Origin of the sequence: Prescottella equi (assembly GCF_002094305.1) — a bacterium.
Taxonomy (GTDB): domain Bacteria; phylum Actinomycetota; class Actinomycetes; order Mycobacteriales; family Mycobacteriaceae; genus Prescottella; species Prescottella equi.
This window is the reverse complement of sequence record NZ_LWTX01000003.1, coordinates 1-57,671: the sequence shown is the minus strand read 5'-3', so window position 1 is coordinate 57,671 and position 57,671 is coordinate 1. Positions and strand designations below refer to the sequence as shown.

Below are 57,671 nucleotides of genomic sequence, written 5' to 3'. Positions count from 1 at the left end.
GCCAGCTCGAACGTGCTCGCAGCGAGGCGATGATGGTCGAGGCGGAGGAAGTCCGCCTCGGGACGGCCAGCGCGGCGGTCCCGATATTCTCGGGTGGTTCGACCGTCGTCGGCGCCGTCAGTGTCTCCACCAGCACGGCCCGGATGAACCTCGCCCGGATCTCGGGCCCGCTGCAGACCGCGGGACAGGGCGTCAGTCGAGCGCTGCACGAGATCGCGCGGACGGCCTGACGACCGTCCCCAGCGCGAGCAGCGCCAGGACCGCGGATCCGGTCATGGCGACGGCGATCGCCAGCGACGTGTTGCCGAGCAGTCCGACGATCGGGGCGATGACCGCCGCCGCCCCGAACTGTGCGAACCCCACCATCGCCGCCGCGGTCCCGGCGGCCTCGCCGTGCCGGGACAGCGCGAGCGCCGGCGCGTTCGGCATCACGAATCCGGTGGCGCACAGCAGTGCCAGGACCGGGAGTGCGAACCCGAGGAAGCCCCCGGTGGCGGTCGCCGCCAACCCGATCGCGACGCCGCCGAGCACGGTGCTCGCCGCGAGCGATGTCACGCAGATGCCCAGCGGCGTCCAGCGTCCCAGCAACACGACGTTGAGCTGGGAGGCGCCGATCAGCACGACGGCCCCGGCCGCGAACGCGATGCCGTAGACGCCGGGCGCCAGCTCGAACTGGTCCTGCATCACGAACGACGACCCGGCGATGTACGCCCACAGCACCGCCCGGCCCAGCCCGCACACCAGAACGAGCACCATGAAGTGTCCGTCACGGGCCACCGTCGCGTACGTGCGCAGCACCGGCCCGAGGCCGCGCCCGACGCGCGCGGACGGTGGCAGCGTCTCGGGCATCGCGACCCCGCCGAGGACGATCATCACCAGCCCGAGGCCGGCGAGCACGAGGAACACTCCGTGCCACGAGACCGCCGTCAGCAACACACCCCCGATCGAGGGAGCGAGGATCGGGGCGACACCCATCACGAGCATCAGTCGCGACATCACGACGGCAGCGTCCCTGCCCTCGAACAGGTCCCGGACGACGGCCATCGCGATCACCCCGGTCGCGGCCGCGCCGAGCCCCTGCAGTGCGCGCAGCGCGCCGAGGACCGCGATCGACGGCGCGAACCAGCAGGCCACCGACGCCGCGACGTGCAGCGACGTGCCGAGGACGAGTGGCCGTCGACGTCCGAAGACGTCGGAGAGCGGCCCGATCACCAACTGCCCCAGGGCCAGGCCGAGCAGTGTCCCGGTGAGTGTCAGCTGCACGGCGGCGTCCGACGTCAGGAAGTCCTCGGTGATCGCGGGCAGCGCCGGCAGGTACATGTCCACCGTGAACGGCCCGAGGGCGGTGAGCAGGCCGAGGATCACGACCAGCCGGATCCGGCTCCAGCCCTCGGGCGCAGCGACGCGGGCACCTTCCCGGACCGCGTCGGTCGTCGCGTCGGCTGTCACGGATGCTGCTGGTTCAGGAACCCGGTCACCACGGTGTAGTAGTCGTGCGGCCGCTCCTCCTGGAGGTGATGCGACGCCTTGTCCATCACGTAGAGGTGGCCGCGGTCGATCATCCGGGCGAGCATCAGCGGGTAGTCGGGGGTGAGGAAGGCGTCGTGCATTCCCCACGCGAAAAGTACCGGCGCCTTGATCATTCCGAGCTCCGCGGTGAGATCCTGCCAATCTCCGCGCGGGTTGTCCGATGCCGCCGCGAGGGCCATCTCGTCGGGGTCGAGGCTCTGCTCGTAGCGCATGTCGAGGGTCTCCTCGGGCAGGCGTTCGCCGTCGAACCATTCGAGCTTGGTGATGAGCTGACGCATCTTCTCCCGCGTGGGGCCCTCGCCCCCGTAGTACACGTCGCGGGCGTTGCGGCCGCGACGGCCGTCCTCGGGCAGCGGGGCGAGCGGGCCGTAGAACACCGGCATGCTGCCGGTGATCACCAACGAGCGCACCCGGTCGGGGTACTTCGCCGCCAGATTCAGCGCGATGGTGCCGCCCCACGAGTTGCACACGAAGTCGGCGCGGTCGATGCCGAGCTCGTCGAGCAGTGCCACCACCTTCGCGGCGTGGAAGTCCCACATCGGCCCGGTGATCGTGCACTTGTCCGACAGGCCGTACTGCAGGATGTCGACGAGAATCGCCCGACGATCCTGCGCGAAGAGCGGCGCGACCGGACCGAAATCGGACCATGCGGTGCAGCCCGGCCCGCCGCCGTGCAGGAAGATCGTGGGGGCGCCCTCCCCGAGGTCGTGGTAATGGAACTTCACGCCGGCTGCGGTGGCGTACAAGCTGTTCGGTCGATTCGTCATGCGCATACCTGACCCGATCTCCGTGCACGGGCAAAGGATCACGGTCCGTCAGGCGGTCCCGGTCTGTGGCAGTGCAGGTGGTGCCGCCCCTAGCGTCGCCGCATGAGAACTCCACTGGACATCGTCCACGAGCGGGTGTCGGCGGCGATCGGCACGCGCGAGCATCGCGACCTCGGATCGGTCCGCCCCGACGAGGCGGTCGCGTTCGCGCGCGCATGCGCGGAGGACGACCCCCGCTATCTGGAACCGGACCGTCCGGACTTCGCTGTGCACCCCATGTACGTGCCCAGCCTGCTCCGCGGGCCGAGCGGCGCGCGGGACGAAGACTATCGGGCCGACGGGATGTTCGCGGACGAGGTGCCCGGGACGTCGGGCCTGGACGTCCGACTCATGGCCGGCGGGCAGGACGTCGACTTCCACCGGCCGACGCCGCTGGGCGAGCGGATCGGCGCCGACCGGGTCGTCGACCGGATCGAGTGGAAGGGGCGCGGCGACGCCCGGTTTCTGTTGATCACCGTCGTCAAGACCTACCGCGCCGCCGGGGTCGGGGTGCTGGCGACCGTCACGGAGAGGTTCATCGTCCGATGATCGGCAATATCGAACCCGCCGCCGGAGCAGAAATCGAACCTGTTGTGCTGCACACTGATCCGACCCGCGTGCAACGCTTCGGCGCGACCACGCACAACGCCCACCGGATCCACTACGACACCGCGTACGCGCGAGCGGAGGGGCTGGCCGACCGTGTCGTGATGGCGCAGCTGCACGGCACTCTGTTCTTCCGGGCCGCCACCCGATACGTCGGTGATCCCGATGCGGTGCTGTCCGTCGGGTGGCAAAACCGTGCGCCCGCCTACGTCGGGACGACGCTCACGGTCACGGGAACCGTGCGCGAGGTCCACGACGACCGGATCGTTCTGGGTCTCGAGGAGCGCGACTCCGACGGGACGCTGTGCGCTGCCGGTGAGGCCGTCGTGGCCCGGCGGTGAACCGGGTCTGCTGAGTGAACCGGATCCGTTGGAAGGACGGACCTTTAGTCGGAAGATTTGCGTACCAAAAGATCTCGTGTCGAGAGGACTTCACATGACTGGTGTCGAGGCGCCGGACGCCGCACAGGCGCTCCCGGAGAGGCCGCGTGCGGCCGGTCGGCAGGACTGGACGGCGTGGCCCCGATACAACGAGGCCGGCAGCGGCTACCGGGGCTACTGGTACCCGGTGACGTGGTCCAGCCACATCACCAAGGACCCCAAGAGCTACACGATCTGCGGCGAGAAGCTCGCGATCATCCGTGACAGCGGCAAAGTGTATGCGCTGCATGATCGTTGTCCGCATCGCGGCGTTCCGCTGTCGGAGGGTGATCAGCAGTTCCCGGGCACCGTCAGCTGCCCGTACCACGGGTGGACGTTCCGGCTGAACGACGGCAAGCTCGCCGCGGTCATCACCGACGGACCCGACTCGAAGATCTGCGGCAAGCTTTCCGTCCGGACGTACTCCGTCGAGGAGCGGCTCGGTCTGGTGTGGGTCTACATTCCGATCGCGGAGGAGCCCGCGCCGCCGATCGACGAGCAGCTGCCCCGCGAACTCGTCGAGAACGAGGGCATCGTCGGTGGCCGCATCCAACCGCGCGGCGGCAACTGGCGATTCGCGTGCGAGAACGGCTTCGACGAGGGCCACGCCAAGTACCTGCACCGCACCGCGCTGTGGCGGCTGTTCAAGCCGATGCCCACGTGGAACATCACGAGCATCGTGCCCGAGGGGCGGTGGCTCTTCCGTGTGCAGGACGAGGTGTACTGGGAGGCGGACTTCCCCGGCGTCGGCAAATGGACGAACAAGCGCTGGTGGAAGAAGAAGCCCGACGAGAGCCAGATCTCGCAGATCGGCAACGTCGGCGCCGGTCTGAAGGTGAATCCGGTGATCGAGGCCCAGAAGTTCCCGGGCTTCGCCTCGCTGTCCATGCCCGGGGTGCTGCGCATCGCATACCCCAACTTCATCCACTACGAGTTCTACGTCCCCGTCGACGAGGACAACCACCAGTACGTGGGTCTCATGGTCAACTTCGTCACCGGGGCGGCGAAGCTCGGTTTCTACGCCAAGTACCTGGGCGCGATCCGCTGGCTGTTCCACGGTCAGTTCTCCGGCCAGGACGAGTGGATGGTCCGTGTCACGGACGCGCCGCCGGAGAAGCTCTACCGCCCCGACATCTCGCTCACCGCGTGGCGCAACCTCGCCGAGGAGGAGTACGCCGAGAAGATCGCCGCCGCGGTGGCACACACCCCGCAGCCCCCGGCGCGCCCGGCACGGGAGCGACGCCGTGCCACCCCAGCCGCCGAGTCGAACGGCGCCGAATCGGCGTCGCGGACCCCGGCCGCTTCGGACTAGAGGAGAAGACGATGTTCAAGACTCTCGTGAGCGTGACGGTCGGAGTCCTGCTCGCCGTCGGTGCGCGGCCGGCTTGGCGCTTCGTCGCGGCCCGCAGCAATACCCAGGTACACCAGGTCAACTCGTGACCCCCGGGACCGCCGACCCTCTCGCCGGTCTCGACGAACAGCGCCGCCGGTGGGTCGAGAAGGCCTGGGGCGAGGTGGATCGCGAGCGGCTGCGCGAGCTGACGGTCGGGCTGGTGGACATCGCGAGCCCGACCGGCGACGAGGCACCGCTCGCCCGACACATCACGGACACGTTGGCGGCCGGTGGGGTCGAGGCGCACACCATGTACCTCGACGACCGTCAGGCGAACTCGTGGGCCCGGGTGCGCGGCAACGGCACCGGACCGGACCTGATGTTGTATGCGCCGATCGACACCGTCACGAGCGGCGACGCCGCCGAGGACGTTCCGTGGGCCGCGGAGACACTGCGACCGGATCTGCGCGCCGAGGCCGCCGTCGACGGCGACTACGTCATCGGTCTGGGGGCGTCGAATCCGAAGGGGCACGCGGCCTGCGTCATGGCGGCTGTGGAGGCGGTCCGGGCCGCGGAGATCCCGCTGACCGGTGACCTCCTCGCCGGCTTCGGCGCCGGCGGCATGCCGACCAACGCCCGACCGGGCGTGGGGAATCCGCGAGCGAACACCGGCCAGGGAGTCGGCTGCTCGTACCTGCTCGAGCAGGGCGTGTGGCCGGACTTCGCGCTCATCGCGAAGCCGGGCTGGACGGTGTCGTGGGAGGAGGTGGGGCTCGCGTGGTTCGAGATCACCGTGCACGGCACCCACACGTACGTCGGTTCGCGGCACCGGTTGCCGTACCGGAACCCGGTCGCGCTGGCCGGTGCGGTGGCGTTGCGGCTCGAGGAGTGGTTCCCGCAGTACTCGCACCGGCACGGGGACGGGCTGGTGCTGCCGCAGGGGATGGTTGCGAACATTCGTGGTGGCTGGGAGCGCACCGCGTCCTTCACCCCGGGGCAGGTGCGGATGACGGTGGATCTGCGGCTGAGCCCGCGGACCACACCGTCGGCGGCCGGCCGCGAACTGACGGAAGCGGTACGGGCCATCGCCGCCGATCTGGACGCGCGGATCGATGTCGAACGAATCCTGGCGATCCCGGGAGAGTCGTCCGACGAGCAGATGTGGCTGTGTCGCAGCGCGATCGGTGCATGGGAGGCGTTCGAGGGCGGCCCGCACGACGGGGTGCACGACGCCAGTGGCGCGACCGACGCGAACATCCTGCGCGGCCGCGGCATTCCGACCGTGCGGGTCGGGATGCCGAAGGTGGTCGACGCCCCGTTCGAGGTCGATTTCGCGATGGGCATGAACACCGTGGACCTGCGCGAGGCGGAACGCCTCACGCGCTACCTGATCCGGGTTGCCGTCGACACCGTGACCCGGTCTCTCGAGGAAGTGGGGATCGACTGATGGCGAGACTGGTGCTGGGGGTGGGTGCATCGCACAGCACCCTCATGAACACGCACTGGGAGGAGACGACCCACAAGGCGGAGGCCGAGCGGTTCCGCGCCGCACTGGGGGCGGCGCGCGACCGCATCGCCGCCGCGCGACCCGACGTCGTCGTCCTGCTGGGATCCAATCACTTCCGCGGCTTCTGGCTCGACCTGATCCCACCCTTCACACTCGGGGTCGGCGAGTGCATCGCGAGCGGGGAGTCGGGCACGCCGAAAGGCCCGCAGAACGTCGACGTCGACCTCGCGCGCCACGTCGCCGACGAGGTGGTGGAGGGCGGAGAATTCGATCTGGCGTTCTCGGCGCGTCTGCAGATCGATCACGGACAGTCGCACGCGATCCAGTACCTGCTCGCCGGGCTCGACGTCCCGATCGTCCCGCTCGTGGTCAACGTGTTCGCGCCTCCTCTGCCTACGTTCGGGCGGTGCGAAGGCCTCGCCCTGGCACTGCGCGACGCGATCGCGTCGTACCCCGGCGATACGCGGGTGGCCGTCATCGCTTCGGGCGGGCTGTCGCACCGGCTGCCGTGGCCGGACTGGCGGGACCCGCACGGCGAGGACGAGGACTTCATGGTCCAGGCCTGGCTCGACGGTCGCGAGAACTGGTCGGACTACGACGTCCGCCGGCGCCAGATCATCCGGGCCGCCGAGGCCGCGATCTCACCCGAGTTCGACGACCGCATCCTCGACCTGTTCGCCGTCGGCAAGGCCGGTGAACTCGCGGGCTACACGAGCGCGGCCATCGAAGCCGAGGCGGGCAACGGCGCCCAGGAACTGCGCACCTGGCTGATGATGGCCGCGATGATGGACTACATCCCCGCCGAACGGCTTGCCTACGAGTCGATTCCGGAATGGCTGACCGGTATGGGCGTCGTCGTCCTGGATCCCGCGGCGGCACCGGCGGCGCACTGACTTCATCTCCCCTCTCTTCTGCAAAGGACACACTCATGACAATCTGGAACGAACTGGCCGGCATCGACTTCGCGGTCAAGACCGTCGACGCCGCGGGCATCCCCACCCGATCGCTGCAGGCCGGCTCCGGTGACGAGGCCGTGGTGTTCCTGCACGGCACCAGCGGCCATCTCGAGGCGTTCGCGCGGAACATCGCGGTGCACGCCGCGCACTACGAGTGCCACGCCATCGACATGCTCGGCCACGGATACACCGGAAAGCCGGACTACGCATACGAGATTCCCCGATACGTCGAGCATCTCGTGAACTACCTCGACGCCGTCGGACTCGACAAGGTTCATCTGGTGGGCGAGTCCCTCGGCGGATGGGTCGCCGCCCACCTCGCCAGCGAACAGCCGGAGAGGGTGCTGTCGCTGCAGCTGCTCGCGGCGGGCGGCACCGTCGCCAACCCGGAGATCATGGAGCGCATCCGCACGTCGACGACCAAGGCGGTGCAGAGCGACGACGTCGAGTTGACCCGGGCACGCCTGCGGCTGCTCATGCACGATCCCGTCGATGCCACCGAGGAACTCGTCGAGGCACGGCACCGGATCTACCACCAGCCGGACTTCGTCGCGAACATCCACAACCTGCTGTCTTTGCAGGACATGGAGACTCGCCAGCGAAACCTGCTGCGTCCCGATCGTCTCGCCCGTATCCAGGCGCCCACCCTGGTGGTGTGGGGGCACGAGAATCCGTTCGGTGACGTGCCGGAGGCGAAGAAGATGGCGGAGGACATCCCCGGCGCGCAGCTGCAGCTCTACCCCGAGTGCGGCCACTGGCCGCAGCACGAGCAGGCGGCACTGTACAACCCGCTGAGCCTCGAGTTCCTGGCGAAGGCGTCCGCGCACGCACGCAGCGTCGCCTGAGTGGACTTCCCGCAACACAGTTCGTGGAGCCGGCCGCGCATAGCGCGGCCGGCTCCACGCATCGAGAGGACGGTGTGCGATGCGGATACTGCTGTTGGCGCCGGACGAGCGTGACCTCCTCGGGGGTCTGCTGCGCGGTGCCGCCCCCGGTGCCGAGGTGGTCCGACCGGTTACCCGATCCCGGGACGAGCTGCGTGCCCTGCTGCCCGACGTCGACATCGTGGTCGGGGATTGGAGCGGTCGACTGCCCTTGGGCGCAGTGGAAGCCGAGATCGGTGGGCATCTGCGGCTGCTTCAGCAACCGGGCGTCGGTGTGAACTGGATCGACGTGGAAGCGTGGCGGCGGGCGGGGGTGCCGGTCGCCAACACTCCCGGCGCCAACGCGGCCTCGGTGGCGGAGTGGGCCGTCGTCGCGACCGCGAGCCTGAGCCGGTCGATGGGTTGGGCGCACGACCGGCTCCGCGCCGGGGAGTGGCCGCAGGAGCAGATTCTGGACCACGGCTGTCGCGACCTCGGTGAGCGCCGGGTTGGGATCGTCGGGTTCGGGGACATCGGCCGTCGGTGCGCAGGTCTGTTCGCGGCGTTCGGCTGCGAGGTTGCGTACACCGCACGCCGCCCGAGGTCCGACGCGCCGGCGCGGTATCTCCCGTTCGACGACCTGCTCGCGGTGTCGGACGTCCTCGTGCTCGCGGTGCCGTTGATGCCGTCGACCCGCGGACTGATCGGTGCGTCCGAGCTGGCCCGGCTGCCGGAGGAGGCGATCGTCGTGAACGTCGCCCGCGGTCCGGTCGTCCGCACGGATGCGTTGGTGGCCGGGCTGCGATCCGGACGTCTGGGCGGTGCGGCGCTGGACGTCTTCGATCACGAACCGCCGGCAGCGGACAGCGAGCTGCGGCGGCTCGACCGGGTCCTGCTCAGTCCGCACGTGGCCGGCGGCAGCGCCACCGCGCGGCGCCGGATCTACGAGATGACGGCCGCAAACGTCGCGCGCGTGTGTCACGGAGCCGCGCCGCGGTGGACGCTGTGACCACGTCGAATTTGTTTCCTTCGTATTTCGAACAATCCTCTCGGACCAGGTGCGATGTTGCGCCCCGGTAAGTTATCCGGCCCGGTCCGCACGGTGGACCGCGTTGGTTTTCGCCGCTGCTCCCCGCCGTTAGGTTTCTTCACCACGACCCCGCAAATGCGGCGCAGATCACAGAACGAAGGTGTGCACACATGGCCTGGCGATCGACATTCGGCAAGGTGACCCTTGCATCAGCAGCACTTGTTCTCACGGTTGCCGCGGGGGCGTGCAGCCGGCCCGCCACGCAGAGCACGGCCGACAGCGGCGGTGGCCCGCTCCGGATCGCGGTGGGCATCGACGCGTCCTACGCGCCGTTCTTCGTCGCCGACCAGGAGGGGATGTTCGCGGACGAGGGGCTCGACGTCCAGCTGGTCCAGTTCGGCCGTGGCGGTGAGGCCGTCGATGCACTGGCCACCGGCCAGGTCCAGGTGGCGGGTAGCTCCGACACCACGACCATCGCCCAGCTGCGACAGAATCCGTCGCTGCGGGCCATGTACTCGTACGAGGTGTCCGGCGACTACATCAAGGTCGTCCTGCGCAACGGAGTCGACACTGCGGCCGGTATCGAGAAGATGGGTATCGTTCCCGGACTGAGTCAGATCTCGACGGACAAGTACCTCGAGGCGAACGGAATCGCCCCGGGCGCAGTCGAGATGGTCTCGGCCACACCGACGGACATGCCCGCGCTCCTCAGTCGTGGCGACATCGACGGTTACGTGCTGTGGGAGCCGTGGCCGGCCACCGCGCTGTCGCAGGGCAGCGGGCACGTCGTTGCCGTCACCGGTGACTACGACTGGTTCTACCACCACTGGGCCATCACGACGGCCCCGTGGCTGGAGCAGAACGAGGACACCGCCCGCAAGATCGCCAAGGTGCTCGCCCAGGCGAGCGAACGGGTCGAGTCCGACCCGCAGACGGCGGCGGCGGCGACCAGGAAGGCCGTCAACGTGGCCGAGGACCAGACCGTCACGGCAGTGAGCGAAATCGATTTCGGTGTCGAGAATCTCACCGACAAGGACGTGGAGTCCGCACAGTCGATCGTCGACTTCTACAAGAAGATCGGCGTTCTCTCCGAGCAGCCCGACCTCACCTCGGCGATGCTGCTCGACTGGTACCAGGAGGACAAGCAGTGACAGCGACAACCACCACCAAGGGCGTCCCGATCGACGTCCGCGATCTCGGCATCAGTTTCGGTGCCGCCGAGATCGTCTCGGGCATCGGCCTCGACGTTCGACCGGGCGAGTTCGTGTGCCTGCTCGGTCCGAGCGGATGCGGCAAGTCGACCTTGCTCTCGGCGATGGCGGGATTCGTGAAGCCGTCCGCCGGCGAGATCGTGTGCGACGGTGACGAGGTCTACGGGAGCAACCCGCACGCGGGCATGGTCTTCCAGAGTTCGGAGGCCCTCTTCGAGTGGATGACCGTGAGCCAGAACGTGGCGTACGGACCGCGTATGCACGGCGCGGACAAGGCGGCCCAGGCGCGGATCGCCGCCGAGTACCTCGCGATGGTCGGCCTGCCGCACGCCGGTGACAAGTTCCCGGCCCAACTTTCGGGCGGTATGCGTCAGCGCGTGCAGATCGCGCGCGTCCTCGCGAACCAGCCGTCGCTCGTGCTGATGGACGAGCCGTTCGGTGCGCTCGACGCCCAGACCCGTCAGGTCCTGCAGACCGAACTCGACAAGATCTGGCGGCACACCGGCTGCACCGTCGTCTTCGTCACGCACGACATCGACGAGGCGCTCACCCTGGCGGATCGCGTGGTCGTCATGTCCGCCGGACCGAAAGCGCGCATCAAGAGCATCTACGAGGTGGATGCGCCGCGACCGCGCGATCGTGCCCACCCCGAGGTGATCGATCTGTACGAGCAACTGCGGGACGACATCCGCGCCGAGGTCGTGGCGTCGCTGCGCAACCAGGGCATCGAGGAGGACCAGCTGTGACCGCCGTGGCCGACACCCCCACCACCGTGCGCGCCGCGCGCACATCCCGCACCCGCCGTCGTGGTGCCGGCGCATCCACCGCCGCCGCCCGCACCGCACTCCTGTGGATCGCGTCCGCCGCGATCGGTTTGGCGGTGTGGTCGTTCCTGGCCTGGTGGTACGGACCCACCACCATCGCCTCCCCGGCCGAGGTATGGACGGCGGCAAAGGAACTGGCCGAGAGCGGCGTGCTGTGGACGTCGATCTGGGCGTCCGCGCAGCGCATCCTCATCGGCTGGAGCCTCGGTGTCGTGATCGGTGCGCCGATCGGCATCCTGATGGGCCGCGTGAACATCGTGCGACAGCTGCTCGACCCGTACATCGAATTCTTCCGCTTCATCCCGCCGATCGCGTTCGTGACGCTGGCGGTGGTGTGGTTCGGCATCGGTGAGACGTCCAAGGTCGTCCTGATCTTCTACACCTCGGTCTTCATCGTCACGGTCAGCACGATCGCCGCCACGGTCTCGATCAGCGACAACAAGCTGCAGGCGGCAGCGAACCTGGGGGCGGGCAAGCTGCAGCTCATGAAGACGGTGGTGCTGCCGTCGTCGGTGCCCGGCATCATCACCGGCGCCCGCCTCGCGATGGGCAACAGCTTCCTGACGATCGTCTCCGCCGAGATCGTCGCCGCCGACCACGGCATCGGATCGATGATCTGGCAGGCGCGCAACTACGGCCGCATCGACTGGACCTTCGTCGGCATCATCGTGCTGGGCATCATGGGCTTCGTGTTCGACCGGATCCTGCGCCTGCTCTCGACACGGTACCTCGCTCGCTACGGCGTCAAGTAGACCCCCGACACCCGTCGAACCTGAAGGGACGCAATGACTCACGCACCCACCATCGCAGAGTTGGCCGGGATCCCCGGACGACCCGAGTCGGACGACGTCGAGAGCGAACGGCGGCGCCGCAAGATCGCGGTGATCGGCGGCTACCGGATCCTCTCGCGCTTCGGTCTGGACGAGGGGATCTCGGGGCACATCACGGCCCGCGACCCGGAGCGTCCCGACACGTTCTGGACGGCGCCGTTCGGCCGGCACTTCTCCCAGGTCCGGCCGGACGAGCTGCTGCACGTCGATTCCGAGGGCACCATCCTGTCCGGCGACGGGCCGCTCAACCGGGCCGCGTTCGTCATCCATTCCAAGGTGCACGAGTCGCGACCCGACGTCGTCGGCGCCGTGCACGCGCACGGGCTCCAGGGCAAGGCGTTCTCGTCGCTGCACCGTCTGCTGAGCCCGATCACGCAGGACGCGTGCGCTTTCTACGAGGACCACTCGATCTACGACGAGTACCACGGTGTCGCGCTCGACGAGGAGGAAGGACTGCGCATCGCGGCCGCGCTGGGGCCCCGCAAGGCGGTCGTGCTGAGCAATCACGGGCACCTCACGGTCGGCACGTCGGTCGAGAGTGCCGTGTGGTGGTACGTCTCGATGGAGCGATCCATGCAGGCCGAGCTCGCGGCTCGTGCCGCGGGGAATCCTGTTGCGCTGCACCACGACGTCGCCCTCCAGACGTACGAGGCCGTCGGCACCGAGAAGGTGGGCTGGTTCGCGTACTCGACCATCATCCAGAAGATCGCCGCCGAGGAACCCCACATCTTCGGCTGACCTCGCGGCGCCCCGTGACGGCGGGCTCACCGGCAGACCTCCCCTTCGCCGGTGGGCCCGCCTTTCGGCGTGTGTGCGCACCGGTGGCCCGGACCGAACACAGTCTGCTGACCGGACCGGTTTCATATGTCAAGGGCACCAACGTCATTAGCGTTGCCGACATGAACGCTTCGTCCAACGTCCCGACCGAACTCGAGGTCGACATCCTGATCATCGGCGCCGGCCCGGCGGGTCTCTACGGCGCGTACTACGCCGGTTTCCGTGGCCTGCGGGTGGCCGTGCTGGACGCGCTGTCCGAGCCCGGCGGTCAGGTGAGTGCGATGTACCCGGAGAAGGCCATCCTCGACATCGCCGGATTCCCGTCCGTGAAGGGGCGCGATCTCATCGACGGACTGCTCGAGCAGGCCGCACCGTACGATCCGCTGTACCTGCTCGGGGAGCAGGCGCAGACCCTGGCGCACCTCGCGGACGGTCGCGCCGTCGTCGGAACGAGCACGGGCCGCGAGGTCACTGCGGGAGCCGTGATCGTCACCGGCGGCATCGGCACCTTCACGCCTCGCCCGCTCGCCGAGGGGCTCGACTTCCTTGATCGCGGGCTCAGCTACTTCGTCCCGGACCTGTCGGCCCACGCCGGCAAGGACGTCGTGATCGTCGGGGGCGGGGACAGTGCCTTCGACTGGGCGGTTCACCTCGAGCCCATCGCGTCGTCGGTGACGCTCGTGCACCGCCGCGACAAGTTCCGTGCTCACGCGGCGACGGTCACGAAGGTGCGGCAGAGCAGTGTGCGGATGATCGTCAACGCCGACGTGTCCGCGGTCCGCGGCAACGGCTGGATCTCCGAGGTCGACGTCGCACACAAGCTCGAGAAGAGCACCAGCACCTTGCCCGCGCAGTCCGTCATCGCCGCGCTCGGCTTCACCGCGGACCTGGGACCACTCACCGAGTGGGGACTCGAGATCGACTCGCGGCACATCGTCGTGAACACCCGCATGGAGACCGCGGTCCCGCGCGTGTACGCCGCCGGCGACATCACCGACTACCCCGGCAAGGTCCGGCTCATCGCGGTCGGTTTCGGAGAGGCCGCGACCGCGGTCAACAACGCGGCCGCGGTGATCGATCCCGACGCGGAGATCTTCCCCGGACATTCCACCGAACAGGAAGGCTGAACAATGGCATTCGTCATCGGCGAGGCATGTATCGACTACATGGACCGGTCCTGCATGGAGGAGTGCCCGGTCGACTGCATCTACGAGGGGGAGCGCAAGCTCTACATCAATCCGAACGAGTGCATCGACTGCGGTGCATGCGAACTCGCGTGCCCGGTCGAGGCGATCACCGTGGACCGCAAGGCCGACCCCGAGTTCAAGGAGGACGCCAAGCGGTTCTTCCTGGAGATCCTGCCGACCCGGGCCGAGCCCGTCGGCAACCCGGGTGGCGCCGCCAAGATCGATGTGATCGGCGTCGACACCCCGATGGTGGCGGCGTACTGATGGGCGTGCGGTTCGGGTACGCGGACACCTCGTTCGGCCAGCTGCACTACGCCGAGCAGGGGCGGGGACCGGTGATACTGCTGCTGCACCAGACCCCGCGCTCATGGGACGAGTTCCGAGAGCTGATTCCGTTGCTGGCGAGCAACTTCCGAGTGATCGCGATGGACATGGTGGGCTTCGGTGCGAGTGCGTCGCTGCCCGCCCCGCAGACCATCGAGGACTTCGCACAGGGGGCCTGGGAGCTGCTCGACGCCCTGGGCGTCGACCGGGCCACCGTGCTGGGGCACCACACCGGTGCGGCCGTGGCGCTCGAGATGGCGGCGGCGGACGGTGGACGACTCGACGCGGTCGTGCTGTCGTCGTGTCCGTGGGCGGACGCCGAGTACCGCGCCGGTCACACGGGCGCGGGCGGGGTGGACTGCGCCGAGCGTGTCCCGGACGGCGACCACCTGCGGGTGCTGTGGGACCTGCGTCGTCCGTACTATCCGGACCCCGTCACGGGTCTGCTGGACCGGTTCGTCCACGACGCCCTCTCGTTCGGGGTGGATCCGGCCGAGGGACACCGCGCGTGCGGTCGGTACCGGATGGAGGAACGGGTCGGCTCCGTCACGGTTCCGGTCCTGCTGATCGGTGCGGGTGCCGATCCGTTCTCGATGCCGGCCCTTCCGAAGCTGCGTGAGCACCTCATCGGGGCACCGTCGGTGGCGGAGATCGTGATCGAGGACGGCACCGTGGCCCTCGTCGAACGGCACGCGGACCGGGTCGCGACAGTGGTGTGCGAGTTCCTGGCGAATGTGAACACCACCGCCTCGCCGGTGACGGCGGACACCCTGGTCGCGCGGCATATGTAAACCCTGTGAAACCGGTCCGCTGGACGGAACGTGTGACGTGCGTCTCGGGACTTTGGTCCCTAGCGTCACTGGCACCGACAGGGCTACACCGCTCGGACCTCCGAGTCGGGGAGAGCCCCAGAGTGTCAGGAGGCCGCAGTGACGACAGCGATGCAGCGATCGGTCGATCTCGGTTCGGTGGTGCCGATCCAGGCGGCGCGAGGACAGGGCGGTGAGATGTCGTCGGTGCTGGGAAAGGCCCGCTCGATCCTCGACGCCTTCGACAGCGACCACAGCGATCTCTCGCTCACCGAGTTGACGCGCCGCAGTCGGGTCGCGAAGGCCACGGTGCACCGTCTCGCGGGGGAACTGGTCGAGTGGGGTCTGCTCGAGCGGGCCGGCACGAAGTACCGCCTGGGGTTGCGTCTGTTCGAGCTGGGGCAGCTGGTGCCCCGGCAGCGGATCCTCCGTGACGCGGCGCTCCCGTACATGGAGGACCTGCTGCTCGCGACGCAGGAAACCGTGCACTTCGCGGTGCGCGACGGCATCGACGTCCTCTACATCGAGAAGATCATCGGCCACCGCGGGCTCAACCAGCAGTCCCGCGTCGCGGGCCGGCTCCCGTTGTACTGCACGGCCACCGGGAAGATGATCCTGGCGTTCTCACCGCAGTCGGTGTTCGACGAGGTGGTCGAGCAGGGCTTCACCGCGCTCACCGCGCGGACGACGATGTCGGTGTCGGTCCTGCGTCAGCAGCTCGAGCGGATGCGCAAGGAACAGTTGGCGGTCGAGGTCGAGGAGACACGCCTCGGCTACATGAGTGTCGCGGTTCCGGTCTTCAGTGGTCCCACAACGATTGCCGGGGCACTGTCGGTGACCGGCCCGACGGTCCGGCTCAACGTCAGCCGGGTGACCGGTGCGCTGCGTACCGCGGGAATGGGTATCAGCCGCGCGCTGCACGCGATGAAGTGCACGCACGCCCCCGCCGACCTCGCGCGGGGAATGGCCTGTAGCCCCACGATGTGTTCGTTCAACGGTTGCGGCAAGTAGGTGGTGCGGTCAGCGGCCGGGAGCGATCCCGGCCCCTTCCGCGTCCCACGTGTTCGGCCCGATGCCGCGTTCCCGCAACGCCGCCTTGCGCACCTTGCCCGTCTCCGTGAGCGGTAGCGCGTCCACGACGTCGATGTACCGGGGCAGGGCGAAGTAGGCGAGACGGGGCTCGGCGAACCGGCACAGCTCGGCGGGTTCGACGCGGTGCCCGGGCTGCACGACGACCGCCGCCATCACCTCGTCCTCGGCCAACTGCGACGGGACCGGGAACACCGCCGCCTGCGCGACCGCGGGATGCTGCGCGAGCACGTCCTCGACCTCGGTCGACGAGATGTTCTCCCCGCGCCGGCGGATCACGTCCTTGATCCGGTCGACGAATCGGAACCAGCCGTCGGCCTCCCGCACCACGCGGTCGCCCGTGGCCAGCCATGCTCCGGGCGCAGCGGGCGGGTCACCGAGGTAGCCGAGCGCGAAGGCGCCGTCGAGTTCGGTGCGCACCAGCAGTTCGCCGGGGGTGCCGTCCGGGACGGGGCCCCCGGCCGGGTCGACGACGAGCGCGTCGTATCCCGGCATGACCGTGCCGAGGTAGCCCGCGCGCCGGTCACCGGGAACGGTCCCGAGCACCAGATTCGTCTCGGTGGTTCCGAATCCGTCGATCAGCTCGACACCGAACCGTTCCCGGAACGGCCGCCACAGCCGCTCGGGTGTCGCGGGAGAGAGCGCCCGGGTCGCCCGGTGCGCGCGATCGTGCGGGGACGGCGAACGACCGGCCAGCATGGCGACCATCGCGCCGAGCAGGTACACGACGGTCGCGTCGGCGTCGGCGACGCGGCGCCAGTACTCGCGCACCGAGAAGTGCCGGCCGAGAACGAAGGTGCCGCCCGTCACCACGGCCTGGAAGAGCGCGTTGATGGCGTTGGTGTGGAACAGCGGCAGGCCGTTGTAGAGCACGTCGTCCGGACCGAGGCCGAGTGAAGCGCCCACACCCTGTCCCCACCACAGGAATTGTGCGTGCGGGCACTCCACGCCTTTCGGCATCCCCGTGGTGCCGGAGGTGAACAGCACTGCCGCGGGGGAGAGGGCCGACAGCCCTTCGACCGGCGGCAACGGCCGCGAATTCGGTTGCGGCGCCTGCTCGGTGCCGACGATCCACAGCTCGCCCCGGAAACCGGCTCCCGCGACGCGGGAGACGTACTCGGGTTCGACCAGTACGTGCCGGGCACCCGACACCGCGAGGACATGACGCAGCGCGTCACCGCGGAAGGCGGTGTTCAGCGGCACCGCGACGGCACCGAGCCAGGCGCACCCGAGGATCAGATCGATCGCCTCGACGCGGTTCGTGGTCATCGCGGCGACGGGGTCACCACGCCGGATCCCGCGACGTGCGAGCGACCCGGCCATGGCGCCCGCGCGGTCCACCAGTTCGCGGTAGGTCACTCGCACGTCGTCCACCCGCAGCGCGGTGTGGTCACCGCGCCGGGCGGCACGGTCGAGGAGCAGCGCCGGGATCGTCATCGGGTCCGGCAGCGGCAGTGCCCCGGTCACATCGTCACGGAACGACGACGGCACGGCCGGCGACCTTGCCCTCGCGCATCAGCTGCAACGCGTCGGCGATGTCGTCGAGCGGGAACTGCTGGACCGCGAGGCGGATGTCGCCGGCCACGAGGCGGGCGATCATGTCGGGGGCGAGCTCGGCTTGGCGGGCGGTCTTGCGAATCATGTTGACGGGCAGAATCGCAACGTCACTGAGCAGCCAGTTCGGCAGGTCGATCGTGAGCTGCGTGCCGAGCGTGTATCCGATCAGTGCGGCTCGCCCGCCCGGCACGACACGGGCGAGCAGGTGCGGCAGCGCGTCCCCGCCGAGGGTGTCGATCAGGACGTCCGCGACCGGATCGGGCCCGAGGGCCTCGGCCACCTCCGCGCCGCGCCCGACGATCGGCCGAACCCCCTCCGGCAGCAGCGCGACCTGATCCTCGCGGGGCACCACCCCGATCACTTCGGACGCCCCCGCCAGCTGTGCGAACTGGGCGGCCATCGCCCCCACCGCGCCGGAGGCTCCCGCGACGATCACGCGTTCGCCCACTCGGACGTCGGCAACATCGTGAACGGCGACGTAGCCGGTGGTGCTCGGCAGCAGGAAGGTTGCCGCGACCGCGGGGTCGAGTCCCGAATCGAACGGGGTGAATGCCTTGTCCGAGGCCACCACGAACTCGGCCCAGCAGCCGTTCTTGAACAAGCCGACGCCGCCGCCGCGCACCAGGACCGGGGTCCCGGGCTCGAAGGTGTCGGACTCGACGACGGTGCCGGCACCGTCCGTGCCGCCGATGTGCGGCAGTCGAGGGCGGACGTCGAAGTTGCCGCTCGCGACCGTCATGTCGAGGTGACCGAGTGCGGCCGCATCGATCCGGACGAGGGTCTGGCCGGGTTCGCGGGCGGGCACGTCGACGTCGTCGACCACGGGGGCCTGTCCGAAATTGTGGAGCCGGGCGGCGCGCATGTGTTCTCCTTCTGGATCTTTCGAAAACCAAGTCGGCCCGTGGGCCGTGGAATGAGGGTCAGGTCAGCACGCCGTCGGCACGCAGCCGGGCGATGGTCGCGGGCGGATACCCGGCGACGTCGCGGAGCACGTCGTCGGTGTCCGCGCCGAGCAGGGGCGCCGCTCGGCGGACGGTCACCGCGGCGCCCACCCGCACCGGTGCGCCCTCGTGCAGGAAGCGACCGACCTTGGGATGGTCGCCGGGAACGTAGTACCCGCGTGCCCGCAGGTGCGGGTCGCTCTCGACCAGGTCGCGGCCGTTCTGGACGACCCCGGCGGGAACTCCGGCGGACTGGAGGCGGTCGGCGACCGTCTCGGCGGGCAGGGGCGCCGTCCACGTCGCGATCGCGTCGGCGATCTCGGTTCCGTGTTCGCGCCGTCCCGCCGCGGTGCGGAACCGGTCGTCGTCCGCCCAGTCCGGACGTCCGAGCACGTCGCAGAGGTGTCGCCAGTCGGCGTCGTCGCGGACGGCGATCGCGCACCAGCGGTCCGGGCCGAGACACCGGAAGACTCCGTGCGGCGACATCGTGGGGTGCGCGTTGCCGATCGGGACCGGGAACCGTCCGGTGCCGGTCGCCTGCACGACGCTGGTGCCCATGTGCGAGGCCATCGCCTCCAACTGCGACAGGTCGACGTGCTGGCCGCGGCCCGTGCGGTCCCGGTGCTCGAGTGCGGCGAGGACGGCGGTCGCGGCCTGCAGTCCCGCCACGATGTCGCCGTGCCCGTAGATCACGCCCACCACCTGGTCGCTGCTCCAGCCGGTGAGGGCAGTCAATCCCGTTGCGGCGGAGACGATGTCGGCGTACGACACCCAACCGCTGCGCGGTCCGGTGTGGCCCATGCCGGACATCGAGACGTACACGATGTCGGGGCGCAGTTCGCGCAGCCGCTCGTACCCGAAGCCCATCTTCTCCATGACGGTGGAACTGAAGTTCTCCACGACGACGTCGCTCTGCGCGATCAGGTCGGCCAGGACCTCGAGGCCGGCGGGGGAGCGGGTGTCGAGGGTGATGCTGCGCTTGTTGCGGTTGACGTCGTTGAAGTACCCGCTCGTGTCCGGGTCGTCGTGCGGTCCACGGGACAGGTGCATGAACGGCGCGAACCGCGTCGGATCCGGCCGGCCGAGCGATTCGACCTTGACGACGTCGGCTCCGTGATCGGCGAGGATGCGGGTGCAGTACGGTCCGGCGAGCACCCAGGTCAGGTCGAGCACTCTGATGCCGTCGAGCGGAAGGGTGCTCGAATTCAACTCGGGCGACCGGATTTCCGGGGGCCGGCAGTCGTCCAGCAGGGCCTGGTGCTCACCCGGCTCCGCCACCACGAGATCCCGGGCGCGCGACCCCTCGGGGAACGCGAAACCGAAGCCGAGATCGCGGGTCACGCCGTCGGGCGAGACCACGTCGACGAAGAAGTCGCGGTCGTTCAGCTGCGGGTTGACGAGCAACTCGTCCGGCCGATCGACGGCCGACCACGGTAGCTTGCGAGACTGTGCCGCGACCGCGAACTCTTCCTTCGTCCACTTGTCGAGGAAGCGCTGCACCACCTCGAAGACGTGTTCCTGATGACGCTTTCGCTCCACCGGATCGCCCCAGCGGGGGTCGGTGAGGTCGTCGGCCGCGCCTTCCTCGACGAGCCAGGCCAGCAGCGCGTCCCACATCCGGGGACTGCCGCCCAGCCCGCCGCCCAGGAAGCCGTCGGCGGCACGGAACAACCCGTGCGGCACCAGTGGGTGCACCCGTCCGGGCCGCGGCGGTACCCGGTCCTCGTGCAGATACGCGAGCGTCCCCGCCTCGAGGCTCGCGGCGACGCACTCCTGCGCGGAGACGTCGATCGCCGGTACTGGGCCGAGCCGACGTGCGCGCAGACCGAGGAGTGCGCCGATCGCGGCGTTCACGCCCGCCAGCTGCTCGGCCTGCCCCTGGGGAAGCAGCAGAGGAGGGCCGTCCGGGTCGCCCACCTGGGCCAGCATGCCACCGAGGGCAGCGACGGTGAGATCCGTTGCCGCCCAATCCCTGCGCGGTCCGTCGACGCCGAACGGGGTCACCCGCACATGAACGGTCGAATCGGCGGGCACCGATACCGGTTCGGCACCGGGGGCGCTGCCGTCGAGGAAGACGTCCGATGCGGCGACCAACCGGGCGAGGTCACCGCGTCCGGTGTCCGATCCGAGATCGATTACGACGGACTTCTTTCCGGCGTGCCAGTGGCCGTACGCGTGCCCGCCGAACTCGTGCCGGCTGGGATCGCCGTCGGCCGGTTCGACGAGCACGACGTCGTAGCCGAGGCCGACGAGGATCCGTCCGGCGAAGCGGGTGAAGGGGCTCGAGAGTTCGACCACCCGGATTGCGGATTCGACCACGGCTGCTCCGATCGGTGACGCGGGTTCTTCGGTGAGTGCGCCGACACTATGGCGATGCCGGGCCCCGGGAAACGATTCCGTTCTGCTGACCGAACCGGGCGCGATCCGGTCGGCAGAACGGATCGATCATTCGGTGTCGGTGTGCTCGGACACCCAGCCGTGCAGCATCACCGTGTCGGTGTCGACGGAACCGGTGATCTTGCCCTGGTCGCGGAAGAAGGTGACCAGGTCGTCGGCGCGGGCCGTGTCGTCGGGGGTGAAGTCGCGTCCGACGAAGTCGATCTGGGTCACCGTGCGCTTCGCCTCCGCGGGATCCATCTGGATCGCCGACGAGATCGCCGCGGCCGCGCGGTCGGGATCCGAGTTCACGATCGCTGCTGCGTCGGCGACCACCGCGAAGACCCGGGCCGCCAGCTCCTCGTTCGCGGCCAGCCACGACTCCGAGGTGAGCAGCCACTGCGAGTACCGGGCGCCGAAGTCGCCGCTGGTGCCGACGACGCGGCCCCCGGTGGCGACGGCCTGGGCCACCCACGGATCGAACGAGATGAAGCCGTCGATGTCGCCGCGGGCGAGCAGCGCCGGCTGTTCCGGCGGGCTGGTGCTCACCAGTTTCACGGCCGCCGGGTCGAGGCCCACACTGCGCAGGTAGGCGTCCGTGAAGTAGAGGCCGATACCGGGGAACACGCCCATGGTCTTGATCGACTGCGGCGTGACGCCGGGGCGGAGCACCACCTGGAAGTAGCGGTCGGATTCCTCGTAGACACCGAGTGCGCGCAGGGTCGGGTTGGCGGCCATCACCGTCAACGCGGTCGAGTCGGCGTTGCCGGACATCTCGGAAGTGCCGGCCACGACATTCTGGGCGCTCGCGGCGCCGCCCTCGGTCTGGATGATCTGCACGTTCAGGCCGGCGGCCTCGAACAGGCCTTCCTTCTCGGCGACGAAGAACGGTGCGTACGACGGATCGACGCCGACCGAGATGCGGACGAGCCCGTCGGGGGCGGACGCCGCCGACTCGGACGCCGGCCGGGAACATGCGGTGGCGACGACGGTCACTGCGGCGAGTGCCGCGACGGCGGCGAGTGCGCGGCGCCGGAATCTGGATGTCATGGGTTTCCTTCGTGGTGGGGGATCGGTGCGCGCTCAGCGGCCCGTGAACGACGGTGCCCGCTTGTCGAGGAAGGCCTGCAGTCCTTCGGCGGTGTCGCGGGTACGGATCAGTTCGAGAACGGCGGCGAATTCGACATCGAGCGCTTCGTCGAGCGCAAGCGTGCGGCCTGCTTCCACGATGTGCTTGAGCATCCCGATCGTGCGCGTCGGTTTCGCGGCCAACTCGGTTGCGAGTTCGTCTATGCGGGAATCGAATCGGTCGTCGGGGACGACCTCGTCGACCAGGCCGATGTCCAGGGCCTCGGTGGCGGAGAGCCGTGCCCCCTGGATCATGAGGAGCTTCGCGCGATGCGCTCCGAGGAGCCGGGGCAGTCGCTGGCTGCCACCGGCGCCGGGGAAGAGCCCGAGCCCCATCTCCGGGAAGCCGATGGTCGCCGACTGCGTCATCACCCGGACGTCGCACGCGAGGGAGAGTTCCGCACCGCCGCCGAGCGCATGTCCGTTCAGTGCTGCGACAACGGGTTTCGGTGCGGACTCGAGGAGCTTCTGCACATCGGTCCACGGCCGCATCGCACGCTGCGTCTCCTCGGTGAGCTCACGCATGACGCGGATGTCGGCACCGGCGACGAAGAATCGACCCGTCCCGCGCACGACGATGCAGCGGACGTCGGGATCGGCGGCGAGCGGAGGAAGGACGGAGAGCAGTTCGGCGATCAACGCGGGATCGAACGCATTGGCGGGAGGCCGATCGATCGTGACGGTGGCGACGCCGCTCGCGCAGGTCACGGCGAGACACTCGGGGGTGGGTGGGCTTTCGGTCGTCATGGCGGCTCCAGGTCTCGGTGAGTCGGGTCCGGTGAACCCGTTGAGAGGAGCCGAGTATCGACGGGAGGTGGCGTGGTGGGCACGACCGCCGGTCCGGTGGGCGAACCGGAAACGTCACCGTAACGAGCGGCGGCGCGTCTCGGTCGCGTCAGGCGGTATCGGGTGAATGCAGTCGGCCCGCCGCACGACGGTGATCGACCCGGAAGACGCGAAATGCGCGGTGCGCGGGACCTCCCCCTGCTCGCACACCGCGCACTCGCGCCGTGACCCTGCCCGTCAGAGCAGGTGGACCTTCTTGTACAGCACCTTGGACGGCCCGCCGACCAGGCCGACGCTGTCGAGGAAGCTCATGAGCTTCGAACCCGACGTGCGGATCTTGTCGTGGTGGTGCTTGTTGGTGCGCGCGACCTCGAGTGCGCGCTCCTTGTCGAGACCGGCGTTCACGTACACGTCGGGGTGAATCATGCTCTTCATGACGAAGTAGACGGTTGCGGCGGTGCTGACGCGCTCGAAGGCGCGGCGGGCACGGGAAGCGCCCTGCAGGCGGCGTGTGACCTCTTCGCGGGCGAAGCGGATGTGCCGCGCCTCCTCGAGAACGTGAATCTTGCTGACGGTGCGCGTGATCGGCTGGACGCGTTCGTCCTTCATGAAGTCGCGCTGCATCATGTCGAGGATCTCCTCGGCCGCCATGACGCTCGCGTACGCGTTGGCGCCGCGGAACAGCCCGCCCCACAGTCGGCCGGCCCGGTGGATGAACGTGATCGGGCCGTAGTCGGGCATCCCGAACTTTTCGCCTGCGCGCGCGAACATCACGGAGTGGCGGCACTCGTCCGCGACCTCGGTGAGCGCGAACTGCACGTGGCGCGAATGCTTGTCGCGGCCGTAGACGTCGCGCAGGAGCATCTGCATGAGCAGGATCTCGAACCACAGACCGACACTCGAGACGCTCGCGGCCTCGTGCTTGGTGAGCTCGATCTTCTGCTCGTCGGTCATCTCGTCCCACAGTGCGGTGCCGTACAGCGTGCTCCACTCCGGGGTGAGCCCGAACTTGTCGGTGGGCAGCGGCGCGTTCCAGTCCACTTCGACCATGGGGTCGTACGACTTGCGGGCGGACGAGGCGAGCAGGCGCCGCGCGGTCTCCTCGCGATCGGACACCGGTGGTGCCGTGCGGGTCGACGGAATCGCAGTGGTCATGACGCCCCCTCTTCCTGTCACCGCCGCGGTCGCGGCGAGCCATCTGTGTGTGACGGTCGGTTACTGTTAGCTGAACCATACAATGGCGATTGTCACGATGGCAATGGGTGGCACGCGGAGCGCGGGCTGATCAGCGCTGGCGGGCCCCCTTCAGTTCGGCGGCGACGTCGCGCACGAGTGCGCCGATCTCGGCGTAACGGTCCGGTGTGAGCCGGGTTTCTGGCCCGCTCACGATCACCGCGCCGACCGGGAGTCCCGTCGAGTCGGTGACCGCGGCGGCGATGCTCGTCGAGCCGGGTTGCACAGCGCCCTCGCACAGCGACCAGCCGCGGGCGCGGATTTCGGCGTAGTCGTCGTCGGTGAGGAGCGTCGCCGGGTCGGGCGTGACGTCGGCGCGCGCGTCCGGGTCGAGCAGGGCGCAGATGGCGCGGCCGGCGGCGCTCGTTCCGGCCGGATGGATCTGTCCCACCTGCAGTGTCGTTCGGACGATCTGCTTGCCCTCGGCGACGTCGACGACGGCGATCGTGGAGTTGTCGAGGACCGCCAGGTGGGCCGTCTCGCCCGTCGCGTCGCGCAGCGAGCCCAGCAGTGCGCGGGCGCGCACCGGCAGCGGGGACGACGTGAGCGCGCGGCCCGCGACGATCAACGGTTTGGTCGACACCTCCCAGCGGGGAGGGGAATCGGGAAGCGGGCGAATCCATCCCGCGTCGTGCAGGGTCGCCAGCGTGCGCTGAAGGGCGCTCTTGTCCTCGTCGAGGACGCGGGAGAGTTCGGTCAATCCGATCGGCTGGTGTTCGGCGACGGCCTCGACGACGCGGAGTCCGCGCGCGAGGGTGCCCAGTGTCTTGACTGAGATGTGGATCACCCCTACTGTGTGTCTGCAAGTGATACTCACTATCGCATAGTGATACTTACGTCGGCAAGGTGCCCCATCGAAGCCTCGTCGACGCGATCTCGCGAAGGAGCGTGCCGTGACGGCTGTCAACCAGGAACTCGATCCCGAACTCTTCAACCCCGAGCCGGAACCGGCCGAGGTCAAGTACACGGTCATCTCCGTCGACGACCATGTGGTGGAGCCGGCGCACCTGTTCGAGACGTGGATGCCCGCGTCGCTCAAGGACCGCGGCCCGAAAATCCTCGAGGGCGAGGACGGCTCGCAGGTCTGGGAGTTCGACGGCAACATCTACTCGCAGGTGGGCATGAATGCCGTCGCCGGCCGCCGCAAGGAATCGGTGAAGTACGAGCCCTTCCGCTTCGACCAGATGCGTCCGGGGTGCTACGACATCCATGCCCGCGTCAAGGACATGGACAAGGGCGGCATCTGGGCGATGCTCAACTTCCCGTCGCAGATCACCGGGTTCTGTGGCCGGGTCTTCGCGCACGCGTCCGACAAGGAGGTCGGCATCGCGGCAGTGCGCGCGTGGAACGACTGGATCTACAACGAGTGGCACCTCGAGTACCCGACCCGCGTGATCCCCGGTGGCATCACCTACCTCACCGATCCGGTCGAGGCGGTCAAGGAGATCGAGCGCAACGCGGCGCGTGGCTTCACGTCGGTCACCTTCCCGGAGCGTCCCCACGCGATCGGTCTGCCGTCCCTGTGGGATCGCGATCACTGGGATCCGATCATCCAGGCCTGCGTCGACACCGACACCGTGATCTCGCTGCACGTCGGCAGCTCGGGCATGTACCAGTACCCGCAGGGCGCGCCGGGACTGCAGTTGGGCGCCACCATGTTCGGCCAGCTCTCGCTCGGTGCATGCAGCGAGTGGCTGTGGTCGGGCTACCCCAAGGATCACCCGACGCTGAAGATCGCGATGAGCGAGGGCGGCATCGGCTGGGTGCCGATGCTGATCGACCGGCTGGACAACATCATCGACCGGTCCGGCTACGGCCTCGGCTGGGACGAGCGTCCGGCGGACATCCTGCGTCGCAACTTCTGGTTCTGCACGCTCGACGACCCGTCCACCATCGCGCTGCGCCACGTGATCGGGGTCGAGAACATCATGCTCGAGACGGACTACCCGCACGGTGACGGCACGTGGCCGCACACGCAGAGCGTTCTCGAGAACTACTGGGGCGACATCCCGGCGAACGAGATGCGAATGATGTGCAGCGAGAACGCCGCCAAGCTGTACCGGCACCCGTTGCCCGAGATCGTTCTCCCCCGGGACTGAGGGGCAGCGGCTTGCTCGTCGACGTGGGCGAAGTGCAGATCGCCACGCGGGTGGTCGGTTCGGGCCCTCCGCTGCTTCTGCTGCACGGCTACCCGCAGACCCGCCGCGTCTGGCGGCGGGTCGCGGACGCTCTGGCCGACCGCTTCACGGTCGTGACGACGGACCTGCGGGGCTACGGCGACAGCAGCAAGCCGGCGGGCGACGACGCCCACACGACGTACTCCAAGCGGGCCATGGCCGGCGACCAGGTGGAAGTCATGCGCAGCCTGGGGTTCGAGCGCTTCGCGGTCGCCGGCCACGACCGGGGTGCGCGCGTGGTGCACCGCATGTGCCTCGATCACCCCGATCGGGTGGTCCAGGCCGCCCTGCTCGACATCCTGCCGACCTCGGAGGTCTACGCCACCACCGACCGGCAGTTGGCGACCATGTACTTCCACTGGTTCTTCCTGATCCGGCCGCACGCGCTGGCCGAACAGCTCATCGACGCGAACCCGGACGCGTGGATGGACAACGTGCTCGGCCTGGCGGGCGGGGCCGGCACCTCGATGTCCGCGGACGACATCGAGCACTACAAGTCCCACTTCCGGGATCCGGCGGTGGTGCACGCGACGTGCGAGGACTACCGGGCCGGCGCGTCCGTCGACCTCGAGCACGACGCACTCGACGCCGGTCGCCGGATCCCGTGCCCGGTGCTCGTCCTGTGGGGTGACCGGGGACCGCTCACCCGGCGCGAGCATCCGCTGAACGTCTGGCGGCGATTCGCCCGCGACATCACCGGCCGTGCCCTCCCGGGCGGGCACTTCTTCATCGACGACTCTCCCGACGACGTCGGGCGTGCGATCGCAGAGTTCCTCGAACCGTGGCGGTGCGGCGAACTCGACTGAGCGTCAACCGAGGCCGTCGCGCCTCGTATCACGAGAGGAGATACTTCGTTGGAATTCACACCCACCGCAGACCGTCTGATCCCGGAACTCGATGCCCGGGAAGAGATGGTCATGCTCGGCCGCACCCTCTGGAACGAGGGGTACCGCGACCACCTGGCCGGCCACATCACCTACAACCTCGGTGACGGCACCCTGCTGTGCAACCCGTGGCTGCTGACGTGGGAAGAGGTCTGTCCGGACGATCTGCTGCGGATCGATCTGCAGGGCAACCTGATCGAGGGCGACTGGCCGGTACCGCTCGGGATCCCGCTGCACCTCGCGCTGCACAACGCCCGTCCCGAAGTGGTGTGGGCGCTGCACAACCACTCCGAGTACGGCACGGTGTGGGGCGACATCAAGGAGGTGCCGCCCGCGTACGACCAGAGTTCGAGCCTGGGCGGCGGCGAGGTGGTTCTCGTCGACGAGTACGACGGCGCCGTCAACAGCATGGAGGCAGCCGAGAAGGCGGTCCGCGCGATCGGTGACGCCGACCGGGCGTTGCTCGGCGGGCACGGCGTCTTCGTCATCGCCGACACGGCCAAGGCGGTCTTCCTCCGCGCGGTGGCGCTCGAACAGCGCTGCAAGAACGCGTGGATGGTCCGTGTCGCCGGCGGACCGGACAAGACGTCGCTGCCGGACTGGTGGCTCGACCGGCAGCTGAAGAACGACGGCAACGGCTTCCACGGCTTCTGGGAGGCCGCGGTGCGCAAGGAGATGCGGGCCGATCCCGTCCTCGCGCAGAAGATCCTGTCGCGGCCGCGATGACCGAGACGTTCACGACGGACGTGGCGGAGGGGTCGGGCGCGGAGCCCGAGCCCGGCGCCGCGGCCCGTCCTGCCGACATCTTCACCTGCCGCGAGGTCATCCGGATCATCTCCGGTGTCGAGCGACGGCCGCCGGGAGAGCGGCTCGACGAGTACTACTGGGCCGAACTGCTCGCCGGATGTACCGAATCCGAAGTGCTCGAGGCCACGTGGGAGCACTACCGGCGGCAGTCACGGCCCATCTGGCCCGCCGACATCCTCGGCTGGGTGGAAGCCCGCCGCGCGGACAGCGACGCCGACCGATGACGCGCACGGTGGTACTCGTCCCCGACGCGCGCGGCGTGGCCGCTCTCGCAGGCATCCCGCACGTGAGCGCGGTGGTGTACGACCCGAAGTGCCCACAGGTCCCGGACGGCGCGGCCGATGCCGAGATACTCGTCGCGAACGGACTCGATCCGGCCGGGGCGGGTTCCCTCTTCGCCCGGTTGCCGCGCCTGCGGATGGTGCAGCTGTTCAGTTCGGGAGTCGAACGTTGGACCGGGGTCGTGCCCGAGGGCGTGACGGTCTCGAACGCGGACCGGGCCCACGGCGGCGCGGTCGCGGAGTGGGTCGTCGCGCAGTTGCTCGCCCACGTCCGGGATCTCGCGGGCTACCGGGCCAAGCAGCGGGACCGGCAGTGGGAGGCGCACCGCACGGGGACACTGTCGGGTCGGAGCGTCCTGGTGTTCGGGGCGGGCGACATCGGTGAGAACCTTCGACGACGGCTCGAACCGTTCGGCTGCACGGTCACCCTCGTCGGCCGGACGGCGCGTGCGGGTGTCGTGGACTTCACGCAGGGCCGGGCGGTGCTCGGCGACCGGGACGTCGTGATCCTGGCTCTGCCGCTTGATGATTCGACGGTGCACCTCGTGGATGCGGGGTTCCTCGGCGCGATGAAGGACGATGCGGTGCTGATCAACGCCGGACGCGGTGAACTCGTGGACACACAAGCCCTTCTCGGGGAGTGTGGGCGGGTGCATGCGATCCTCGACGTCACCGATCCCGAGCCGCTCCCCGTTGAGCATCCGCTGTGGACCGCACCCGGCGTGGTGGTGACGCCGCATGCCGCGGGCATCACCGACGACGTGCTCGACCGGTGCTGGGCCGCGGCCGCACGCAAGATCGCCGCGTACGTCGCTCCGTCCCGGGCGGTGGTGTCGGGATGAGGGCCTTCGGATTCGACTGGCAGTGGCGCGCATCCGGAGAACCGATCAGCGTCGAGGACTACCGTCGCGCCGCGGGCCGCAAGCTCCCGCGCATGGTGTGGTCGTACATCGAGGGCGGTGCCGACGACCTGCGCACCGTGGCCGGCAACCGGTCGGCGTTCGACGACTGGTGGCTGGTGCCGAGCGTCCTGGCCGGGCACGACACTCACGACCTGTCCACTCGGGTTGCGGGACTGCCGGTCTCGATGCCGGTACTGACGGCGCCGACGGGATTCAACGGACTCACCCGGTGGAGCGGCGACCTCGACGCGATCCGGGCCGCCGAGCGCGTCGGCACCCGGTGCGTCGTCAGCACGGCGTCGACGTGGTCGGTCGAGGAGATCGCGGACGCCGCCGGCGAGAAGCACGCCTTCCAGCTGTACCCCGGTTCGGGCGGCGTCGCCGCGGCTCTCATGCGCCGCGCGTGGGCGGCCGGATTCCGGTCCCTGTTCGTGACGGTCGACGTCCCGGCCGTCGGGAACCGCGAGGGCGAGAGGCGGGAGGGGATGGGCGTCCCGCCCGTCCTCACCCCGCGTCGGCTGCTCGACGTCTCGCGTCATCCGCGGTGGGCCTACGACGTCGTGAAGCATCGGCGGATCGGCGGGCGCAACCTCGCGTCCGGAGACGGTGTGACCGCGGCACTCGCGTCGATCGAGATCCAGGAGCGCCAGCTCGTCCAGTCGCGGCTGAACTGGGACGACGTGGCTTGGATGCGGGACAACTGGCACGGCACCGTGCACCTCAAGGGGGTGTTGCGGCCCGAGGACGCGGCACGCGCGGTGGACCTCGGACTGGACGGCGTCGTCGTGTCGAATCACGGGGGCCGCCAACTGGACGGCTGCGTGCCGTCGGTCGCGGCGCTGCCCGCGGTGGCCGACGCCGTCGCCGGACGCGCCGAGGTGCTGCTCGACGGCGGCATCCGCCGCGGCACGGACGTGCTCAAGGCGCTCGCCCTCGGGGCCGACGCGGTGCTCGTCGGCCGCCCGTGCCTGTACGGCATGGCGGTCGCCGGGGAGCGCGGCGTCGAACACGTGCTCACGATCCTGCGCGAGGAGATCGCGCGCGGACTGACCCTCCTCGGGGTGCGCGACATCCAGGACCTCGACCGGTCCCACGTGCGCCCGGCGACATCCGATGATCAGAACACGGTTTCGATCGAGGCGATTACCACCCAGTGAGACTCCCGCCACAACGGAATCGAATTCATCGGTATCAAGAATCGCGTTCCACACTGATGCCTGCTCGAGGAGGACTGCAATGGGTAACCCGGTGATCGTGGATGTGGCGAGGTCTCCGATCGGTCGACGTGGTGGCTGGCTGTCGGGACTGCACGCCGCGGAGCTGCTGGGTGCGGTGCAGTCCGGAATCCTCGAACGCCTGGACCTCGATCCGGCCCTGATCGAACAGGTGATCGGCGGCTGCGTCACGCAGGCCGGAGAGCAGGCGTCGAACGTCAGCCGCAATGCGTGGTTGCATGCGGGCCTGCCGGAGCGGACCGGCGTGACGACCATCGACGCCCAGTGTGGTTCGGGTCAGCAGTCGGTGCAGTTGATCGCGGCACAGATCGCGGCCGGTGTCATCGACGCCGGTCTGGCGTGCGGCGTCGAGGCGATGTCCCGGGTTCCGCTGCTGTCGAACATCAAGGGCGATGTCGGCAGCCCCAAGCCGCCGGGCTGGGCCGTGGACATTCCGGCACAGTTCGAGGGTGCCGACCGAATCGCCCGTCGGCGTGGATTCGCGCGTGAGGATCTCGACGCGTTCGGTCTGCGCTCGCAGCAGCGCGCAGCGCAGGCGTGGGCGGAAGGCCGCTTCGACCGGGCGATCATCCCGGTGAAGGCGCCCGGCACCGACGGTGGTGCTCCCGCCGAGGTGTCGCGCGATCAGGGGCTGAGGGAGACCTCGCTCGAGGCGCTCGCGAAGCTGAAGCCGGTTCTCGACGGTGGTCTGCACACCGCAGGTACCTCGTCGCAGATCTCGGACGGCGCCGCCGCGGCGGTGCTGATGGACGAGACCCGGGCCCGGGAGCTCGGTCTGCGCCCGCGCGCCCGGATCGTCGCGCAGTGCCTGATCGGTGCTGAGACGCACTTCCTGCTCGACGGTCCGGTGCAGGCCACCGAGTACCTGCTGGGCCGGACCGGCCTGTCCGTCAAGGACATCGACCTGTTCGAGGTCAACGAGGCGTTCGCCGCGGTCCCGATGTCTATGGCCCGCGTGCACGGTGTCGACGAGGACCGGCTCAACGTGAACGGCGGTGCGATCGCCCTGGGCCACCCGGTCGGCTCGTCGGGCGTCCGGCTGATCGGCGCGGTGATCGACGAACTCGAGCGCCGCGACGGCGAACGCGCACTGGTCGCGGTGTGCGCCGGCGGTGCGATGGCAACCGGAGCGATCGTCGAGCGCATCTGATGCCGGCCCAGCTCACGGGTTTGGACGGGAAGGTCGCGGTCGTCACCGGTGCCGGGCGGATGCGCTCGATCGGCCGGGAGATCGCCGTCGAACTCGCCCGTGCCGGTTGCGATGTCGTCGTCACTGGCACGGGGCGCACGCCGGACCGCTTCACCGACGAGGAGAAGGCCGCGGGCTGGCGCGACATCGAATCCGTCGCCGACGAGATCCGGGCGCTGGGACGCCGGGCGACCGCGGTCGTCGCGGACGTCGCCGACGAGGATTCGGTGAACTCCCTGCTCGCGCAGGTCCAAGCGGAGTTCGGGGGCGTGGACGTCCTCGTCAACAACGCCGCCGCTTCCCGCGGCGGCGACCGAGTCCCGGTGACCGAGCTGGACGTCGACGTCTGGGACCGCGTGCTCCGGGTCAACCTGCGGGGAACGTTCCTCATGAGCCGGGCCTTCGCGCGGGCGATGGTCGAGCGGGGCGCCGGCGGCTGCATCGTCAACATCTCGTCGATCGGCGGAAAGACCGGCGGCGCAGACACCGCCGCCTACGCCGCGTCCAAGGCGGGGGTCCAGTCGCTGACGTCGTCGATGGCCAAGGAGCTCGGTCGCTCCGGGATCCGGGTGAACGCGCTGTGTCCGGGCGTCACCTCCACCAGCCGTCTCGACGACTGGCCCGCAGACGTCTGGCAGCGGTACGTCGAAGCCAACATTCCGTTGCAGCGCGCGGGCCATCCTCGCGAAGTAGCCTGGGCCGCAGTCTTCCTGGCCAGTGATCAGGCGGCGTGGGTCAGTGGCCAGTCCTGGAACGTCGACGGCGGCCAGCTCACGGTCCGCTGACCCACGCCGGCCGGCCCCGAACGATCCTTCCCCGGAAAGGTGCAGTGATGTCCGAGATTCGTCCAGTACCCGATGCGCGGGCGGCGGCCGTCGCGCGGCTGACGGCGCCGGGTGCGGCCTTCGAGATCGCCCCGGAGCCGGTGCGCGGCGCGGCGATGCCGGTGTTCCGCAACCGGCACCGATCGCTGCATCAGCTGCTGATCGAGTCGGCTCGCTACGGCGATGCCGAGTATCTGGTGTGCGACGACCTGCGCCTCACCTTCGCCGAGCATCTGGCTCGGGTGGCCTCGCTCGCCCAGGAGTTCCGGACGCGGTACGGGATAGGCGAGGGCGATCGGGTTGCCATCCTCTCGGCGAACAACGCCGAGTGGATCATGACGTTCTGGGCGGCCACGGCGCTCGGCGCGATCACGGTCGGCATGAATTCGTTGTGGTCGGCGCGGGAGATCGCCTACGGTGTCGAACTTTCCGAACCGAAGCTGATCGTGGCCGACGGGCCGCGGCGGGAGCTGCTGGGTGCGGTGGACGTCCCCGTGCTCTCGACCGAGGTCGACATCCCCGCGCTGTCGACCGCGCAGCCGGGCGCGGAACTTCCGGTGCCGGACGTAGGCGAGGACGATCCCGCGGTGATCCTGTTCACCAGCGGGACGACGGGTCGGCCGAAGGGTGCGACGCATTCGCAGCGGAACATGGTGGCCGCGGTCGACTTCCACCGGTTCAACGACGCCTTGGCGGCGGAGTTGGGGCGGCCGCCCAGCGCGCGCAGGTTCCTGCTGGCGACGCCGCTGTTCCATATCGCGGCGCTGCACAACCTGGCGGTTCCGCGGCTGGCGTTCGGAGACACCGCGGTGATCACCACGGGCCGGTTCGACATCGATCGGGTGCTGCGGTTGATCGAGCGTGAGCGCTTGACGAACTGGGGTGCCGTCCCGACGATGGTGAGCCGCCTGGTCGAACACGACCTGTCGGCATACGATCTGTCGTCACTGCAGACGATTTCGGTGAGCTCGGCGCCGTCGTCCGCGGCGCTCAAGGAGCGACTGCGGCAGGTGTTGCCGGCCGCGGGGCGGTCGCTGGGTACCACGTACGGGTTGACGGAGTCGTCGTCGGCGGCCACGTTGGCGACGGCCGCGGACCTGGCGGAACGGCCGGACACCGTGGGTACGGCCGTGCCGACGATGCGGGTCGAGGTGCGGGACGAGGTCGGCCGGCCGGTGCCGGACGGCGTGGAGGGCGAGATCTACGTGCGGGGTCCGCTGGTGATGCTCGGCTACTGGAACAACCCGGAGGCGACCGCGGCGACCATCGACGAGACCGGCTGGATGGCTACCGGTGATCTGGGGACGATGGAGGACGGGTATCTCCGGATCAGCAGCCGCCGTTCGGATCTGATTCTCCGCGGCGGTGAGAACGTGTATCCCGCCGAGGTCGAGGACGTGCTCGTGGAGCATCCCTCGGTGCGCGAGTGCATCGTTGTCGGGACCGAGCACGCCGACTACGGCGAGGAGGTCTGTGCGGTCGTCGTCGTCGACTCCGATGTGCCGGTGACGGAAGAGGAGTTGGCCGGGTACATGACCGAGCGGATCGCGCGGTACAAGGTTCCGAGTCGGTGGATCCTCCGGGGCGAGGAACTGCCGCGCAACGCGACCGGCAAGGTCAAGCGGGTGGAGGTTCTGGCTACTCTGTAGTAGCTGTCTTCTCGAAAAGTGCTGTGACCAAGAGAAACTGGCCGGTACACACCGTGTGGGTGCGTACCGGCTCAGTGCTGTCCGGGCCGGGATCTCGGGCGCGAGACGCTGGTTGCGCGGATGAGTGTCCATATTGCGGTTTCCGCTTGCACAACGAGCGTTGCGTGCTGTTATTGTCATCACAGCAGCGTGAGATCGGAATCACACGATGCTGCTTGGTTTTCGAGAGCGTCGAGACGACGCCTCGACTCGGCGCGGACCGTCCGAACTGCACGACAGTCGGGTAGGTGGATCGCCTGCTGCAACTCGATACGGCACATGCGCGTCAACGTGATCGGTGATCCGGTCGCGGATCTTCGAGAGGACACACAATGAGGGACAAGTGGATTCGTGGGTCGCGGAACCTGGCGGCGGTAGCGGTTGCCGCGGTGGCCTTGGCCGGCTGTGGTGGCGGGGCGTCGTCCTCGCCGACATCGTCGGGTAACTCCGGCGAACTCGACACGTCCGCGACCCTGCGGGTCGCGACGGCTGCACCGTCCCGAAATCTCGACCCGTACCTGCAGACCAGCGTCGGTGGCTACGGCTACCTCTCACCCATCTTCGACCGGCTGACCGTGGTCGACGCCGACGGCAATCTCGAACCCGGGCTTGCGGAGTCGTGGGAGTTCGCTCCCGACGGCTCGTACCTGGAACTGAAGCTGCGCAAGGGTGTGACGTTCCACGACGGTGCCCCGTTCGATGCAGCCGCGGTGGTCGCCAACATCGAGCGCGGCCAGACGATGGAAGGCAGCACGGTGGTGGCTGCGCTGAAGAGCATCACGGGCACCGACATCGTCGACGAGCACACGGTACGGCTGCGGCTGGCGCCGGGCGCGGGCGTCGAGCTGCCGGGCGTCTTCAGTAACAACGCGGGAATGATGATCAGCCCGAAATTCATCGAGGCCGGCACGGACATCCGCAACGATCCCGGGAAGAGCGGATCGGGAGCGTACGAGGTCGCTTCCTATGTGCCTGAGGAGTCGCTCACGCTCGTACGCGCCGAGGGCACCAACTGGGATCCGGACGCCGGCAAGGTGGCCAAGATCGAGATCAAGGCGATGCCCGATGCCAGCACCCGGTTGAACGGCCTCAAGACCGGCGCCGTCGACATCAGCTGGGTCAGCTCCGCCAACGAGGTCGTCGAGGCACAGTCGCTCGCGAAGAGCGGCACCCTCGCGGTCGACGAGGTCTCGTTCCGCAACGTCCTCGGTGTGTACATGCGGGCGCAGGGTGATCTGGCCAAGCCGGAAGTGCGTCAGGCCGTGGCCTACTCGATCGATCCGGCCGCCGTCAGCGCCCTGTTCTCCGACACGTGCACGCCTCGGCAGCAGTTGTTCCCGGCCGGCAGCTGGGCTGCGGACGACTCCTACCAGTACCCGTACGCCTTCGATCTGGACAAGGCCAAGAGCCTCGTCCAGGGCGTCGGTGGAGCCCCGAAGGTCACGCTGACCTTCGGCGCGGGCACGAATACGGAGAAGCCCGCCAACGTCATCCAGTCCATGCTCGCGGCGGCGGGGCTCGACGCCGAACTCAACCCGGTGCCCAACAGCCAGAACGAACCGCGATACGTGGCCGGTGACTTCCAGTCCATGGTCGCCAACAGCTTCACGCCGCGCGTCGATCCGGCCGAGACCGTCAGCACGTACATCACAGGACCCTACGATCTGTCGAACGGCAACCCGCAGATCAAGGAACTCGCCACGAAGGCCGCGAACCCGACTCTGTCGCAGGACGAGCGCGCACCCATGTACCAGGACATCGCGGAGCAGACCCTCGAGGAGGCGATGTTCGTACCGATCTGCAACCTCACCAATGCGACCGTCGCAACCGACAAGGTCACGGACATCGACGGAATCGCCTGGGTGAACAACGGGCTGTTCGACATTCGCCACGTAGGGATCGCGAAGTAGCCGTCACCTTCGGTCATCGACACCTGTTGAGGGGCAGCCATGTTGCGTTATGCCGGTAGGCGTTTGTTGGCGGCGATTCCGCTGCTGTTGGTCGTGCCGTTCCTGATCTTCGTGCTGATCGATCTGGCGCCGGGTGATCCGGCGGTCATCCTCGCGGGTGAGGATGCGACGCCGGAACGGTTGGCGGAGTTGCGGACGACGCTGAATCTGGACCAGAACGTGTTCGTGCGATATCTGGACTGGGTGGGGTCGGTGCTGCGGGGCGATCTCGGGGTGTCGCTGCTGTCGAACCAGTCGGTGGCGGACCTGTTGCTCCGGCGGATGGCGACGACGCTGTCGCTGGTCGGGTTCGCGATGGTGCTGGCCGTGGTGATCGGCCTGGTGTTGGGCGTACTCGGGTCGCTGCGCCCGGGCGGCGTCGTGGACCGCGCGATCAACGTGATCGCGTCGATCGCGATCGCCATCCCGGCGTTCTGGTTCGGTCTGGTGCTGGTGTCGTTGTTCGCGGTGTCGAACCAGATCTTCCCGGCGTTCGGGTACGTGCCGCTCTCGGACGGTGTGGTGCCGTGGTTCCAGCACCTGGTGCTGCCCGGTGTGGCGTTGGCGTTGCTGCCGGCGGCGGAGGTGACGTTGCAGTTGCGATCGGCCCTGGGGCAGGTGATGGGCAGCGACTACATCCTCAACGCGAAGGCCCGGGGACTGGGCACCGCGAGTGTCGTCCTCAAGCACGGACTGAAGAACGCGTGCATCCCGGTGGTGACGGTCCTCGGTTTCCGTGTCGCGGAGGTGCTCGGCGGTGCGGTGACGATCGAGATCATCTACAGCATGCCGGGGATGGGTTCGCTGGCGGTCAACAGTGTGCAGAACCATGACGTTCCGGTGCTGCTCGGGTTCGTGTTGTTCACCACGTGCGTGGTGGTGCTGGTGAACCTGTTGGTGGACATCTCGTACGGCTACTTCAACCCGAAGGTGCGCGCATGACGACGACGACTGCTTCCTCGATGTCGGGTGATGTCGAGTCCCGCAACGGTTTCGGTTCCCGCTTCCTCGGGTTCGTACGGCGTCGGCCGGTGACCGCGATCGCCGGTGCGTTCGTGCTGCTGTTGGTGCTGATGGCCGTCTTCGCGCCGCTGATCGCGCCGTACGACCCGTACGCGCAGGACGTGGTGAACCGGCTGCAGCCTCCCTCGTCGGCGCACTGGCTGGGGACCGACGACTACGGCCGGGACGTGCTCAGCCGGTTGATCTACGGTGCCCGGATCTCGTTGCAGGCGTCCCTGCAGGCGGTGGCGCTGGCGTTGGTGCTCGGGCTGCCGTTGGGCGTGATCGCCGGGTACCGCGGGGGCTGGGTGGACACGGTGCTGACCCGGATCATGGACGCGTTGATGAGCGCCCCTTCGCTGGTGCTCGCGATCACGATCGTCGCGGTGCTGGGGTCGGGTATCACCAACGCGATGCTCGCCGTCGGTCTGGTGATGGCGCCGCGGTTCTACCGGGTGGCGCGGGCCTCGACGATGGACGTCCGCGGGGACACCTATATCGAGGCGTCGGTGGCGTTGGGGTGTAAGACGTCCCGGACGATCGTGCGGCACATCCTGCCCAACGTGATGCCGCCGATCGTTCTGGTCATCTCGGTCTCGCTCGGCACCGCGGTGGCGGCGGAGGCGAGTCTGAGCTTCCTCGGGCTCGGCGCCAAGGCGCCGGCGGCCAGTTGGGGCTCGATGCTGTCCACGGCGGCGTCGAACATGCAGTTGGCCCCCTACCTGGTATGGCCGCCCGGCGTGATGATCTTCCTGACGGTGCTGGCGTTCACGTATCTCGGCGACGGTGTGCGCCGGGCGTTGACGAGGAGTCGCAATGGCAACAACTGACACGCTGGTGCGCCCGGACCGGGCCCCGGTCGACCCTGCCACGCCGCTGTTGCGGGTGCGGGATCTGACGGTCCAGTTCCCGTCCGGCCGCAAGCAGTGGGTGACCGCGGTCGACGGGGTCTCGTTCGACGTCGCCGCCGGTGAGTCGGTGGCACTGGTCGGGGAATCCGGTTCCGGCAAGACCGTCTCGTCACTCGCGGTGATGGGGTTGACCGGCGATACCGGGGGTCGGATCGCCCGCGGCAGAGTCGAATTCGACGGCCTCGATCTGACGAAGCAGCCGCACAAACAGTGGCAGGGGCTGCGCGGCACGGGAATGGGCATGATCTTCCAGCAGCCCATCCGCTCGCTGAATCCCGCCTACACCGTGGGCGATCAGATCGCCGAGTCGGTGCGCAAGCACCTCGGCCTGGACCGCAAGGCGGCGATGGCGCGTGCGGTCGAGATGCTCGAGCTGGTGCAGATCCCGCGGGCGGCGGACCGGGTGCGCGAGTACCCGCACGCCTTCTCCGGCGGCATGTGCCAGCGGGTGATGATCGCGATGGTCATGGCCTGCAACCCGCGTCTGCTGATCGCCGACGAGCCCACCACCGCGCTGGATGTGACGGTGCAGGAGACGATCCTGGATCTTTTGCGGGACCTGCAGGAGCAGACCGGTATCTCGCTGCTGTTCGTCACGCACGACCTCGGCGTCGTCGCGGAACTGTGCGAACGTGTCGTGGTGATGTACGCGGGGGAGGTGATCGAGGACGGCCGCGCCGACGAGGTGTTCTTCACGCCCCAGCACCCGTACACCTCCGGGTTGCTGGCATCGATCCCACGTCCCGGCATCAGTAACGATCGGCGGTTGACGGCGATCCCGGGCCGGATCCCGGCGGCGGGGGAGTGGCCGGCAGGCTGTCACTTCCACGACCGTTGCACCCACGCCCGGTCGGGCCTTTGTGACACAACGCATCCCACGCTGGCCGAGACAGCCCCCGGACGGGCGGCGCGCTGCCTGCGCGTGGCGGATCTGCAGTTGGAAGGAGTGAGCGCGTCATGAGTCTGCTCGAGGTTGCGAACCTGACCAAGTCGTTCTCCACCCGCCGTGACTTCCTGGGCCGCCGGGCCGGATGGACGCATGCGGTCAAGGACGTCTCGTTCACCCTCGACGCCGGGGAATGCCTGGCCGTGGTCGGTGAGTCCGGGGCTGGGAAGTCGACGGTCGGACGGATGGTGTTGCGGCTCATCGAAGCCGATTCGGGCAGCGTCGTGTTCGGCGGTGAGGACGTTCGCGCCGCGAAGCCCGCCCGACTCCGCCAGATGCGGCGCGGCATGCAGATGATCTTCCAGGATCCGCACTCCTCGCTCGATCCGCGGATGACGGTCGCGGACGCGGTGATCGAGCCGCTGATCGTGCACACCGATCTCGACCGGGCCGCTCGTACGCAGCGGGCCCGGGAGTTGCTCGACAAGGTCGGCATCGGGTCCCGTTACCTCGGCCGGTACCCGGCCGAACTCTCCGGCGGCCAACTCCAGCGCGTCGCGATCGCCCGGGCGCTTACCCTAGAGCCCGAGATGATCGTGTGCGACGAACCTGTTGCCGCACTGGATGTCTCGGTGCGGGCGCAGGTGCTGAACCTGCTCCGGGACCTACAGGAGGAGCTCGGGCTGGCGTACCTGTTCGTCTGTCACGACCTCGCGTTGATCGAGGTCATCGCGGACCGGGTCATGGTCATGAAGTCCGGTGAGGTCGTCGAGACCGGCACCGTCGAGCAGATCTACGCCTCCCCGGCGCAGGACTACACCCGGAAACTCCTGGACGCCATCCCCGTGCCGGTCCCCCGCGCGGCCCGCCAGGCCTGACCTGGTCAGTCGACGTCGGCAAGAGCCTCGTGCGCGGGTGCCTCGTCGATCGATGCGATGCCGCGTCCGCCCGGGGCCCACAACCCGAGAGCGACGGCGCTGACGAACATGACGCCGGCCAGCGCCAGGGAGGCCTCCTGCATGCCGTGGAGGAACGACTCCTTCGCGAAATCGGCCAGCTGCTCTCCCTGGGGGCCGGCCAGTTTCGACACCTCGAGGGCGGCGGCGAGGGAGTCGCCGACCGGCTGCTTGGCCTGCTCGGGTACCGCATCGACAGCGGGCGCGATGTTGCGTCCGTACCCGGCTGCGAGCACGCTGCCGGCGAGGGCCACGCCGATCGCGGCACCGATCTCTCGGGTGGCGTCGTTCACCGCGGACGCCACACCCTGCTTGGCCACCGGCGTGTTCTGCACGATCGCGGTGGTCGCCGGGGCGGTGCACAGGCCCAGGCCGACAGCGGCGATCAGCAACGGCACGGCGACCTCGCGGTACGTGCTGCCGGCGTCGAGCTGACCGATCAGTGCGAGCGCCACGCCGAGTACGGCGAGCCCGAGGAACGTGAGGATCCGCAGGCCGATGCGCGGGATCAGCCACGGCGCCGCCACCGACAGCCCGATGACGACCACCGCGATCGGTGCGAGCGCGAGCGCCGACTGCAGCGGCGAGTAGCCGAGCACGAGCTGCAGGTGCTGGACGATGAGGAAGAACAGACCGAAGGTCGCAAGGAACTGCATCAGGAGCGACACCGCGCCGACGCCGAACGTGCGGTTGCCGAACAGGCGCACGTCGAGCAGGGGGTGTTCGGTGCGGGCCTCGAGGACTGCGAAGAGCGCTCCGGCGGCCAGGCCGCCGACGATCGCGGCGAGCACCCAGGGGTCGAGCCAGCCCCGCCCCGGCGCCTCGATGATGCCGAGCACGAAGAGCCCGATCGCCCCGGCGCTCAGCACCGCGCCGCGGATGTCGAACGTCGACGGGTGCTCGTCCCGCGAGGACGGGATGGTGAACGCGAGAGCGAACAGCACGGCGGACACCCCCGCGAGTCCGATGAAGATCGCGTGCCAGGACCACTTCTCGAGCAGCAGGCCCGATCCGATGAGTCCGGCGATGCCCCCCGATCCTGCGACGCCCGACCAGATGCCGACGGCCTTGGATCGTTGCGCCGCAGGGAAACTGGCGGTGAGAATCGACAGCGTCGCCGGCATGACGAACGCTGCGCCGAGGCCCGCGACCGCGCGGGCGCCGATGATCTGGGTGGGGCTGTCCAGCAGGATCGGCGACGCCGACGCCAGCCCGAACAGCAGCAGTCCGATCACGAGCAGGCCGCGGCGGCCGTAGCGGTCACCGAGCGCGCCCGACGGCAGCAGCAGGCACGCGAGCGCGAGTGTGTAGCCGTCGACGATCCAGGTGAGTTGCGCCTGGGTGGCCCCGGTGTCCCGGGCGAGGTCGGCGAGTGCGGTGTTGAGTGCCGCCATCGCGGCCACGACGAGGGCGACCGCCGCACACGACACGGTGAGAGTCCAGATCTGTCCCCAGGTCATCCGGTCGTTCGTTCCCGTGTACTTTCCAGCCATGCGGGCCTCCCCTAGGAAACAAGACTGTCAGTATCGTAGGTGAACTGGTGGTTCCACAAAAGGTGGTGACGGATGGGTACGGACGACAGCGACGGGTCGGCGAGCGACCAGGACCCCAGGAAGGCGCGCTCGCGGGCGCGGTTGCTCGACGCGGCTACGACACTGCTCGTCAAGGGCGGCACCGAGGCGGTGACGATCGACGCGGTCACCAAACTCGCGAAGGTGGCGCGCGCGACGCTGTACCGGCATTTCGACAGTGGCACCGAACTGGTGGCCGCGGCGTTCGGGAAGCTCGTGGCGCCGGCCCCGGAGACCGCCGTCTCCGGTGGCCTGCGTGAACAACTCGTCGAACTGCTCACGGCGCAGGCACGGATGATCGAGGACGCTCCCATGCACATCACCGCGCTGTGCTGGCTCGGGATGGGCCCCGCGCTCGACGACTATTCGAGTGCGTCGGACCTCGAGGCGGGCGACCGGCCGGGGAAGAGCCGGCCCGAGCTCCGGTCGCTGCGCGAACACGTCGTCGTGCAGTATCGGGCGGCGTTCGACCGCGTGCTCGGCACCGACGAGGCCAGGGCTGCGCTGGGTGACTTCGACTACGACCTCGCCCTCGCACAGTTGGTCGGGCCGCTCGTCTTCACCCGGTTGGCGACGTTGGCGCCGCTCGGCCCCGATGCGTGCGTGCGGATCGTCGACGATTTCCTCGCGGCGCGGCAGGCCGGCCGGGCCCGAGACTCAGCGCTGGTCGCGGACGGGCCGCAGGGCGAAGGCGCGCAGCCGGGAGTAGCCGCGGACGCGGAGGGGGCGTAGCGAGCGCAACTGGACCCCGTCGTCGTCCACCAGTGCCGCCGACAGTTCGGCGTCGACCAACACCGTTCCGGGACGGGCCGCGCTGGTCAGCCGCGCGGCGATGTTCACGGCCTCGCCGAACAGATCGCCGAAGCGGACGAGGACCGGACCGAGCGCCAGACCCACCCGCAGATCCGGCTGCTCCGGGTGCGTGCGCGCCGCTTCCTGGAGGCCGAGCGCGATCCGGGCCGCGTCGGACGCGTGTTCCGCCGCGAACATCACTTCGTCACCGACGTTCTTGATCACCCAACCGCCGCCCTGCGTGATGATCGACGTGGTCTGTGACTCGAAGTCCTCGAGCAGCGCACTGAGCTCGTCGACCCGGATCCTGCGCGTCAGGCTGGTGTAGCCGACCATGTCGGCGAACCCGACGACGAGGGTGCGGTGCGTGGTGTCCTCGCCGACGCTGCCCGCCCTGCGCGCTGTCGCGGCCGCGAGGTGCCGGCGCCATACGTACGACTGCAGTGCCTCGACCGTGGGCAGCAACCCCGAGGTGAGCGCTCCGACGGCGTCGCGCAGGGCACGCTCGTCGAGCGTGCCGGCATCGAGGTGGGTGGCGGCGAGCTCCTCGGCCAGATGCGAGTTGAGTACGGCGACCTGCCACTCCGCCAGTCGCGACATCGACTGACCGAGCGCCCGGGTGGCGGCCACTGCGGCGTCCTGGGCCAGGGCGCCGCTGTCGACGAAACCGACCAGACCCCGTAGTGCTGCAGCGTCGGCATCGGTGAACATCGCCGCGTCGGGGTCGGCATCGATGGCGAAACCCATCGACACCCAGAGGCGTTGCGCGCGTTCGAGGGGCACCCCGGCGATTTCGGCGACCTGTTCGCGGGTGTACCGGCGGGGGCCGCCCAGGAGGGTCTGCTCCACTTCCGACTGGATGAGGCCGAGCACAGTGGGATCGAGGTGCTCGGAGAGTTCCAACGCACGCCCCTTTCGTGATGGTCGCCCAAGAATGAACCACGACAGAGCGGGCCGCAACGACTGTCGGGTGCCTGTGGGAAGGTAGCGGTGCAAGCAGTCGTTCGGTACCAGGAGGACCCCATCATGCCGCCCCGCAGTCGTTCCGGAGCAGGCTCGGCAACGCCGGAACATCTCACCGCGGAGAACCTCGAGACGCTGGCAGCAGCCGTCGCCGAGGGCAAGCGCGCCACCGTGTACCTGCGCGAGGCCACCCCGAGCCTCGGCATCGAGGCCGGATGTTCGGCGAAAGTCGTTTCCGTGGAAGGGAACACGGTCGTCATCAGCCCCAAGGGGGTCAACGACGAGCTTCCGTTCGAAGCGGAGGAACTGCGCATGACCCGCAAGGCTCCGGAGCCGGTCAAGCCGACCCGGCCAGCGAAGGCCGCGGCTCCCGCGCCGAAGCCCGCGGCGGCCCCCACGCCCAAGCCGGCAGCGGCTCCCGCGCCCAAGCCCGCGTCGGCGCCCAAGCCTGCCCCCACACCTGCCGCGGTCACCAGCACGGCACCCCAGGCGCCACTGGCACCCGCGCCGCGTCGCGCGAAGAAGGCGCCGGCGGGTGTGAGTGTGACGATCCATGCCGGCGCCGAGAACGACTGGACGGTGACCGTGACGCACGGCGCGAAGCGCCCGGGGAAGGCCACGCCGGTCAGTCCCGACGCGGTCGATCGGGCGATGCGTGAACTCGGTGACGACGTTGCTCTCGAGGCGGTCCAATCGGTCATTTCCGCAGCACGAGAGGCTGCAGAGCAGCGAATTGCCGCATTGTCGAAGGAACTCGAGGACGCGCGCCGTGCGCTCGAAGCGCTGGGGTCGACCTCCTAGTCGGCGATTGGGTGACGATCGGATCAAGGCTGCCCGAGCACTGACCCTCGGGTGGGAAAGTTGCCGGTGAGTGTCCCGCCGACTCGAGCGTGGAAGCGTCCGGGGCGTGCAAGCAAGGGCTGACAGCAGGCATGTGGCGGTGATCGACCGATGGCACATTCGTAGCGCCAAGCGGGAGGGCAACATGCTCAAGCGACTTTCCTTGATCTTCGCAGCGTTGGCGGTGATCGCCGGCATGCTCGGCGTCGGCACCGCGACCGCGGCGCCACCCAGAGCGGTTCTGGGCGGCGGGTCCGGAATCGTGATCGACGAGATGTATCAGTGCACGCTCACGACGATCGGACACGACAACGCCGGCCGCCTGGTCGGCATCACGGCGGGCCACTGCGGCGAGGCGGGTTGGCCGGTGGTACCCGAGTCCGATCCGGACGCGGGTGTGGTGGGCAGGTTCGTCGTGTCGAACTCCGATTACGACTACGCGGTGATCGAGTTCGATCCCGCGAAGGTGACTCCGGTGAACACTATCGGTCAGGTCACGATCACCGATATCGGCAAGCCGGCGCAGTTCCCGGCCGTCGCATGCAAACAGGGCCGTACCACCGGGCACACGTGCGGAGTCGTCTACGGCGACGTGCTGCAGTCGCAGGAGACGTGGACCCAGTTGTGTGTCATCGAGGGTGATTCGGGATCCCCGGTCGTCGTCGGGACCACTCTGGTGGCGATGGTGAACGCGTATCTCGGGGTGGCGTGCCTCGGCCCGGAACTCGGCACCAACATGACCGCGATCATCGACAACATCAACGCGACAGGTGGCGTCGGGGCGGGATTCAGACCCATCTGACGCACCGCTGTCGCCTGCTTCACCGCCACGTGCCGGACCCGCGATCGGGTCCGGCACGTGGCATTTCGACGGGTATCCGGCGGTCCGGCGACGCTCTCCTCCCGGCTCCCACTTGACAGCAGATGTGTGACCCGTAACACTCGCTAACCATCGCCGACCGATCGATCGGTCGGTCGTTTGTCGGAAGAGTTCGGCCGGGCGAAGCCGTGGAACGTGCTGGCTCGGGTTCGCTGCTGGAAGGGAGCTGGTCTCATGCCCCACCCGTGGGTTGGTCTCTATCCGGAAGGCGTGGATCCGCAACCGCAACTTCGGTCGGAATCACTCGTCGACGCGTGGACGGCGCGCGTTGCCGCCGATCCGGACGGCGTCGCAGTGCGGTACTTCGACGGAACGCTCACTGCGCGGGAAATGGACGAGGAGTCGGACGCCCTCGCGGTGGGACTGCGGGACAGGGGGGTGCGTCGGGGTGACCGGGTCGGGATCTATCTCCAGAACATCCCGCAGTACGCGATCTCCATGCTGGCGCTGTGGAAGGTGGGGGCCGCGGCGCTGCTGCTCAACCCGATGTATCGGGGGCGGGAGCTGCGCCGCCTCGTGGCCGACGCCGGAGCCGTGGGTGTCATCTGCGCCGACACCGTCGCGGCCGAGACGGCGGAGGCGTTGCAGGGCACGTCGGTCGACTGGTTCGTCACGACCTGCGACCTCGACTACCAGACCCGCAACGACCCGCGCGTGTTCGACGAGGCGGATCGGAGGCCGGGTGCGGTGGGCGAGGCCATGTCCGACGTGGTGGCGCGCCACCGCGGCGAGCGGCCGCCACGGCTCGAACTCGGTGGCGACGATCTTGCGATCGTCGCCTACACCTCGGGCACGACGGGTGCCCCGAAGGGCAGTCGCAACACGCACGCCAATGTCCTCGCGGTGGCGCGCACCTACGGCGATTTCGTCGGGCTCGCCGACGGCGACGTCGTGTTCGCGGTGGCGCCGCTCTTCCACATCACCGGCGCCGTGATCAACGCGGTGGTGGCGCTCGTACGCGAGTGTGCGCTCGTGTTCGCCAACCGGTTCCACCCCGAGGTCACCCTCGACGCCTTCGTCGAACACGGAGTTACGTTCACGATCGGCTCGATCACCGTCTTCAACGCCCTGTATCGGGCGCCCGGCGCGTCGGCCGAGCACTTCGCCTCGATCAAGACGTTGTATTCGGGCGGGGCGCCCATCCCGCCGGCCACGGTCCGCAAGTTCGAGGACCGATTCGGTCACTACATCCACAACGCGTTCGGGATGACGGAGACGTCGTCGGGGGTCGTCGCCGTTCCCCCGGGGGTCCGCGCCCCGGTGGACGCCGAGAGCGGATCGCTCGCGATCGGCATCCCGCTGCCCCTCGTCGAGGCGCGCATCGTGGACGAACGTGGCGACCAGGTGCCGACCGGGACGCCGGGGGAGTTGGAACTGGCCGGGCCGCAGATCATCTCGGGGTACCTCGGTCGGCCCGAAGACACGGCGAAGACCTTCCCGGGCGGCCGGCTCCGTACCGGTGACGTCGCGATCATGGACGCCGCCGGCTGGATCCATCTCGTGGACCGACTCAAGGACCAGATCAACGTCTCCGGTTACAAGGTGTGGCCGCGCGAGGTGGAGAGCGCGCTGCACGAGCACCCCGGCGTCTACGAGGCGGGCGTGACCGGCGAGCCCGACGACTACCAGGGTGAACGCGTGGTCGCCTTCGTCGCGCTCAATCCCGGTGTCGAGGTGGACGAAGCGGAACTCGTGGCCTTCGTCGGGGAGCGTCTGGCTGCCTACAAGAGGCCGCGGCACGTCCACATCGTCGACGCCATCCCCAAGACCCTCACGGGAAAGATCCGGCGCACCGAACTGCGGACGCAGTCGGCGTCCTGAAACCCGTTATCCGACAATCGTGTCCATCGAAAAGGCTGGAGATATCCGTGGCATCTGAGGTCATCGAGAGGGATCGACTCCGGTCGACGTCCGGATCGGACATCCGGTCCAAGAAGAAGTCGCTCCTCGCGAGTGCGGTCGGCAACGTGCTGGAGTGGTACGAGTGGAGCGCCTACGCGGTGTTCGCCCCGTTCATCGCCGCGGTGGTGTTCGACAGCTCCAATCCGGTCTCCGCGCTGTTGTCGACGCTCGCGGTCTTCGCGGTCGGGTTCCTGATGCGGCCGCTCGGCGGCATCGTGTTCGGGCGGATCGCGGACCGCCGAGGACGCAAGTTCGTGCTCGTCACCACGATGCTGATGATGGCCGGCGGCAGCCTCGTCATCGGCATCATGCCGACCTACGACTCCGTCGGTATCTGGGCGTCCGTGATCCTGTTGGCCGCACGCATCACGCAGGGTTTCGCGCACGGCGGCGAGTCTGCGACGGCCTATTCGTACGTGAGCGAGATCGCGCCGCCGCATCGCCGTGGCATGTGGGGAAGCGTCGCCTTCATCGCCATCTTCGGTGGTTCCGCGCTCGCGTACTCGGTCGGCGGCGGGGTGACGTCGGTGCTGTCGAACGATGCGGTGGCCGAATGGGGTTGGCGGATCCCGTTCCTGATCGGTGCGCTGCTTGCGCTCGTCGCGCTGTACCTGCGCCGCAGCATGGAGGAGAGCGAGGTCTTCGACGCCCAGGCCGCCGACGAGGGACCGAGGATTCCTCGTGCCACGGTCGTGCGGGCGGTGCTGCTGATGATCGGTATGACGTCGGGAATCACTGCAGCGCACTACACCTGGACGTCGTACATCTCGACCTACGCGATCACGCAGAAGGACATGAACCCAGATACGGCGTACTGGATGCTCGTCGTCGCCCAGTTGATCGCGCTCGTCTCGCTGCCGTTCTGGGGGCTGCTCTCGGACCGGATCGGCCGGCGACCGATGCTCTTCGCGTTCGCCGGACTGATGTTCGTCCTGCAGTTTCCGCTCACGGCGATGATCACCTCCTCGGGTTGGACGCTGCTCGTCGCGACAACCACGGCGCTGCTCGTGGTGTCGATCCCGGCGTCGGTCCTCTCGGCGACCCTGTCCGAGAGCTTCCCCACGAAGCTGCGGACCCAGGCCATCGGCTTCGCGTACTCCATCTCGGTCGCGGTGTTCGGCGGATCATCGCCCTACCTCAACCAGCTCCTGGTGGGGCAGGGCATCGGATGGGCGTTCAGCATCTACATCATGGTGCTGTGCGCCTTCACCGGAATCGCCTGCATGTTCATGCGGGAGACCAAGGGAATCCGTCTCGAGGACGCCTGATCCGTCGTCACCGGGGCAGCTATCCGCACACCGCGCCGCCGGAAGCGGATCCGACGAGCTTGGTGTACTTCGCCAGGACGCCGCGCGTGTAGCGCGGAGGCAGGGGCTCCCACCCGCTTCGGCGGGTGGCGAGCTCCTTCTCGTCCACCAGGAGATCGAGAACACCGTTCGCGACGTCGAGCCGGATCTTGTCGCCGTCGCGCACGAACGCGATGGGTCCGGCATCGACGGCTTCGGGGGCGACGTGGCCGACGCACAGTCCGGTGGTGCCGCCGGAGAAGCGGCCGTCGGTCAGCAGCAGCACATCCTTGCCCAGGCCGGCGCCCTTGATCGCGGCCGTGATGGCCAGCATCTCCCGCATTCCGGGTCCGCCCTTGGGGCCTTCGTAACGGATCACCACGACATCGCCCGCGGTGATGGTGCCGTCCTCGAGCGCGTCCATCGCGGCCCGCTCGCGGTCGAAAACCCTTGCCGTGCCTTCGAAGACGGACGAGTCGAATCCGGCGGACTTCACCACGGCGCCACCGGGCGCGAGCGAGCCCTTCAGGATCGTGATGCCGCCGGTGGGATGGATCGGTGACGACAGCGCCCGCAGCACCTTGCCGTCCGGGTCGGGCGGTGCGATGTCCGCGAGGTTCTCGGCGAGGGTACGCCCGGTGACGGTGAGGCAGTCGCCGTGCAGCAGTCCGGCGTCGAGCAGGGATTTCATGATCACCGGGACGCCGCCGATGCGGTCGACGTCGATCATGACGTGCCGCCCGAACGGCTTGACGTCCGCGAGATGCGGGACACGCGCGCCGACGCGGGCGAAGTCGTCGAGCGTGAGCGACACTTCCGCCTCGTGCGCGATCGCGAGCAGGTGCAGCACCGCGTTGGTGGACCCGCCGAACGCCATGACGACGGCGATCGCGTTCTCGAACGCCTCCTTGGTGAGGATGTCCGACGTGGTGATGCCGCGGCGCAGCATCTCGACCACGGCCTGCCCGCTGCGCCGGGCATAGCCGTCGCGCCGCCGGTCGGTGGCCGGGGGAGCGGCGCTGCCGGGCAGCGACATTCCCAGGGCCTCCGCGGCGCACGCCATCGTGTTGGCGGTGTACATCCCGCCGCACGCCCCCTCGCCGGGGCAGATCGCGCGCTCGATCGCGTCGACGTCCTCGCGGCTCATCAGCCCGCGTGAGCACGCGCCGACCGCCTCGAAGGCATCGATGATCGTGACTTCCTTCTCGGTGCCGTCGGACAGTTTCGCGATGCCGGGCAGGATCGACCCGGCATACAGGAAGACGTTCGCGAGATTCAGACGCGCGGCCGCCATGAGCATCCCGGGCAGCGACTTGTCGCATCCGGCGAGCAGGACCGATCCGTCGAGGCGTTCGGCCTGCATCACGGTTTCGACGCTGTCCGCGATCACCTCGCGGGAGACGAGCGAGAAGTGCATGCCCTCGTGCCCCATCGAGATGCCGTCCGAGACGGAGATGGTGCCGAACTCGAGCGGGTAGCCGCCGGCCGCGAAGACGCCGTCCTTGCACGCCTCGGCGAGGCGGTCGAGCGACAGGTTGCACGGGGTGATCTCGTTCCACGACGACCCGATCCCGATCTGCGGCTTCTCCCAGTCGTCGTCGCCCATGCCGACCGCGCGGAGCATGCCGCGCGCGGCGGTCTTCTCGAGTCCGTCGGTGACGTCGCGGCTACGCGGCTTGATGTCCGGGCTGCCCTGTCCCGGGGTGTTCGACGAGGTGGTCACGGCGCTGCTCCCAACGATCGATCGTCACGGACGGCGTGCTTCGACGTCCATGTAACCACGGGCCGCGGGCGCTGGGGTGTAGCCGCGGACCCGGACGATGTCGTGGGTGAGCCGGGTGAACGCCCGGGCCGCGGCGCTGCGATAGGCCCCTCGTCGATCCAGGAGCGTGACCGTGCGGGCGGGCAGCGGAGGGTCCAGCGGAACGGGGACGAGGTGCGGGTGGTCGTGCGTGATCGCGTCCGGTAGGACGGTGGCCACCGATGTGCGTTGCACGATCTCGGTGAGCGCCTGGATGGTGTTGGCCTCGACCGTGATTCGAGGCTCGATCCGGTGTTCGGCGAAGTAGGCGTCGATATGGCCGCGGGTGGCGAAGTCGCCGCTGAGGAGTGCGAGTTGCTGTGCCTGGAGAGCCTGCACGGATAGGGCTTTCGGCGGTTCCGGCGTTCGTGATCCGCCGACCACCAGGCTGAGGGTTTCCGTGAAGAGCGGTGTGGCGGTGATACCGGCCGGGTGTGCGCCCGCGAAGGCGACGCCGAGGTCGAGGTCGTCGGCGAGCAGTGCTGCCTCGATGCGGTCCTGAGTCGTCTCGGTGAGGGTCAGGCCGATGCCCGGGAAACGCGTGTGGAGTTCGGCGACGAGCGGGCCGATCAGGTAGGCGGTGAAGGTGGGGGTGACGCCCAGACGTAGGTGGCCGCGGGAAAGATCCTGGACGTCGTGAACCGCACGTTCGGCGGCGTCGAGGTCGCGTAGCGCGCGTCTGGCGTGCTCGGTGTAGACGGCGCCGGCGTCGGTGAGTTGCACGGTGCGGCCGGTGCGGTCGAGCAGTTGCACGCCGACTGCCCGCTCGAGTTGCCGGATCTGTTGGGAGAGCGTGGGCTGGGAGATGTGCAGGTCCTCGGCCGCGCGGGTGAAGTTGCCGCGTTCGGCGACGGCGATCAGGTAGCGCAGGTGGCGCAGTTCCAGGGCGACCATGACCATCACTATAGATGTGAGCAATCGGTTTCATGGACAACAAGTCTTGGACTCTATAGGTGCAGTTCGTGCACGGTGGATCACGTAACCCACCCACGAAGGACGTGACCCATGCAGGACCTCATCGAAGGAGTCGCTCATTTCCGGAAGGACGTCTTCCCGGCAAAGGCGGAACTCTTCGCTCACCTGGCCACCCACCACTCGCCGCACACGCTGTTCATCGGCTGCTCCGACGCCCGCGTCGTTCCCGAACTGATCACCGGTACCGATCCGGGCGACCTGTTCGTCATTCGCACCGCCGGCAACCTGGTGCCCGCCTACACGCCCGAAGCCGACGGCGTGGCAGCGAGCATCGAGTACGCCGTCGCCGTACTGGGCGTGCGGGACATCGTCGTCTGCGGCCACTCGGCGTGCGGTGCCATGACCGCCATCGCTCGGAGCCACGACCTCAGCGCCGCGCCGGCCGTCGCCGCGTGGCTGCGGTACGCGGACGCCTCCCGGGCCCGCACCACCACCGCCGGTGACGTCGGAGCCCTCGTCCGCCAGAACGTCCACGCACAACTCGCCAACTTGGCCACCCACCCGTCCGTGGCTCGCGCGCTGGCGGAGAAGAAAGTCGCCCTCCACGGGTGGGTATTCGACATCGCGGCCGGCGAGGTCGCGGATGTATCCGCCTGAAACCGTCCACCCCGAGAAGTAAGGAAATCCGATCATGATCCAGTCCCAGTTCGACCCCGCCGCCCGCCAGGCCGTCGCCGTCGCCGCTGTCGATGCCAAGACCCGCAAGGATCTGTCCTGGCAGCAGATCGCCGACGCCTCCGGCCTGTCCGTGGCCTTCACCACCGCGGCGGTGCTCGGCCAGCACGCGCTGCCGGAGAAGTCTGCCGTGGCCGTCGCCGAGTTGCTCGGCCTCGACGAGGACGCGGCAATGCTGCTGCAGTGTGTCCCGACCCGCGGTTCGATTCCCGGCGGTATCCCGACCGACCCCACCATCTACCGCTTCTACGAGATGCTCCAGGTGTACGGCACCACTCTCAAGGCGCTGGTCCACGAGCAGTTCGGCGACGGCATCATCTCCGCGATCAACTTCACCCTCGACGTGCAGAAGGTAGCCGACCCCGAAGGTGGCGAGCGCGCCGTCATCACCCTGAACGGCAAGTACCTGCCGACCAAGCCGTTCTGATTCCCCAGCACCCCGATCCACCTCCGGAGGAGTTTCATGGACTTCGTCCAGCGCACCATCGACCTCGCCCGCCAGAACGTCGCCGAGGGCGGTCGCCCGTTCGCGGCCGTCATCGTCAAGGACGGCAAGGTTCTCGCCGAGAGCCCCAACAGGGTCGCCCAGACCGGCGACCCCACCGCTCACGCCGAGATCCTCGCCATCCGCCAGGCCTGCACCGAACTGGGCACCGAGCACCTCACCGGCACCACCATCTACGTTCTCGCGCATCCGTGCCCGATGTGTCTGGGCTCGCTGTACTACTGCTCGCCCGACGAGATCGTCTTCCTCACCACCCGCGACTCGTACGAGCCCTACTACGTCGACGCCCGCAAGTACTTCGAACTCGCCACCTTCTACGACGAGTTCGCCAAGCCGTGGCAGGATCGCCGGCTGCCCATGCGCTACGAGGAGCGTGCCGACGCCGTCGACGTGTATCGCTCGTGGCAGGCCCGCAACGCCGAAGACTGACGCGAGCCGCGGGGACGCCGACTAGGTCGTCGTGAACCCGCGGTAGCCGTCGGCGGCGATCCGGGTGCACAGATTGCGGTAGTTGCCGACGCCGCCGAGGTAGGGCATGAAGACGCGGGGCTTTCCCGGCACGTTGGCGCCGAGGTACCACGAGTCGGCCTGCTGGTAGATGCTGCCGGCGGCGATCGTCGTCAGGTGTTCGCCCCACTCGTCCTGCGCCTGCGTGGTCGCCTCGGCGAGCCGGGCGCCGCGTTCGCGCATGTGGTCGAGGTAGCCGACCACCCACTCGACGTGCTGCTCGATCGACACGACGACGTTCGACAGCACCGAGGGACTGCCGGGTCCGGTGATGACGAACAGGTTGGGGAACCCGGCCACCGCGACGCCGAGGTAGGTTCGCGGACCGTCCTGCCAGGTCTCGCGCAGGCCGGCGCCCTCCCGGCCGCGGATGTCGATCTCACCCAGGGCGCCGGTCAGGGCGTCGAATCCGGTCGCGAAGACCAGCGCGTCGAGTTCGTGGATGCCGGTCTCGGTGCGGATGCCCTCCGGAACGATCTCCACGATCGGGTCGGACCGCAGGTCGACGAGTGCGACGTTGTCGCGGTTGTAGGTCTCGTAGTAGTCGGTGCCGATGCAGACGCGCTTGGCACCCAGCGGATACCCCTTGGGGCACAGTGCTTCTGCCGTGTCCGGATCGGTGACGGTCTCGCGAATCTTGGACCGTACGAACTCCGCGGACGTCTCGTTCGCTGCGAGGTCGGTCATGACGTCGTCGAACGTGGTCTGGTAGGCGAGTCCGCCCACAGCCCACCGTGCCTCGTACTCCTTGATCCGGACCTCGGGGGCGGTCTGGAGTGCCGATCCCACGGGCGGCGGCAGGATCCAGCCGCCGTGCGACTCGCGCTGCAACTGACGCCGGGCCGGGTAGTCGGCCTTGATCGCGGCGAGTTCGCCGGCGTCCAGCGGGCGGTTCCGGGCCGGGATCACGAATCCTGGTGTCCGTTGGAACACCGTCAGCCGGTCCGCCTGCTGCGCGATCAGCGGGATCGCCTGCACTCCGGACGACCCGGTTCCGATCACGCCGACCCGCCTGCCGGTGAAATCGACTCCCTCCGTGGGCCATTGTGCGGTGTGCAGGATCTCGCCCGCGAACGTGTCGAGGCCGTCGATCGCGGGCAGTCGGGCCGTCGACAACGCGCCGGTCGCCATGATCACCCAGCGCGCGGTGACGCTGCCGGCGTCCGAGTCGGTGCCGATCGCCCAGAGTTCCCCGTCCTCGTCGAAGTGCGCCGACGTGACGCGGGTGCCCAGCGTGATGTCCTCGCGTAGTCCGAAACGGTCGGCCACGTGTTCGAGGTAGCGCAGGATCTCGGGCTGCGTCGGATAGCGCTCGGTCCACTCCCATTCCTGCTGCAGTGCCTCGTCGAACGAGTAGGAGTAGTCGGCGCTGTCGACGTCGCACCGCGCGCCCGGGTAGCGGTTCCAGAACCAGGTGCCGCCCACGCCGTCGCCGGCCTCGAACAGTCGCACCGACATGCCGCGTCGGCGCAGGCTGTGCAGTGCGTACAGGCCGGCGAATCCGGCGCCCACGACGACGACGTCGTAGGTCGGTTCGGTGGAATCGTTGTTCGGCATGGGGGTGGACCTCGTTTCGTGGTGGGGTGAGCAGGGGTCAGTAGCATCGGTGCAGCAGTTGTCCCGCCGGCGCGGCGGGCGCGATGGGAGGCGTACGAGCGTGGGTGCAGGCGAGCAGGACCGGCCGGACAGGCCGACGTTGCCCGACCCCGCGGCATTGCCGAGGGGGCAGCGGGAGCGGCGTCAGCGCATCATCGATGCTGCCGGCGAACTGCTGGTCGCCGACGATTTCGAGCGAATCCAGATCCGCGACGTCGCAGAACGGTCGGGTGTCGCGCTGGGGACCGTCTACCGCTACTTCGCCTCCAAGGAGCAGTTGTACGCGGCCGTGCTGCTCGACTGGTCCGCCGCCGACCCGATCAAACACGGCGGTGCGCCGGATCCGGGGCTGCCGCCGGCCGAACGTATCCGGATTCGGCTGCACCACTCGGTCGACCGCTTCGAGGAGTTCCCCACGTACCTGCGCCTGCAGAACGTGCTTCGGCACTCGACCGATCCCGTCGTGTGCGCGCTGTTCGCGGAGTTCTCCGCGCAGGCCCTCGCGTCGTACCGAGAGCATCTGTTCGACCTGCCGGACGGCGACGCGGCGGACCTCGTCGCGATCGTGACCGCGGTGCTCACCCACGAAGTGATGCTCTTCGGCATGGGACGGCAGGACATAGGCGAGGTGCACCGCCTGCTCGACCGTACGGTCGACCTCGTCTTCGCGGCCGATACCGGGGCCTGATCCTTCCTGTCGTCCGCGACCGTCCCGGACTCGACCACTGCGAGAAATCAAGCCGTGCAGCAGCGTTGAGCGGGCCGCCCCCGCGGGTGTGACCGTTGTCATACCGTCAGACTAGAGTTAGATTCTAATTCATGACAAGTGGCATGCAGGGCACTCGAACAGAATTGGACCCGGTACTGCAGGCAGTGGCTGCCGCGGTGTCGGGGTCGGGCCTCCCGCCGATGGTGGAACTGGGCCCGGAAGGTGCGCGGGAACGGATCCGCGCCGCGCTGCAGTCGTGCGCACCGGGTCCCGAGGTCGCCGCGGTCACGGCGCACCGGGTGGGTGAACACGTCGGCGTACGCCTGTACCGTCCGGTGGCGCGCAGGTCTGGGGGGACGATCGTTCACTTCCACGGCGGAGGTTGGGTGACCGGCGACCTCGACTACGCGGACGCGACGTGCCGCATGCTTGCGGACGAGGCCGGCGCGGACGTCGTGAGTGTGGACTATCGACTTGCTCCGGAGGATCCGTTCCCCGCGGCGACCGAGGACGCGATGGCGGTGTTGCATTGGGTGGCAGCAGGATCGGAGGGGCTCGCCGGACCCGTCGTGGTCACCGGGGACAGCGCCGGCGGCAACCTGGCCGCGGTGTGCGCCCTCCTCTCCCGCGACGAGGACGGTATCGACCTCGCGGGGCAGGTGCTGATCTACCCGGTAGTCGACGCCGATCTCGGACGCGACTCGTACGTGCAGAATTCCGGGGTCTTCCTCGGCTCCCGCGAGATGCAGTGGTTCCTCGACCACTACTGTCCCGACCTGGAAACCCGGACGAGTTCACTGGTGTCGCCGCTGCGCGCCGCCGATCTGTCCGGGCTGCCGCGCACCGTGGTGGTCGTCGGCGGCCACGATCCGCTGCTCGACGAGGGCGTCGAGTACGCCGAGCGGTTGAGGGCGTCCGGAGTGCCGGTCGAACTGTTGCAGTTCCCGTCACTGGCTCACGGTTTCCTGCAGTTCACGGGGGTCTCTCCGGCCGCCGCGGAGGCGGCGCAGACGATCGTCCGCGCTGCCGCCGTACTCCTCGAAAACGAAGACGCGAAGAAGAATTCGACCACAGGAGGCGTTCGTGCATGATCTGGTGATCCGCGGCGGGTTCGTCGTGGACGGAACCGGTGAACCGCCCCGTGCCGCCGACGTCGCCGTCGACGACGGGCGCATCTCGATCGTCGGCGACGTGCCTGACGCCGGGCGGCGGGAGATCGACGCGGCCGGCAAGCTCGTCACCCCGGGATTCGTCGACATCCACACGCACTACGACGGACAGGTCACCTGGGACCCGCTGTTGACCCCGTCGTCGTTGCACGGCGTGACCACAGTCGTCATGGGCAACTGTGGTGTGGGTTTCGCCCCCGTCAAGCCGGAGCAGCGCGACTGGCTCATCGGACTCATGGAAGGTGTCGAGGACATCCCCGGAAGCGTTCTGGCGGAGGGGATGACGTGGAACTGGGAGTCGTTCCCCGATTATCTCGACGCGATCGACACCCCGCACGCGATCGACTTCGCCGCACAGTTGCCGCACGGCGCGTTGCGCACCTACGTGATGGGCCGGCGCGGGGGTGACCATCTCGCGCGGCCGACCGCGGACGAGATGGACCGGATGCGCGACCTTGTCGCCGAGGCGGTCGAGTCGGGTGCACTCGGCTGGTCCACCTCCCGATCCGCGGTCCACAAGACGTCCGCGGGCGAACCCACACCGAGCCTGACCGCCTCGCGGGAAGAACTCACCGGCATGGCGGCAGGGCTCGCGAAGGCGGGCGCCGGCGTCATCGACTTCATCTCCGACTTCATGGACCAGCCCGAGGAGATGGAGTTCGTCAGTGCGATCGTCGAGGCCGCGCAGAGGCCGATGTCCGTGTCGGTCGTACAAAGTGACCGGGCGCCTGACAAGTGGCGGGACCTGCTCGACGGTCTTGCGGAAATATCGGCAGCACAGGGTATTCCGATCACCGGTCAGGTGGCGCCGCGTGCCGTGGGAGTGATGCTCGGGTGGGAGCTCAGTTGGCACCCGTTCATGGCCTACCCGAGCTACCGGGCACTCGAGGATCTGCCGCGGGAAGAGCGCGTGGAGCAACTGCGTCGGCCGGAGGTCAGGGACGCGATCCTGGCCGAGAAGCCGGACACCGACAGTGAATTCATCGAGCGCCTGTCGACCCGGTTCGACCAGGTGTACCTGCTCGGTGACCCGCCGAACTACGAGCCCGGGCCGGACGACTCGGTCGCCGCGCTCGCCGACCGATCCGGAGTACCGGCCGCCGAGGTCGCCTACGACGCGATGATGGCGCAGGACGGGCGCGGACTGCTCTACTTCCCGATGCTCAACTACTCGGCCGGAAACCTCGAGGCGGTCCGGGAGATGCTCGTGCGCCCCGACACGGTGCCTGCTCTCGGAGACGGCGGCGCGCACTGCGGCGCGATCTGCGACGCGAGCTTCCCCACGACGCTGCTCACGCACTGGGGCCGGGATCGCAAGGTCGGCGAGCTCCTACCCGTGGAGTGGCTGATCAAGCGGCACACAGCCGACACCGCGGCCGTGGTCGGGCTGCTCGACCGTGGACAGGTCCGTCCCGGTTATCGGGCCGACCTCAACGTCATCGACTTCGACAGGCTCCAGGCCGATCATCCCGAGGTGACGTACGACCTGCCGACCGGCGGGCGGCGGCTGATGCAGACCGCGACGGGGTACGTCGCGACCGTCGTGGCCGGCGAGGTGGTGGTGGAAGACGGCCGGCACACCGGTGCGTTGCCGGGTCGACTCGTGCGCGGTGCGCAGCCGGCGCCGAGCGCTTCCTGATCGACCGCGGAACGGGGATGCCCCCGCCACTCGTGGGAGTGGCGGGGG

General features: G+C 68.8%; 54 protein-coding genes and 1 pseudogene (1 of these 55 running past the window's edge). 41 read left to right on the top strand and 14 right to left on the bottom strand.

What is annotated here, in order from left to right:
- Positions 1-230, top strand: partial view of an IclR family transcriptional regulator gene (locus A6I89_RS09535; RefSeq protein ID WP_005517207.1) — the end only. The gene continues 517 nt to the left of window position 1, outside the view; the window shows 230 of its 747 coding nt (coding positions 518-747); its start codon lies beyond the left edge, outside the window; its stop codon occupies positions 228-230.
- Here A6I89_RS09535 and A6I89_RS09530 read toward each other — a convergent pair.
- Both A6I89_RS09530 and A6I89_RS09525 read right to left on the bottom strand, forming a co-directional pair.
- On the bottom strand, positions 193-1,449 hold the full coding sequence (locus A6I89_RS09530; protein WP_013417411.1) for a multidrug effflux MFS transporter: 1,257 nt from the start codon (positions 1,447-1,449) through the stop codon (positions 193-195). The genes A6I89_RS09535 and A6I89_RS09530 overlap by 38 nt on opposite strands.
- Positions 1,446-2,297, bottom strand: coding sequence for an alpha/beta fold hydrolase (locus A6I89_RS09525; protein ID WP_172504542.1), 852 nt, complete (start codon positions 2,295-2,297; stop codon positions 1,446-1,448). The genes A6I89_RS09530 and A6I89_RS09525 overlap by 4 nt, the downstream gene beginning before the upstream one ends.
- Before the next feature lie 102 nt (positions 2,298-2,399).
- Between A6I89_RS09525 and A6I89_RS09520 the strand changes: the two genes are divergently transcribed.
- From A6I89_RS09520 to A6I89_RS09450, 15 genes are all read left to right on the top strand, one after another.
- Positions 2,400-2,885: a MaoC family dehydratase N-terminal domain-containing protein gene (locus A6I89_RS09520; RefSeq protein WP_005517210.1), complete on the top strand. Its 486-nt coding sequence runs from the start codon at positions 2,400-2,402 to the stop codon at positions 2,883-2,885.
- Positions 2,882-3,283, top strand: a complete 402-nt coding sequence (locus A6I89_RS09515; protein WP_005517211.1) for a hotdog family protein — start codon at positions 2,882-2,884, stop codon at positions 3,281-3,283. Before A6I89_RS09520 ends, A6I89_RS09515 begins: the two co-directional genes overlap by 4 nt.
- Positions 3,284-3,377: 94 nt before the next feature.
- Positions 3,378-4,673 carry an aromatic ring-hydroxylating oxygenase subunit alpha gene (locus A6I89_RS09510; RefSeq protein WP_005517212.1) on the top strand — a complete coding sequence of 432 codons (1,296 nt, stop codon included), beginning with the start codon at positions 3,378-3,380 and terminating at the stop codon, positions 4,671-4,673.
- A gap of 124 nt (positions 4,674-4,797) precedes the next feature.
- Positions 4,798-6,141, top strand: coding sequence for a zinc-binding metallopeptidase family protein (locus A6I89_RS09505; protein ID WP_005517213.1), 1,344 nt, complete (start codon positions 4,798-4,800; stop codon positions 6,139-6,141).
- Positions 6,141-7,094, top strand: a complete 954-nt coding sequence (locus A6I89_RS09500; RefSeq protein WP_005517214.1) for a DODA-type extradiol aromatic ring-opening family dioxygenase — start codon at positions 6,141-6,143, stop codon at positions 7,092-7,094. The genes A6I89_RS09505 and A6I89_RS09500 overlap by 1 nt, the downstream gene beginning before the upstream one ends.
- Positions 7,095-7,129: 35 nt before the next feature.
- A complete protein-coding gene (locus A6I89_RS09495) occupies positions 7,130-8,002 on the top strand; it encodes an alpha/beta fold hydrolase (RefSeq protein WP_005517215.1) in 873 nt (290 codons plus the stop codon).
- Positions 8,003-8,081: 79 nt separating this feature from the next.
- Positions 8,082-9,029, top strand: a complete 948-nt coding sequence (locus tag A6I89_RS09490; protein ID WP_005517216.1) for a 2-hydroxyacid dehydrogenase — start codon at positions 8,082-8,084, stop codon at positions 9,027-9,029.
- Positions 9,030-9,247: 218 nt separating this feature from the next.
- Positions 9,248-10,201: an ABC transporter substrate-binding protein gene (locus A6I89_RS09485; protein WP_232244809.1), complete on the top strand. Its 954-nt coding sequence runs from the start codon at positions 9,248-9,250 to the stop codon at positions 10,199-10,201.
- Positions 10,198-11,007 carry an ABC transporter ATP-binding protein gene (locus A6I89_RS09480; RefSeq protein ID WP_005517218.1) on the top strand — a complete coding sequence of 270 codons (810 nt, stop codon included), beginning with the start codon at positions 10,198-10,200 and terminating at the stop codon, positions 11,005-11,007. The genes A6I89_RS09485 and A6I89_RS09480 overlap by 4 nt, the downstream gene beginning before the upstream one ends.
- The gene (locus tag A6I89_RS09475) at positions 11,004-11,837 is read left to right on the top strand and encodes an ABC transporter permease (RefSeq protein ID WP_005517219.1); all 834 of its coding nucleotides are present in this window, start codon (positions 11,004-11,006) and stop codon (positions 11,835-11,837) included. Before A6I89_RS09480 ends, A6I89_RS09475 begins: the two co-directional genes overlap by 4 nt.
- Before the next feature lie 33 nt (positions 11,838-11,870).
- Positions 11,871-12,653, top strand: coding sequence for a class II aldolase/adducin family protein (locus A6I89_RS09470; RefSeq protein WP_005517220.1), 783 nt, complete (start codon positions 11,871-11,873; stop codon positions 12,651-12,653).
- A 161-nt stretch (positions 12,654-12,814) separates the two neighbouring features.
- Complete coding sequence (locus A6I89_RS09465) at positions 12,815-13,819, top strand: NAD(P)/FAD-dependent oxidoreductase (RefSeq protein ID WP_022598254.1); 1,005 nt, start codon at positions 12,815-12,817, stop codon at positions 13,817-13,819.
- 3 nt (positions 13,820-13,822) lie between these two features.
- Complete coding sequence (locus A6I89_RS09460; RefSeq protein ID WP_005517222.1) at positions 13,823-14,143, top strand: DUF362 domain-containing protein; 321 nt, start codon at positions 13,823-13,825, stop codon at positions 14,141-14,143.
- A complete protein-coding gene (locus A6I89_RS09455) occupies positions 14,143-14,994 on the top strand; it encodes an alpha/beta fold hydrolase (protein ID WP_005517223.1) in 852 nt (283 codons plus the stop codon). Before A6I89_RS09460 ends, A6I89_RS09455 begins: the two co-directional genes overlap by 1 nt.
- Before the next feature lie 138 nt (positions 14,995-15,132).
- Positions 15,133-16,023 (top strand): IclR family transcriptional regulator, encoded by an 891-nt coding sequence (locus A6I89_RS09450; RefSeq protein ID WP_013417398.1) that lies wholly within the window; start codon positions 15,133-15,135, stop codon positions 16,021-16,023.
- Between the two features lie 9 nt (positions 16,024-16,032).
- On the opposite strand, the gene A6I89_RS09445 is transcribed toward A6I89_RS09450, so the two are convergent.
- The 7 genes from A6I89_RS09445 to A6I89_RS09415 form a co-directional block, all read right to left on the bottom strand.
- Positions 16,033-17,538 (bottom strand): crotonobetainyl-CoA--carnitine CoA-transferase, encoded by a 1,506-nt coding sequence (locus tag A6I89_RS09445; protein WP_044991474.1) that lies wholly within the window; start codon positions 17,536-17,538, stop codon positions 16,033-16,035.
- A gap of 34 nt (positions 17,539-17,572) precedes the next feature.
- Entirely contained in the window at positions 17,573-18,520 is a 948-nt protein-coding gene (locus A6I89_RS09440) for a quinone oxidoreductase family protein (protein ID WP_022598252.1), read from the bottom strand.
- A 58-nt stretch (positions 18,521-18,578) separates the two neighbouring features.
- On the bottom strand, positions 18,579-20,918 hold the full coding sequence (locus A6I89_RS09435) for a CaiB/BaiF CoA-transferase family protein (RefSeq protein WP_022598250.1): 2,340 nt from the start codon (positions 20,916-20,918) through the stop codon (positions 18,579-18,581).
- A 126-nt stretch (positions 20,919-21,044) separates the two neighbouring features.
- A complete protein-coding gene (locus A6I89_RS09430; protein WP_022598248.1) occupies positions 21,045-22,025 on the bottom strand; it encodes an ABC transporter substrate-binding protein in 981 nt (326 codons plus the stop codon).
- A gap of 33 nt (positions 22,026-22,058) precedes the next feature.
- A complete protein-coding gene (locus tag A6I89_RS09425; protein WP_022598246.1) occupies positions 22,059-22,850 on the bottom strand; it encodes an enoyl-CoA hydratase/isomerase family protein in 792 nt (263 codons plus the stop codon).
- A 276-nt stretch (positions 22,851-23,126) separates the two neighbouring features.
- Positions 23,127-24,044, bottom strand: coding sequence for an AurF N-oxygenase family protein (locus A6I89_RS09420; protein WP_005517230.1), 918 nt, complete (start codon positions 24,042-24,044; stop codon positions 23,127-23,129).
- A gap of 130 nt (positions 24,045-24,174) precedes the next feature.
- Positions 24,175-24,909: an IclR family transcriptional regulator gene (locus tag A6I89_RS09415; protein ID WP_005517231.1), complete on the bottom strand. Its 735-nt coding sequence runs from the start codon at positions 24,907-24,909 to the stop codon at positions 24,175-24,177.
- Between the two features lie 106 nt (positions 24,910-25,015).
- Here A6I89_RS09415 and A6I89_RS09410 point away from each other — a divergent pair, with 106 nt between their 5' ends.
- The 14 genes from A6I89_RS09410 to A6I89_RS09345 all read left to right on the top strand — a co-directional run bounded on the left by A6I89_RS09410 (position 25,016) and on the right by A6I89_RS09345 (position 39,735).
- Positions 25,016-26,221 carry an amidohydrolase family protein gene (locus tag A6I89_RS09410; RefSeq protein ID WP_022598244.1) on the top strand — a complete coding sequence of 402 codons (1,206 nt, stop codon included), beginning with the start codon at positions 25,016-25,018 and terminating at the stop codon, positions 26,219-26,221.
- 11 nt (positions 26,222-26,232) lie between these two features.
- Entirely contained in the window at positions 26,233-27,105 is an 873-nt protein-coding gene (locus A6I89_RS09405; RefSeq protein ID WP_022598242.1) for an alpha/beta fold hydrolase, read from the top strand.
- A 48-nt stretch (positions 27,106-27,153) separates the two neighbouring features.
- The gene (locus tag A6I89_RS09400) at positions 27,154-27,909 is read left to right on the top strand and encodes a class II aldolase/adducin family protein (protein WP_005517234.1); all 756 of its coding nucleotides are present in this window, start codon (positions 27,154-27,156) and stop codon (positions 27,907-27,909) included.
- A complete protein-coding gene (locus A6I89_RS09395; RefSeq protein ID WP_022598240.1) occupies positions 27,906-28,214 on the top strand; it encodes a hypothetical protein in 309 nt (102 codons plus the stop codon). The genes A6I89_RS09400 and A6I89_RS09395 overlap by 4 nt, the downstream gene beginning before the upstream one ends.
- The gene (locus A6I89_RS09390; protein ID WP_022598238.1) at positions 28,211-29,113 is read left to right on the top strand and encodes an NAD(P)-dependent oxidoreductase; all 903 of its coding nucleotides are present in this window, start codon (positions 28,211-28,213) and stop codon (positions 29,111-29,113) included. The genes A6I89_RS09395 and A6I89_RS09390 overlap by 4 nt, the downstream gene beginning before the upstream one ends.
- Entirely contained in the window at positions 29,110-30,330 is a 1,221-nt protein-coding gene (locus tag A6I89_RS09385) for an alpha-hydroxy acid oxidase (RefSeq protein ID WP_022598236.1), read from the top strand. The genes A6I89_RS09390 and A6I89_RS09385 overlap by 4 nt, the downstream gene beginning before the upstream one ends.
- Positions 30,331-30,409: 79 nt before the next feature.
- Positions 30,410-31,558, top strand: coding sequence for a steroid 3-ketoacyl-CoA thiolase (locus A6I89_RS09380; RefSeq protein WP_022598233.1), 1,149 nt, complete (start codon positions 30,410-30,412; stop codon positions 31,556-31,558).
- A complete protein-coding gene (locus tag A6I89_RS09375) occupies positions 31,558-32,382 on the top strand; it encodes an SDR family NAD(P)-dependent oxidoreductase (protein ID WP_022598232.1) in 825 nt (274 codons plus the stop codon). Before A6I89_RS09380 ends, A6I89_RS09375 begins: the two co-directional genes overlap by 1 nt.
- 47 nt (positions 32,383-32,429) lie before the next feature.
- A complete protein-coding gene (gene casG / locus A6I89_RS09370; protein WP_044991439.1) occupies positions 32,430-34,070 on the top strand; it encodes a steroid-24-oyl-CoA synthetase in 1,641 nt (546 codons plus the stop codon).
- A gap of 371 nt (positions 34,071-34,441) precedes the next feature.
- Positions 34,442-36,019 (top strand): ABC transporter substrate-binding protein, encoded by a 1,578-nt coding sequence (locus A6I89_RS09365; protein WP_022598228.1) that lies wholly within the window; start codon positions 34,442-34,444, stop codon positions 36,017-36,019.
- Positions 36,020-36,058: 39 nt separating this feature from the next.
- Positions 36,059-37,000, top strand: a complete 942-nt coding sequence (locus tag A6I89_RS09360) for an ABC transporter permease (protein ID WP_044991438.1) — start codon at positions 36,059-36,061, stop codon at positions 36,998-37,000.
- Positions 36,997-37,890 (top strand): ABC transporter permease, encoded by an 894-nt coding sequence (locus tag A6I89_RS09355; RefSeq protein WP_005517247.1) that lies wholly within the window; start codon positions 36,997-36,999, stop codon positions 37,888-37,890. The genes A6I89_RS09360 and A6I89_RS09355 overlap by 4 nt, the downstream gene beginning before the upstream one ends.
- Positions 37,877-38,932 carry an ABC transporter ATP-binding protein gene (locus A6I89_RS09350; protein ID WP_022598225.1) on the top strand — a complete coding sequence of 352 codons (1,056 nt, stop codon included), beginning with the start codon at positions 37,877-37,879 and terminating at the stop codon, positions 38,930-38,932. The genes A6I89_RS09355 and A6I89_RS09350 overlap by 14 nt, the downstream gene beginning before the upstream one ends.
- Positions 38,929-39,735: an ATP-binding cassette domain-containing protein gene (locus A6I89_RS09345; protein ID WP_022598222.1), complete on the top strand. Its 807-nt coding sequence runs from the start codon at positions 38,929-38,931 to the stop codon at positions 39,733-39,735. The genes A6I89_RS09350 and A6I89_RS09345 overlap by 4 nt, the downstream gene beginning before the upstream one ends.
- Positions 39,736-39,740: 5 nt before the next feature.
- Here the strand turns inward: A6I89_RS09345 and A6I89_RS09340 are convergent, their stop codons facing one another.
- Positions 39,741-41,306: an MFS transporter gene (locus tag A6I89_RS09340; RefSeq protein ID WP_044991437.1), complete on the bottom strand. Its 1,566-nt coding sequence runs from the start codon at positions 41,304-41,306 to the stop codon at positions 39,741-39,743.
- Positions 41,307-41,378: 72 nt separating this feature from the next.
- Here A6I89_RS09340 and A6I89_RS09335 point away from each other — a divergent pair, with 72 nt between their 5' ends.
- The gene (locus A6I89_RS09335) at positions 41,379-42,116 is read left to right on the top strand and encodes a TetR/AcrR family transcriptional regulator (protein ID WP_022598219.1); all 738 of its coding nucleotides are present in this window, start codon (positions 41,379-41,381) and stop codon (positions 42,114-42,116) included.
- Here the strand turns inward: A6I89_RS09335 and A6I89_RS09330 are convergent.
- Complete coding sequence (locus A6I89_RS09330) at positions 42,042-43,079, bottom strand: adenylate/guanylate cyclase domain-containing protein (RefSeq protein ID WP_022598217.1); 1,038 nt, start codon at positions 43,077-43,079, stop codon at positions 42,042-42,044. The genes A6I89_RS09335 and A6I89_RS09330 overlap by 75 nt on opposite strands.
- Before the next feature lie 123 nt (positions 43,080-43,202).
- On the opposite strand from A6I89_RS09330, the gene A6I89_RS09325 reads away from it, so the two are divergent.
- The 4 genes from A6I89_RS09325 to A6I89_RS09310 all read left to right on the top strand — a co-directional run bounded on the left by A6I89_RS09325 (position 43,203) and on the right by A6I89_RS09310 (position 48,029).
- Entirely contained in the window at positions 43,203-43,940 is a 738-nt protein-coding gene (locus A6I89_RS09325) for a DUF6319 family protein (protein WP_022598215.1), read from the top strand.
- A gap of 184 nt (positions 43,941-44,124) precedes the next feature.
- On the top strand, positions 44,125-44,781 hold the full coding sequence (locus tag A6I89_RS09320) for a S1 family peptidase (RefSeq protein ID WP_041674861.1): 657 nt from the start codon (positions 44,125-44,127) through the stop codon (positions 44,779-44,781).
- A gap of 252 nt (positions 44,782-45,033) precedes the next feature.
- The gene (locus A6I89_RS09315) at positions 45,034-46,680 is read left to right on the top strand and encodes a class I adenylate-forming enzyme family protein (protein WP_044991472.1); all 1,647 of its coding nucleotides are present in this window, start codon (positions 45,034-45,036) and stop codon (positions 46,678-46,680) included.
- Between the two features lie 47 nt (positions 46,681-46,727).
- Positions 46,728-48,029, top strand: coding sequence for an MFS transporter (locus A6I89_RS09310; RefSeq protein ID WP_005517257.1), 1,302 nt, complete (start codon positions 46,728-46,730; stop codon positions 48,027-48,029).
- 19 nt (positions 48,030-48,048) lie between these two features.
- On the opposite strand, the gene ilvD is transcribed toward A6I89_RS09310, so the two are convergent.
- Both ilvD and cynR read right to left on the bottom strand, forming a co-directional pair.
- Positions 48,049-49,770, bottom strand: a complete 1,722-nt coding sequence (ilvD, locus tag A6I89_RS09305) for a dihydroxy-acid dehydratase (protein WP_013417377.1) — start codon at positions 49,768-49,770, stop codon at positions 48,049-48,051.
- Positions 49,771-49,794: 24 nt separating this feature from the next.
- Positions 49,795-50,733: a transcriptional regulator CynR gene (gene cynR / locus A6I89_RS09300; protein WP_232244902.1), complete on the bottom strand. Its 939-nt coding sequence runs from the start codon at positions 50,731-50,733 to the stop codon at positions 49,795-49,797.
- 120 nt (positions 50,734-50,853) lie between these two features.
- Between cynR and A6I89_RS09295 the strand changes: the two genes are divergently transcribed.
- From A6I89_RS09295 to A6I89_RS09285, 3 genes and pseudogenes are all read left to right on the top strand, one after another.
- Positions 50,854-51,420, top strand: a complete 567-nt coding sequence (locus tag A6I89_RS09295; protein ID WP_022598209.1) for a carbonic anhydrase — start codon at positions 50,854-50,856, stop codon at positions 51,418-51,420.
- A 34-nt stretch (positions 51,421-51,454) separates the two neighbouring features.
- Positions 51,455-51,925, top strand: a complete 471-nt coding sequence (gene cynS / locus A6I89_RS09290) for a cyanase (RefSeq protein WP_005517268.1) — start codon at positions 51,455-51,457, stop codon at positions 51,923-51,925.
- A 36-nt stretch (positions 51,926-51,961) separates the two neighbouring features.
- Positions 51,962-52,467: pseudogene (locus A6I89_RS09285) on the top strand (nucleoside deaminase).
- Here A6I89_RS09285 and A6I89_RS09280 read toward each other — a convergent pair.
- On the bottom strand, positions 52,454-54,067 hold the full coding sequence (locus A6I89_RS09280) for a flavin-containing monooxygenase (protein WP_022598205.1): 1,614 nt from the start codon (positions 54,065-54,067) through the stop codon (positions 52,454-52,456). The pseudogene A6I89_RS09285 and the gene A6I89_RS09280 sit on opposite strands and share 14 nt — an antisense overlap.
- Positions 54,068-54,167: 100 nt before the next feature.
- Here A6I89_RS09280 and A6I89_RS09275 point away from each other — a divergent pair, with 100 nt between their 5' ends.
- The 3 genes from A6I89_RS09275 (at position 54,168) to A6I89_RS09265 (ending at position 57,623) form a co-directional block, all read left to right on the top strand.
- A complete protein-coding gene (locus A6I89_RS09275; protein ID WP_005517271.1) occupies positions 54,168-54,794 on the top strand; it encodes a TetR/AcrR family transcriptional regulator in 627 nt (208 codons plus the stop codon).
- Positions 54,795-54,925: 131 nt separating this feature from the next.
- Positions 54,926-55,906 carry an alpha/beta hydrolase gene (locus A6I89_RS09270; RefSeq protein ID WP_232244807.1) on the top strand — a complete coding sequence of 327 codons (981 nt, stop codon included), beginning with the start codon at positions 54,926-54,928 and terminating at the stop codon, positions 55,904-55,906.
- Positions 55,899-57,623 carry an N-acyl-D-amino-acid deacylase family protein gene (locus A6I89_RS09265; protein WP_022598200.1) on the top strand — a complete coding sequence of 575 codons (1,725 nt, stop codon included), beginning with the start codon at positions 55,899-55,901 and terminating at the stop codon, positions 57,621-57,623. Before A6I89_RS09270 ends, A6I89_RS09265 begins: the two co-directional genes overlap by 8 nt.
- Positions 57,624-57,671: the final 48 nt, after the last annotated feature.

Coding starts and splice junctions, on each gene's coding strand:
- A6I89_RS09525 (WP_172504542.1), bottom strand. CDS start 2,297: ATGACGAATCGACCGAACAGCTTGTACGCCACCGCAGCCGGCGTGAAG.
- A6I89_RS09520 (WP_005517210.1), top strand. CDS start 2,400: ATGAGAACTCCACTGGACATCGTCCACGAGCGGGTGTCGGCGGCGATC.
- A6I89_RS09515 (WP_005517211.1), top strand. CDS start 2,882: ATGATCGGCAATATCGAACCCGCCGCCGGAGCAGAAATCGAACCTGTT.
- A6I89_RS09510 (WP_005517212.1), top strand. CDS start 3,378: ATGACTGGTGTCGAGGCGCCGGACGCCGCACAGGCGCTCCCGGAGAGG.
- A6I89_RS09500 (WP_005517214.1), top strand. CDS start 6,141: ATGGCGAGACTGGTGCTGGGGGTGGGTGCATCGCACAGCACCCTCATG.
- A6I89_RS09495 (WP_005517215.1), top strand. CDS start 7,130: ATGACAATCTGGAACGAACTGGCCGGCATCGACTTCGCGGTCAAGACC.
- A6I89_RS09490 (WP_005517216.1), top strand. CDS start 8,082: ATGCGGATACTGCTGTTGGCGCCGGACGAGCGTGACCTCCTCGGGGGT.
- A6I89_RS09470 (WP_005517220.1), top strand. CDS start 11,871: ATGACTCACGCACCCACCATCGCAGAGTTGGCCGGGATCCCCGGACGA.
- A6I89_RS09465 (WP_022598254.1), top strand. CDS start 12,815: ATGAACGCTTCGTCCAACGTCCCGACCGAACTCGAGGTCGACATCCTG.
- A6I89_RS09460 (WP_005517222.1), top strand. CDS start 13,823: ATGGCATTCGTCATCGGCGAGGCATGTATCGACTACATGGACCGGTCC.
- A6I89_RS09455 (WP_005517223.1), top strand. CDS start 14,143: ATGGGCGTGCGGTTCGGGTACGCGGACACCTCGTTCGGCCAGCTGCAC.
- A6I89_RS09445 (WP_044991474.1), bottom strand. CDS start 17,538: ATGACGATCCCGGCGCTGCTCCTCGACCGTGCCGCCCGGCGCGGTGAC.
- A6I89_RS09440 (WP_022598252.1), bottom strand. CDS start 18,520: ATGCGCGCCGCCCGGCTCCACAATTTCGGACAGGCCCCCGTGGTCGAC.
- A6I89_RS09430 (WP_022598248.1), bottom strand. CDS start 22,025: ATGACATCCAGATTCCGGCGCCGCGCACTCGCCGCCGTCGCGGCACTC.
- A6I89_RS09425 (WP_022598246.1), bottom strand. CDS start 22,850: ATGACGACCGAAAGCCCACCCACCCCCGAGTGTCTCGCCGTGACCTGC.
- A6I89_RS09420 (WP_005517230.1), bottom strand. CDS start 24,044: ATGACCACTGCGATTCCGTCGACCCGCACGGCACCACCGGTGTCCGAT.
- A6I89_RS09395 (WP_022598240.1), top strand. CDS start 27,906: ATGACCGAGACGTTCACGACGGACGTGGCGGAGGGGTCGGGCGCGGAG.
- A6I89_RS09390 (WP_022598238.1), top strand. CDS start 28,211: ATGACGCGCACGGTGGTACTCGTCCCCGACGCGCGCGGCGTGGCCGCT.
- A6I89_RS09385 (WP_022598236.1), top strand. CDS start 29,110: ATGAGGGCCTTCGGATTCGACTGGCAGTGGCGCGCATCCGGAGAACCG.
- A6I89_RS09380 (WP_022598233.1), top strand. CDS start 30,410: ATGGGTAACCCGGTGATCGTGGATGTGGCGAGGTCTCCGATCGGTCGA.
- A6I89_RS09375 (WP_022598232.1), top strand. CDS start 31,558: ATGCCGGCCCAGCTCACGGGTTTGGACGGGAAGGTCGCGGTCGTCACC.
- casG (WP_044991439.1), top strand. CDS start 32,430: ATGTCCGAGATTCGTCCAGTACCCGATGCGCGGGCGGCGGCCGTCGCG.
- A6I89_RS09365 (WP_022598228.1), top strand. CDS start 34,442: ATGAGGGACAAGTGGATTCGTGGGTCGCGGAACCTGGCGGCGGTAGCG.
- A6I89_RS09360 (WP_044991438.1), top strand. CDS start 36,059: ATGTTGCGTTATGCCGGTAGGCGTTTGTTGGCGGCGATTCCGCTGCTG.
- A6I89_RS09355 (WP_005517247.1), top strand. CDS start 36,997: ATGACGACGACGACTGCTTCCTCGATGTCGGGTGATGTCGAGTCCCGC.
- A6I89_RS09350 (WP_022598225.1), top strand. CDS start 37,877: ATGGCAACAACTGACACGCTGGTGCGCCCGGACCGGGCCCCGGTCGAC.
- A6I89_RS09345 (WP_022598222.1), top strand. CDS start 38,929: ATGAGTCTGCTCGAGGTTGCGAACCTGACCAAGTCGTTCTCCACCCGC.
- A6I89_RS09340 (WP_044991437.1), bottom strand. CDS start 41,306: ATGGCTGGAAAGTACACGGGAACGAACGACCGGATGACCTGGGGACAG.
- A6I89_RS09335 (WP_022598219.1), top strand. CDS start 41,379: ATGGGTACGGACGACAGCGACGGGTCGGCGAGCGACCAGGACCCCAGG.
- A6I89_RS09325 (WP_022598215.1), top strand. CDS start 43,203: ATGCCGCCCCGCAGTCGTTCCGGAGCAGGCTCGGCAACGCCGGAACAT.
- A6I89_RS09320 (WP_041674861.1), top strand. CDS start 44,125: ATGCTCAAGCGACTTTCCTTGATCTTCGCAGCGTTGGCGGTGATCGCC.
- A6I89_RS09315 (WP_044991472.1), top strand. CDS start 45,034: ATGCCCCACCCGTGGGTTGGTCTCTATCCGGAAGGCGTGGATCCGCAA.
- A6I89_RS09295 (WP_022598209.1), top strand. CDS start 50,854: ATGCAGGACCTCATCGAAGGAGTCGCTCATTTCCGGAAGGACGTCTTC.
- cynS (WP_005517268.1), top strand. CDS start 51,455: ATGATCCAGTCCCAGTTCGACCCCGCCGCCCGCCAGGCCGTCGCCGTC.
- A6I89_RS09280 (WP_022598205.1), bottom strand. CDS start 54,067: ATGCCGAACAACGATTCCACCGAACCGACCTACGACGTCGTCGTCGTG.
- A6I89_RS09270 (WP_232244807.1), top strand. CDS start 54,926: ATGACAAGTGGCATGCAGGGCACTCGAACAGAATTGGACCCGGTACTG.